Consider the following 55,855-nt stretch of genomic DNA (forward strand, 5'->3'; position numbering starts at 1 on the left):
ACCCGCTGATTGGCTCGGCCGGGGTGTCGGCGGTGCCGATGGCGGCCAGGGTGTCAAACAAAGTGGGTCTGGAGTCGGACGCGCAGAACTTCCTGCTGATGCACGCGATGGGCCCGAACGTGGCGGGGGTGATTGGCTCGGCGATTGCCGCCGGGGTGATGCTCAAGTACGTGCTGGCGATGTAAATCGTTACCTTTCCCGGAGGCGGCGCGCTGCGCCTGTTCGGGCTACCGGATCGCAGACGGCTGTAAACCTGTAGCCCGGGTAAGGCGTCAGCCGCGACCCGGGGATTATCCCGGAGGCGGCGCTTAACGCGCCTTGTCCGGGCTACCAGACTGCACGGACCCGTAGCCCGGTCAGCGCAGCGCCACCGGGAGATTTCCTATAAGGAGGCTTTGATGAATGAAACCATAACATTACGCCCCGAAAGCAGGGCATCGATATCGACAAAGGGTGTGGTCGTGGATGACATGCTGGCGTCGCTCAACGAGCTCGAGCAACTGCATCCGGCGCTGAATCTGCTGGCGCATCCATCAATCGGTCAGGGGAGTCATGATTTCTTTTTCCAGTGTTATGACGCTGGCGTACAGCATGCGCAAGCGGGAGTCGCTGAAACGGTATCAGCGCTGCCTGATTCGCTGTCACATGAGCAGCAAAGATGCGCGCTGCTGTGTGCCGCAGCGGGTCGCCTGAACGCCCTGGGCCAGCCGCTGACGCACAATCGTCTATGCGATCTGGCCGGTCAGTATTGCGCCAGCGTGGCGGATGCTGATGCCGAAACCCGCAGCGGTTTTTATACCGTACGCAGCATATCGCTGCCGGTTTACCGGCGGCTGCTGCGGGATAAGCATCCTTCTGGCATCTGTCTGCAGCAGGCGCTGCTGCACCTGCTGGCCTGGAAGAGCGATTCCCCCTGGGCCCGGCAGCAGGCTCAACGGTTGCTCTGGCAGGGCGGCGTTCTGGGGGATAAAGGCGAGTTTGCGCTCATGACGCTGGATGACGAGCTGCGGGAGCGCCAGTTTGCGTGGCCTGACCTGCGGTCGCTGCTGGCCATAACCGGGTTTCTGGCGACATTCCCGGCCGGGCCGCTATTTGCTGATTGAAAGGTGCTCCCCCGGCGGGGGAGCCTGTTAATTGGTTGCCGGATATTCCTGTACGGCGATATGCAGCGTGATTTTTTTATCGTCGCGCATAATCACCACCGGAATTTCCGAACCCGGACGAATCTCTGCGACCTGATCCATGGTTTCGAGGGCGGAAACGGCGGGCTTGTCGTTAACGGAAATAATCACGTCGTTGGCGCGGATACCCGCCTGGGCGGCCGGGCCTTCCGGCGCAACATCATTCACCACAATCCCCTGCAGCTGATCGATACCGCCGCCGCCCTGCGCATGCATCGGCGCAATTTCGCGGCCGCTGATCCCTATATAGCCGCGAATCACGCGGCCATCGCGGATCAGCTTATCCATAATCTTGGTTGCCAGCTGGAAGGGGATCGCAAAGCCGATGCCTTCCGGCGTTTCGCCGTCGTTGCTTTTATCAAATGACAGGGTGTTGATACCCATAAGCTCGCCCAGCGAGTTCACCAGCGCGCCGCCTGAGTTACCGTGGTTGATCGACGCGTCGGTCTGCAGGAAGTTCTGGCGCCCGGTGGGGTTCAGGCCGATACGGCCGGTGGCGCTGATAATGCCCTGGGTAATGGTTTGCCCGAGGTTGTACGGGTTGCCAATCGCCAGCACGACGTCACCGATATGCGGCACGCGTTTCGGATTAATCGGAATGACCGGCAGGCCGCCGCTGGCGTTGATTTTTAATACCGCCAGATCGGTGAGGGTATCGGAGCCGACCAGCAGCGCTTCAAAGACCCGTCCATCCTGCAGAGCAACAATAATCTGGTCGGCATCGTTGATAACGTGCTTATTGGTCAGGATATAGCCGCGCTGATCCATGATCACGCCGGAACCGAGCGTTAGCTGGTTATGGCTGGTGCTGTTGAGGGCGCGGTTATAGACGTTCACGACCGCTGGGGCGGCGCGGCGAACGGCGGAATTATAGCTGGCGGGGGATTCATCCGCGCTATCGTACTGCGTGGTCGGCGAAAGCTGCCACTGGCGCAGCGAAGGCATAACGGCCAGCAGCAGGCCGCCGACAATCAAACCGATAAGTATCGAACGTAAAAACTTTCCAGGCATGATGCAGATATCGTTGATGGATAGACAGGCGCAGCATAACACGTCTTGTCCGGACATCGCACTGCACGCGATGCCCGGAAGGCGAGTTAACGCAGCAGCAGATAGATGCTTTCGCTGCCGCGAATGACGTTCAGCGCAATCACCGTCGGTTTGCTTTCGAGCACTTTGCGCAGTTCGGCAATGGAGCGCACGCGCTCGCGGTTGAGGCCAATAATGATATCGTCTTTATGCAGGCCCGCCTGCGCGGCCGGGCTGCCTTTATCGACATTATCAATGACGATGCCTTTGGTTCCGTCTTTCATCTGACCGTCGCTTAACGATGCGCCCTGCAGGGCCGGTGCGATAAGCTCGGCGCTGGCGGAAGAAGAGGTGCTCTTGTCCAGAGTGACTTCCACTTCAACGGGTTTTCCTTCGCGCAAGAGTCCTAGCTTCACTTTGGTGCCCGGCTCGGTCGTGGCGATGCGTGAACGCAGTTCGGCGAAGCTGTTGAGCGGTTTACCGTTGAGGCTGACGATAACGTCGCCAGATTTAATTCCCGCTTTGGCCGATCCGGAGTTTGGCAGCACCTCGCTGACGAACGCGCCGCGCTGGACGTCAAGGTTCATCGCTTTGGCGATATCCGCGCTCATTTCCATACCTTTAATACCCAGCAGGCCGCGTTTGATTTCACCAAACTGAATAAGCTGCTGGGAGAGGATTTTCGCCATATTGCTGGGGATCGCGAAGCCAATGCCGACGCTGCCGCCGCCCGGGGCCAGAATAGCGGTATTGATACCAATCAGCTCGCCGTTGAGGTTCAGCAGCGCGCCGCCGGAGTTGCCGCGGTTGATTGAGGCATCAGTCTGGATAAAGTTCTCCAGCCCCTCAAGGTTCAGGCCGCTGCGGCCAAGGGCTGAAATAATCCCTGAAGTGGCGGTCTGGCCCAGGCCAAACGGGTTACCGACGGCGACGGCGAAGTCGCCCACCCGCAGTTTATCGGAGTCGGCGATCGCGATTTGCGTCAGGTTGCTGGGTTTTTGCAACTGCAGCAGGGCGATATCGCTCTGCTCGTCGCTGCCGACCAGTTTGGCATCGAACTCACGCCCGTCGTTGAGCTGGACGCTGATTTTCTGGGCCTGATTAATGACGTGATTATTGGTCAGCACGTAGCCTTTTGCGGCGTCAATAATGACCCCTGAGCCCAGGCCTTCAAAAGGCTGCGCCTGCTCTTGCGGCGCGTTGTCGCCAAAGTACTTCTTCAGCTCTTCCGGCATATTTTGCGCGGGTGACGCGGTACCCTCAACCTGTACGCTCACCACCGCCGGCAACACTTTCTCCAGCATCGGCGCGAGGCTTGGCAACGCGCCCTGGCCGGGAACCTGTGTCGGTAAAGACGCTGCTGCCGGAGGTAAGGCGGACAACGACAACCCAATGCTTAACGCTAACGCACTCAACAGCAAAGTCGGTTTATTCATTAGTTGCTGGCTCTCGTAACCTAAGGTGTATGGTAAACGTCCCGAATGGCCTGATGTTATTGAATTTTCGACCCGGTAACAACGTGGGCAATCGTTAAATTGTAGCTGGGATGGAAGGTGGAAACGGGCGCAGAGGGTGCGCCCGGAAAATATTTTTACTGTCGTTGCCGGTTTAGTCGCGCTTTACGCCGCCGCGCAGCAGACCGGATGCGCCTTCAGAGTAGTCGCGCGGCATCTGGACCGGGGCCTGATCGTTGCCCGCTTCGGACTCTTCCAGACGATTGCGGAACGGGTTGGCGTCCGCCATGCTGTCCGGCAGCAGGTTGTTGGAGCTTTTCGCCATATGCTGATACAGCTGGCGGTAATCATGCGCCATGTTATCCAGCAGCTCTGCGCTCCGGGCAAAATGGCTCACCAGCTCTTCGCGGTACTCTTCCAGCTCTGCTTTATTCTTTTCCAGTTCGAACTGCAGCGCCTGCTGTTGGCGTAATTTGCGATTGCCAAAACGCATCGCGACGGCGCCGATAATGATGCCGACAACTAGCCCAATTAGCGCGTATTCCCAGGTCATGAACATCTCCCGTTGTTTTGTGGTTCCGTAGGGTGGCTGTGAGGCTCTCCGCCTGCGCCCGATAGTGCCACTATAACCGCTAATTCCACAGAAGTGGAATCCTGGCGTATCATCACGTAGTGTAGAGCGGCCTTTTTTTCGTCAATCGTGAGCTACGGCATTACGGTTTTCAAGGAATAACAATTAGATCATGCAAAGCCTGTCCCCAACATCGCGTTACCTTTCCTCTCTCAAGGAGGGGAGCCATCAACCTGACGACGTCCAGCGAGAAGCGGTCAGCCGCCTCGATACGATTTATCAAGAACTGCAGAATAAACCTTCGGTCGCGCCGCAAACCGGCGGCGGTCTGCGGGCCAAATTCGGCAAACTGCTGGGCAAGCGCGAACCCGTTGCCGAAACGGCTGCCGTTCGCGGCCTCTACATGTGGGGCGGCGTCGGCAGAGGAAAAACCTGGTTGATGGATCTGTTCTATCAAAGTTTGCCGGGAGAACGTAAACAACGTCTGCACTTTCATCGCTTTATGCTGCGGGTTCATGAAGAGTTAACGACGCTGCAGGGGCACAGCGATCCGCTGGAAATCGTCGCGGATCGCTTTAAAGCTGAAACCGATGTGCTCTGCTTCGATGAGTTTTTCGTTTCTGATATTACCGATGCAATGCTGCTGGGCGGCCTGATGAAAGCGCTATTTGCCCGCGGCATAACCCTGGTGGCGACGTCGAATATTCCGCCTGACGAGCTGTACCGCAACGGCCTTCAGCGCGCTCGTTTCCTGCCCGCCATCGACGCCATTAAACAGCATTGCGATGTGATGAATGTCGACGCCGGTATTGATTACCGCCTGCGCACGCTAACCCAGGCGCATTTGTGGCTGTCGCCGCTGAACGCTGAGACGCAGCAGCAGATGGATAAACTGTGGCTGGCGCTGGCGGGGGCGAAGCGCCAGCAGATGCCAACGCTGGAGATCAACCATCGCCCGCTGCCGACGCTGGGCGTTGAGAACCAGACGCTGGCGGCTTCCTTCGCCACGCTGTGCGTGGATGCGCGTAGCCAGCACGACTATATTGCGCTCTCGCGTCTGTTTCATACCGTGATGCTCTTAGATGTGCCGGTGATGACCGGGCTGATGGAGAGCGAGGCGCGGCGCTTTATCGCCCTGGTCGATGAGTTCTATGAGCGCCACGTTAAACTGGTGGTCAGCGCGGCGGTACCGCTGTATGAGATCTATCAGGGCGAGAGATTAAAATTCGAGTTCCAGCGCTGTTTATCGCGCCTGCAGGAGATGCAGAGCGAGGAGTATCTGAAGCGGGAACACCTGGCGGGGTAAAACCGGGGACAAATCACATAAAGGGGTCGATCTTTGACCCCGACTTCTCTATAATCTTGCGACCCCACGTTACGAGAAGGTTTTTTTCCCAAAACTTTCTATGTGCCGGCATAGGCTATTCGAAGGGGTAGGTTTGCTGGACAATGTCGTGTGAACCTCAACTGACTAAACGTTTGGGTGTTCACCAACGTGTAACTTATTTATTTGGGTAAGCTTTTAATGAAAACTTTTACAGCTAAACCAGAAACCGTAAAACGCGACTGGTATGTTGTTGACGCGACCGGTAAAACTCTGGGCCGTCTGGCTTCCGAACTGGCTCTGCGCCTGCGCGGCAAGCATAAAGCGGAATACACTCCGCACGTTGATACCGGTGATTACATCATCGTTCTGAACGCAGAAAAAGTTGCTGTAACCGGCAACAAGCGCGAAGACAAAATGTACTACCACCACACCGGCCACATCGGTGGTATCAAAGAAGCGACCTTTGAAGAGATGATTGCCCGCCGTCCTGAGCGTGTGATTGAAATCGCGGTTAAAGGCATGCTGCCAAAAGGCCCGCTGGGTCGTGCTATGTACCGTAAGCTGAAAGTTTACGCGGGTAACGAGCACAACCACGCGGCACAGCAACCGCAAGTTCTTGACATCTAATCGGGATTATAGGCAATGGCTGAAAATCAATACTACGGCACCGGTCGCCGCAAAAGTTCCGCAGCTCGCGTTTTCATCAAACCGGGCAACGGTAAAATCGTTATCAACCAGCGTTCTCTGGAACAGTACTTCGGTCGTGAAACTGCCCGCATGGTAGTTCGTCAGCCGCTGGAACTGGTCGACATGGTTGAGAAATTAGATCTGTACATCACCGTTAAAGGTGGTGGTATCTCTGGTCAGGCTGGTGCGATCCGTCACGGTATCACCCGCGCTCTGATGGAGTACGATGAGTCCCTGCGTGGCGAACTGCGTAAAGCTGGCTTCGTTACTCGTGATGCTCGTCAGGTTGAACGTAAGAAAGTCGGCCTGCGTAAAGCACGTCGTCGTCCGCAGTTCTCCAAACGTTAATTGTTTTCTGCTCACGCAGAACAATTTGCGAAAAAACCCGCTTCGGCGGGTTTTTTTATGGATAAATTTGCCATTTTCCCTCTACAAACGCCCCATTATTACCACTTTTTCAGCATTTCCAGAATCCCCTCACCACAACGTCTTCAAAATCTGGTAAACTATCATCCAATTTTCTGCCCAAATGCAGGTGATTGTTCATTTTTTGTTTGGATGACGAACGAAATGAAGTCACGCAAATGGGGTTTTTACATCTGGCTGGCCATGCGTGGTCGGCAGCAGTACAAAAATTCTGAATATACCTGGAGGTTTTCATGGCTGTCGCTGCCAACAAACGTTCGGTAATGACGCTGTTTTCTGGTCCTACTGACATCTATAGCCATCAGGTCCGCATCGTGCTGGCCGAAAAAGGTGTTAGTTTTGAGATAGAGCACGTGGAGAAGGACAACCCGCCTCAGGATCTGATTGACCTCAACCCGAATCAAAGCGTACCGACGCTTGTGGATCGTGAGCTCACTCTGTGGGAATCTCGCATCATTATGGAATACCTGGATGAGCGTTTCCCGCATCCGCCGCTAATGCCGGTTTATCCGGTGGCGCGTGGGGAAAGCCGTCTGTACATGCACCGTATCGAAAAGGACTGGTATTCGTTGATGAATACCATTCAGACCGGTACCGCTGTGCAGGCTGATACTGCGCGTAAGCAGCTGCGTGAAGAACTGCAGGCGATTGCGCCAGTATTCACCCAGAAGCCCTACTTCCTGAGCGATGAGTTCAGCCTGGTAGACTGCTACCTGGCACCGCTGCTGTGGCGTCTGCCGGTTCTCGGCGTAGAGCTGGTCGGTGCTGGCGCGAAAGAGCTTAAAGGCTATATGACTCGCGTGTTTGAGCGCGACTCTTTCCTCGCTTCTTTAACTGAAGCCGAACGTGAAATGCGTCTCGGTCGGGGCTAAATGATGGATGTATCACAGCTGACGCCGCGTCGCCCGTACCTGTTACGAGCGTTCTATGAGTGGCTGCTGGATAACCAGCTGACTCCGCATCTGGTCGTTGACGTCACTCTGCCGGGCGTAATGGTCCCGATGGAGTACGCTCGCGATGGGCAAATTGTTCTCAATATTGCCCCACGTGCTGTCGGTAACCTCGAGCTGGCCAACGACGAAGTGCGTTTTAACGCGCGCTTTGGTGGCGTGCCGCGCAATGTCTCCGTGCCGATGGCGGCCGTGCTGGCGGTTTACGCGCGCGAGAATGGTGCGGGAACCATGTTCGAACCAGAAGCGGCTTATGATGAAGATGTCACTAGCCTGAACGATGACGAAGAGCTGCCTGACAGCGAAACGGTCATGTCGGTGATCGATGGCGATAAGCCGGATAATCACGACGACGATCCCGACGATACGCCGCCTCCTCGCGGCGGCCGTCCGGCGCTGCGCGTCGTTAAATAATGTTTATCAGGCCCTTCGGGGCCTGTTTTACTTTCTGCCATTCACCGTGATTGCCGTAAAGCATCCCTCTTTAATTCTCTATTTCATACTCTCCGATGCGGGGACGTGGCGCTGATTTCAACTCCGCTAATAAACTTCATATTTCTACTACACTACGTGTAGGGCTCCTGGGTTGATTGTATTCCCCTTTCCACCCCCTTTTAACTGTATATCCGCTATCTGGTACGTCTTTAGTTAAGCTATTAAGCTGGGTTGCCGATGAGCGAAATAGCTTGATGAGTCTGTAATAAATCAGGGTGCGGTTGAAATTAAAATATAGCGCGGGAGATTTTTGTGAATTTATTGAATTCATATAATTAATATTCTAGTGTTTGATATTAACTTATTTTCCTTGTAAATGACTGTTCGGAATAATGGTGTTTTATTGCCGCTCTGGGGATAAAATATATCAATATTATTTTTATCGTTTATGGCGGTTTTATAATTAAAGTCAATGAATATTCATGTTAAGGCGCAAAAATCGTTGAGTTTTTGCTACGATTCATTGTTTTTTTTGTTTTTATTTACGTGAATTTCAGAAGGGTATTTATATGGCTTAATTATTAATTAAGTTTTTCTACATTTAAAGTTAATTTTTCTAAGTGTATTTTATTGTACCCTTTCATGTATTGTTCGTTTCGTATTTAATACGCATGCTTTCATTTAAAATGCGTTTATTAGATATATAAACATATTATACGTTAAGGATTGACTCATGAAAAAAACACTTCTGGCTGCCATTCTGGCAATGAGCGCGACTTCTGCTATTGCTGCTAACCCCTCCGCAGTATTAAAAGTAAAAGGTACTTTGACTAATGCTGCATGTACCCCAACTTTGAGTAATGGTGGTGTGGTTGATTATGGCATTATTAACTTGGGTATGCTTTCTGCTACTCAAGTTAATCAGCTGGGGCAGAAAGATATCGATTTAACTATTAATTGTACTTCACCAACCAAAGTATCATGGAACCTGGTTGATGAGCGCAGCAGTTCTAACGCAAATCTTGTCGTTGAAAACGCGACCTTTAATGGAATTTCTCTTCAAAGTATCGATCAGACTTACGGAGTTGGTAAGGCTGGCGAGGTAAATATTGGTTCATATTCTCTTTTTATAAAAAATAATAGCGTAACAGCAGACGGGAATAACGTTGACAATATCATTGTCGATTATTATGATTTAGGTGGAACTTGGAGGAATAATACTAATGGTACCACGGTAGGTAGCTCCTATCGCGATATTACTGTTGCGAATACCGGTTCTGTAGAACCGCTGGCATTCAAAACCGCCACTTTCCCAATGGCAACCTCTCTGGCAATTCAAAACACCAGCACGCTGGCTATTACTGACGATACCCCTCTGGATGGCCAACTTACCATCAGCCTGCGTTATCTGTAATTTTTAATATCATAAATTAATAATTAATAGGGGAAGTGTTTTGGCTATCCCCTATATAGAACGACCAGATTAACACGGAGTGTTAATGCTTAAGAAGGATTTTATTATGAGTTTATTTAATTCTTCAGCTATCAGATTGTGTATTGTCTCTGCATTTTGTCTGACCGCGCATTCAGTTTTTGCGGAAGGTATGGTGCCGGAGACAAGTTTACTGGTGATTGATGAAGCTACCCATAGTGGTACAATGAATGTTAAAAACACGGATGCGCATCCTGCATTACTGTATACCGCTATTATCGATTTACCAGATGAAAGTGAAGATATAAAAATAATGCCTACACAGCCTGTCATCCGCGTCGAACCTGGGCAAACACAACAAATTCGGTTTATTCTGCAGAATAACACACCACTGGAAGTGGAGCATTTTAAACGCGTAACGTTTGAAGGTATTCCGCCTAAAAATAATGATAAAAGAATTAAAATTGGTTTTAATATTCGCCAGGATTTGCCAGTTCTTATTCGCCCTGCTAACCTGGCTGTTGTTACTGATGCATGGAAGTATCTTCAATGGTCAGCAAAAGGAAATGAAGGGAAAGTCGTTAATCCAAGTGAATATGTTGTGCGGTTGGCTCGTGATATGATTTTTCTTCCTTCGGAAGCAACGGGGTATATTAATAAAAGCTATATTTTGCCCGGGGAAACATTAAAGATAACTATTTCAAAAAATATCGTTAGTGACAATAAAGTTAAATTTTTCCCTGCCAGTCGGTATGGTGTTGAAGTTCCAAGTTTTATTACGGAATTAAATGAAAGATAAGAAATATCTATGCATAAACAACGCCATTTTTCTTCCTGCAACTACGTATCTTTATGTTGTACCTTATCGCTGACTATATTTTTTTCTGCTGTTCTACAAGCCGAAGAGGTTACTTTTGACTCCGAAATGATTCACTCACGTGGGTTGAATATCAACCTTAACCGCTACTTTGCCCTGGCTCCACGTTTTCTTCCCGGTACACATTCAGTGCAGGTGAAAATTAATAATAGGGATAAAGGAACCGTGGCGGCGCGTTTTGGTGAGGATGGTACGCTTTGCATTGATAATGATTTTATTGAATTTGCCGGGTTAATGCCGGTTCCGTTGAAAAAAGATGAAGAGTGTCATGACATAGTTAATGATTATGCACAGGCAGTGGTTAAAGCCCTACCGGGTCAGGAAGCGGTAGAGCTGTTCCTACCGGCAGAAGCGTTGAACGACTTAAATGGCGACATTAAGAGTTTTCAGCGCGGCGGGATCGCCGGGTCGCTTAACTATAATCTGTTCAGTACACGCAGCGAATATGATGGTAGTGATGCCAGTCTCTACTCACAGGCCAGTCTGGAAGGTGGCCTGAATGCTGCTAGCTGGTCGTTGCGTAGCCGCTATATCCTCACCGACGATAATGGCATTAAAAATGCTGAAAGTATTTATACCTACGCCGAGCATGTTTTCGACATAATGAAGATGACAATGCAGCTCGGGGAGATTAATGCCAGATCGTACGTATTGAGTGGGGCGCCGATCCTTGGTGTTCAGTTGACGCCTACACGCGCTTTGCAAAGCCGCGGGAGTGGTATCAGTATTTCAGGGATTGCACGTAATGCCCAGGCTCGCGTTGAAGTACGCCAGAGCGGGCTGCTGATCTATAACACACTGGTGCCAGCCGGACCATTCACGATTGAGGATATGCCAGAGGTCCGTAGTAATGTGGATCTTGAGGTTACCGTTGTTGAATCCGATGGCTCAACCAGTCGCTTTATTGTTCCTGCCGCCTCCGTAAGGCGTTCATCGTTTTCTCGTCCCCAGGGAGTGTCTGTTTCAGTTGGTCAGGTGAACAAGATTAAGGGCGATCATGAAAATCCTTGGGTGTTTAACCTTTCTAACGACTGGCGTGTATTACAGCAACTGAATCTACTGTTCTCTGGCGCAATGGCGGAAAAGTATATTGCCTCGGGTGTTCAGACTGAATACTTACCAGCGGATAACTGGAGTGTATCCACCGGTGTCGCTGCAAGTCAGAAAAAGTATGGTGAGAAAAAAAATGGCGTGAAAACTGAGCTACAGACCTCGGTCAAGCTGGCGGAAACCCTGCGTTTATCCACAAGTGCAGCACATTTTAGCGACGGCTATCGTGAACTGACGGATGCTCTGAGTGATGATTTCCAGCCCTATACCAGTACATACTCGACTAGCCTGGCCTGGTCTACGTCGCTGGCCGGTACGGTCAGCGCAGGTTTTAACTACAGTAAAGGAAGCAGTGATTCGCGTAATTTGTTTTTCTTCTGGGGAAAAACCTTTAAATATGCCTCTCTTTCAGTGAATTGGCAGAGAGCGATAGGGAGCCAGAATGATGACACGTTCTACGTTAATCTAAGTATTCCGCTCGGTGGTCCGCAGAGTGTTAGCACTTATATGCGTAAACAAGGGAAAGATACTAGCTACGGTGTGCAGAATTCCGGTTCCTTGTCGCAGAATATGAATTACTACATCTCCGCTGACCGTGATAATAAAGGAAGTGAAAATAGCCTTAACGGCAGTTTGAATAGCAATCTGCATTATACGCAATTAGGCATTGGCGGCGGGCGCGTGGGTTCCCGCCACCGTAATTATAATGCCACGCTCTCAGGTGGGGTTGCGGCGCATAAAAGCGGCGTCACCTTCACGCCTTATACCATTCGGAATACGTTTGCCATTGCAAAACTGAGTGAATCGAAAGCTGGCGTTGAAATCAGTACTCCACAGGGGACGGTCTGGACCGATTATTGGGGGCAGGCTGTTATCCCTGGGCTGAATGAGTGGCGTAATTCGCGCATTGAAATTGATGCGAACAAGCTGCCTGCGAGTATGACGCTGGCAAATGGAACAAAGTATGTGGCAGCTGCGCATGCTTCGGTGAGCGAAGTCGGTTTTAAAGTCCTGAATAACCGTCGGGTGATGATCCGCGTTAAGCGTGCGGATAACAGGGCGCTGGATAAGGGATTATCCATCGTTGATGAGAAAGGCAATTATGTTGTCACCAGCGTGGATGACGGGCATGTTTTCCTTAATGAGGCTGAGCAGGTTTCGGCACTGTATGTCATGGACGACGATAATAACCGACTGTGCAAGATTGATTACATCTTAAGCGACAAGAGGGATGAAGACGCATTTTACGAAGAGGTGGACGGCGTATGTCGATGAATCAGTGGATAGGGATGCTGTTATCTGCGGGAATGCTGCTGTCAGGCGCCGTTCGTGCCGAAGAGTGCCAGATTACGCTCTCCCGGACAAAAATTGATTATAACCAGATACGCCGTGATGACATTGTTTCTACTACCCAGAATTGGCACAAACTTTCTGAGTGGGAAGTGAATGTGAATGTTTCCTGTTCTGAAATGCATCAGATGGCGGTGCTGGTTCAGGGTGCTGCTGGCGAGAAAGGTCGCTTTTTGTTTGGCGCTCGCGGTGGGGTTGGGCTTAAGGTTGAAAATATTACCGTTGATGGCAAGTCCTACAGCGCTGGAAAAACAGTGGACCAGCTGAACTTTACGCCGGAGAGCGGGACAACATCTCCTCTGTATGTGCGTAACAATGAGGCGGTGATCGCCGTAGAAAATAATGTTGTGCCGCAAGGGAAGCAGATGAGTTTTCGCGTGATGCTGTTCCCCGTGCTCAACGAGAGTATGTTCAGTGGAAATACCGATAACACAACAATTGAAGCGGATATCGCCTGGCGACTGCTCATCAAATAGCACTTAGCTAAACGCTAAACGCCGGACGATTTTCTCATCCGGCGTTTTGTTTTTTACACTTCCAGGTAGTTCAGGATGCCGTCAGCCGCCTTACGGCCTTCGGCAATTGCGGTGACCACCAGGTCAGAGCCGCGAACGATATCGCCACCGGCGAAGATTTTCGGGTTGCTGGTCTGGAAGGCGTTGTCGCTACCTTCCGGCGCAATCACGCGGCCCTGAGAATCGAGCTCGACGCTGTGCTTCGCCAGCCATTCCATGCTGTGTGGGCGGAAACCAAACGCCATCACCACGGCATCGGCGGGCACCACATGCTCAGAACCGGCCACGATTTCCGCGCGGCGGCGGCCTTTTGCATCCGGCTGGCCCATCTCCGTACGCGCCATCTTCACGCCGCAGACTTTACCGTTGGCATTCACTTCAATGCCCAGCGGTTGAACGTTGAACTGGAATTCCACGCCTTCTTCACGCGCGTTTTTCACTTCGCGCTTCGATCCCGGCATGTTCTCCTCATCACGGCGATAGGCGCAGATGACGTGGGTGGCGTTCTGGCGGATCGAGGTACGCACGCAGTCCATTGCGGTGTCGCCACCGCCGAGAACCACGACGCGCTTGCCTTCCATGCTAACGTACGGTTCATCCGCCGTTTCACCAAAGCCCATGATCTGCTTGGTATTGGCGATGAGGAACGGCAGCGCATCAAAGACCCCGCTGGCGTCTTCGTTTTCCAGCCCGCCGCGCATAGACTGATAGGTTCCGACGCCGAGGAACACCGCATCGTAATCTTTCAGCAGATCGTCGAGCTGTACATCGCGGCCCACTTCGATATTCAGTTTGAACTCGATGCCCATACCGGTAAAGATCTCGCGACGACGGGTCATCACCTCTTTCTCCAGCTTAAAGGCCGGAATACCAAAGGTCAGCAGGCCGCCGATCTCCGGATGGCGATCGAAGACCACCGCCTTCACGCCGTTACGGGTCAATACGTCGGCGCACGCCAGGCCCGCCGGGCCCGCGCCGATGATGGCGACGGTTTTACCGGTTTGTTTTACGCCGCTAAGGTCAGGACGCCAGCCCATTTCGAACGCTTTATCGTTGATATAGCGCTCAATGTTACCGATGGTTACCGCGCCGAACTCATCGTTCAGCGTGCAGGAACCTTCGCACAGGCGGTCCTGCGGGCAAACGCGCCCGCACACTTCCGGTAGGGTATTGGTCTGATGCGACAGTTCCGCCGCTTCAAAAATACGCCCTTCGTTGGCCAGCTTCAGCCAGTTCGGGATGTAGTTATGAACCGGGCACTTCCATTCGCAGTACGGGTTGCCGCAGGACAGACAGCGGTCTGCCTGTGCTTTAGCCTGGCCTTCTGAAAACGGCTCGTAAATTTCCACAAATTCAATTTTACGGATCTTCAGCGCTTTCTTTGGCGGATCAACTCGCTGTAAGTCGATAAATTGATAGACATTCTGACTCATCTTAACCCCTTACTGCGCCTGCACCCGCAGCTCAGCTGCGGAACGACTACGGTGACCCAACAGTGCTTTAACATCGCTGGACTTCGGTTTAACCAGCGCAAACTTCGCTGAGAAGGCCGGCCAGTTGGCCAGAATCTCTTCACCGCGCTGCGAACCGGTAAGCTGCACGTGCTCGGTAATTAAACCGCGCAGGTGCTCTTCATGGATGGCCAGAGAGTCAACGTCCAGCACTTCTACCAGCTCAGGGTTCACGCGTTTGCGGAAGTCGCCGTCTTCATCCAGAACGTAACCAAAGCCGCCGGTCATGCCTGCGCCAAAGTTGACGCCGGTTTTGCCCAGCACGCAGACGATACCGCCGGTCATGTATTCACAGCCATTGTCGCCAATGCCTTCGACGACGGTGATCGCACCGGAGTTACGTACCGCGAAACGCTCGCCTGCACGACCCGCAGCATACAGACGACCACCGGTCGCACCGTACAGACAGGTGTTGCCGATGATGCTGGCCTCATGGCTACGGAAGGCCGAGCCTACCGGAGGACGAATGGCGAGCAGGCCGCCGGCCATCCCTTTACCCACATAGTCGTTCGCGTCGCCGGTCAGATGCAGCTCAACGCCGCCGGCATTCCACACGCCGAAGCTCTGACCCGCGGTACCGCTAAAGTGGGCGATAATCGGATCGGCTGCCAGGCCCTGGTCACCGTGGGTCTGGGCGATATAGCCGGACAGCGATGCGCCAACGGAGCGGTCGGTGTTGCGGATATCGAACCAGAAAGTTTTGCTCTGCTTGCTGTCAACGTACGGTTTTGCCTGCTGCAACAGCTGAGCATTGAGTACGCCATTGTCGAACGGCGGATTGTTCTCTGTGCAGTACAGCGCTTTGCCGGGATGCGGCTCCGCGGTTTCCAGCAGCTTGCTCAGATCCAGCTTCTGCTGTTTGGCGGTAAAACCGTCCAGCTCTTTCAGCAGGTCGGTACGGCCAATCAGATCCACCAGACGCTTCACGCCCAGCTGCGCCATCAGCTCGCGCGTTTCGCGGGCGATGAATTCAAAGTAGTTGGTGACCTTAAACGGCAGACCGTGATAGTGGTTCTTACGCAGTTTGTCATCCTGAGTCGCTACGCCGGTTGCGCAGTTGTTCAGGTGGCAAATACGCAGATATTTACAGCCCAGCGCGACCATCGGGCCGGTACCGAAGCCGAAGCTCTCAGCCCCGAGGATGGCCGCTTTGATGATATCAAGGCCGGTTTTCAGACCGCCGTCCACCTGCAGACGAATTTTGTGGCGCAGCCCGTTGGCAACCAGCGCCTGCTGGGTTTCCACCAGTCCCAGTTCCCACGGACAACCCGCATACTTCACGGAAGAGAGCGGGCTGGCGCCGGTGCCGCCGTCGTAGCCGGCAATGGTGATCAAATCCGCATAGGCTTTGGCTACGCCGGTGGCGATAGTCCCGACGCCCGGTTCAGAAACCAGCTTCACGGAGATCATCGCTTTCGGGTTAACCTGCTTCAGGTCGAAAATCAGCTGAGCCAGATCCTCGATAGAGTAAATATCGTGGTGCGGCGGCGGGGAGATCAGCGTTACGCCGGGTACGGAATAGCGCAGCTTGGCGATATAGGGGGTGACTTTATCACCCGGCAGCTGGCCGCCTTCGCCGGGCTTCGCGCCCTGAGCGACTTTAATCTGAATAACGTCGGCGTTAACCAGGTAAGCCGGGGTCACGCCGAAGCGGCCGGAGGCGACCTGCTTGATGCGCGAGACTTTATTGGTGCCGTAGCGTGCCGGATCTTCGCCGCCTTCGCCGGAGTTGGAGTTACCGCCGATGCTGTTCATTGCTTCCGCCAGCGCTTCGTGCGCTTCCGGGCTCAGCGCGCCGATAGACATCGCCGCAGTATCGAAGCGTTTGAACAGTTCGCTGGCCGGCTCAACGTCGTCCAGGTTCACCGTGGTTCCGTCCGGCGTTACGCACAGCAGATCGCGCAGCGTTGCCGCCGGGCGCTCGTTAACCAGCTTCGCGTACTGCTGGTAATCGCTGTATTCGCCGCTTTGTACCGCTTGTTGCAGCGTGCGCACCACGTCAGGGTTATAGGCGTGATATTCGCCGCCGTGGACGTATTTCAGCAGGCCGCCCTGATCCAACGGTTTACGCGCCAGCCAGGCACGTTTCGACAGGTTCAGCAGATCCTGCTGGAAATCCTCGAAGCCCGCGCCGCCGATACGGCTGACGACGCCCTGGAAGCACAGGTCGGACACTTCGCGATGCAGACCGACCGCCTCAAATAGCTTCGAGCAGCGATAGGAGGCAATGGTCGAAATCCCCATCTTCGACATGATCTTATACAGACCTTTGTTGATGCCGTTACGATAGTTCAGCATCACCGCGCGGTACGCTTTGTCGATGGCTTTGTTATCCACCAGCTTCGCCAGGGTTTCATAGGCGAGATACGGGTAGATAGCCGTCGCGCCGAAGCCGAGCAGCACGGCAAAGTGGTGCGGATCGCGGGCGCTGGCGGTTTCGACAATAATGTTGGCATCGCAGCGCAGGCTTTTATCGACCAGTCGGGTCTGGATCGCGCCTACCGCCATCGGAGCCGGTACCGGCAGACGGTTTTTGGCGATGTTGCGGTCAGAGAGCACCAGCAGAACGGTACCGCTGCGCACCATTTGTTCGGCTTTATCGCACAGCGCCTTCACGGTTTCAGCCAGCGTGGTTTCGGTGGCATCAAAAGTGATATCCATGACGTCGGCGCGATAGTGCTCCTCTTCCATGGTGGTCAGCTGTTTAAAATCGGAGTACAGCAGAATCGGCGACTTGAAACTCAGGCGGTGCGCCTGGCCTTCCGCTTCGCAGAAGACGTTCATTTCACGGCCGATGCTGGTGGCCAGCGACATGACGTGCGCTTCGCGCAGCGGGTCGATCGGCGGGTTGGTCACCTGCGCGAACTGCTGGCGGAAGTAATCGTAAATGATACGCGGCTGGCTGGAGAGCACGGCAAATGGGGTATCGTCGCCCATTGAGCCGACCGCTTCCTGGCCGTTTTCACCCAGTACGCGCAGGACGGAGTCCAGCTCTTCGGCGCTGTAGTTGAACTGTTTCTGGTAGCTGGCGAGGGTGTCATCATCCAGCTGGCGGCTACCGACTTCTTCATCCGGCAGCTCTTCGAACGGCACCAGACGACGGACGTTTTTCGCCATCCACTCTTTATACGGGTGACGGCTTTTCAGATCGTTGTCGGTTTCCGCGGAGTGCAGAATACGCCCCTCGCGGGTATCGATAACCATCAGCTCGCCCGGGCCGACGCGGCCTTTTTCAACCACTTCATCCGGCTGGTAATCCCAGATACCGACTTCGGAGGCGCAGGTGATGAGCTTGTCTTTCGTGATCACATAGCGCGCCGGACGCAGGCCGTTACGGTCGAGGTTACAGGCGGCGAAACGACCATCGGACATCACGATGCCCGCCGGGCCGTCCCACGGTTCCATATGCATGGAGTTAAAGTCAAAGAACGAACGCAGCTCAGGATCCATATCCGGGTTGTTCTGCCAGGCTGGCGGAACCAGCAGGCGCATAGCGCGGATAATGTCCATCCCGCCCGCCAGCAGCAGCTCCAGCATGTTATCCATTGAGCTGGAGTCAGAGCCGGTTTCATTGACGAACGGCGCGGCGTCGTGGAGATCCGGGATCAGCGGCGTCTGGAACTTATAGGTACGGGCGCGGGCCCACTGGCGGTTACCGGTGATGGTGTTGATCTCGCCGTTGTGCGCCAGATAGCGGAACGGCTGCGCCAGCGGCCAGCGCGGCACGGTGTTGGTGGAAAAGCGCTGGTGGAACAGGCAGATTGCCGACTCCAGGCGCAGGTCCGCGAGGTCCAGGTAGAAGCGCGGCAGATCCGCCGGCATACACAGACCTTTATAAATGTTGACCAGGTTCGACAGGCTGCAAACGTAGAAATCTTTATCTTCCTGCAGACGCTTTTCGATACGGCGACGCGCGATGAATAAACGGCGTTCCATATCGCGCGGACGCCAGCCAGCCGGGGCGTTCACAAAGATTTGTTCAATACGAGGCAGCGAGGAGAGGGCGATTTCACCGAGAACGCCTTCATTGGTCGGCACATCGCGCCAGCCGACGATAGACAGCGTTTCGCGTTGAAGTTCTTCTTCGACGATGCGGCGCGCCGCTTTGGCCAGTTCAGGATCCTTATTAAGGAACAGCATCCCAACGGCATAATTTTTGGCTAAACGCCAGCCGCGCTCTTCCGCAACAATTCGGAAGAAACGATCGGGTTTTTGTAGCAGCAAGCCACAACCGTCGCCGGTTTTTCCATCGGCAAGAATCGCGCCGCGGTGCTGCATTCGGGCCAGTGCGTGTATAGCGGTTCGCACTACCTTGTGGCTAGGTTCGCCTTCTATGTGGGCGATCAGGCCGAAACCACAGTTATCCCTCTCAAGGGATTTATCGTACAACATATCAGTGAACCTCCCCAGGCTCTACGGGACACCCTCCGATACCGATTGCGCACGGGCACAGAAAGAGCATGGCGACGGGGTTTACACCTCGCATTCGCCCTCTTTAAATCCTTTTCGCATCGGTACACAAGTTTGAGGACTTGCTGTTAAGAGGGAATCTCAATTACTGCATAAATATGATGAGCAGAGCACTCATCCAGAAAGCTTCCAGCGGATTCCCAACTTATCGGGAATCCACACATACGTCAAATGGCAATCTTATTTATACAAAAATGTGCTATACAACACCTAACTTAATGATTTTTAAGAAAATAATGGCATTTTAAATGCCAGGGAAACGTACCGGTCGTCATAATTGAGTGTGATCTGTCTCACTATATCGACGGCGAGACATTATCCTTCTGTGCTGAATTTTTTTTTCATTGCAGTTTTTTAAACTGGTTTTTGTTTGATTTGCGGTGACTAATACTGTTTTATGCCCTGGTAAAGATAATGGCAAATCAGCGGCTATATATAAGGAAAACTCATTACCATAAGGATGAATTAAATTGCAGTTATCTTGAGTGTTTATGCAATGAGATAGGCAGCCGCGTTGACGATTGATCCAGGTCATCGCCGTCGGTAGCTAAAAATGGCAGGCTTGGCCCCTTTCTTAAGGCCGGTCTATCAGATTATGCAGTTACAAAAATTAGTCAATATGTTTGGTGGGGATCTTATGCGCCGCTATGGTGAAAAGGTTCATAAACTGACGCTGCATGGTGGATTTAGCTGCCCAAATCGCGATGGCACTATTGGTCGCGGCGGCTGTACGTTCTGTAATGTGGCCTCTTTTGCCGATGAAGAGCAGCAGCACCGCTCGATTGCGGAACAGCTGGCCCATCAGGCACAGCGGGTGAATCGCGCAAAGCGCTATCTGGCCTATTTCCAGGCTTATACCAGCACTTTTGCCGAGGTGCAGGTGCTGCGCGCCATGTATCAGCAGGCGGTCAGCCAGGCGAATATTGTCGGGCTATGCGTAGGGACTCGCCCGGACTGCGTCCCCGGCGCGGTACTGGATCTGCTGACTGAATATCGGGAGCAGGGGTATGAAGTCTGGCTCGAGCTGGGTTTACAGACCGCGCATGATAAAACGCTGCACCGAATCAATCGCGGCCACGATTTTGCCTGCTATCAGCGAACCACCCGTCTGGCACGCGAACGCGGCCTCAAAGTGTGTAGCCACCTTATCGTGGGCCTGCCGGGCGAAGGGCAGCGCGAATGTCTGGAGACCTTAGCGCAGGTGGTAGAGACCGGCGTAGACGGCATTAAGCTGCATCCACTTCATATTGTGAAGGGCAGTATCATGGCCAGGGCGTGGCAGGCCGGCAGGTTAAACGGTATTGCGCTGGAAGCGTATACGGTCACTGCCGGAGAGATGATTCGCCATACTCCGCCAGACGTGATTTATCACCGTATCTCCGCCAGCGCCCGACGCCCGACGTTGCTGGCGCCGCTGTGGTGTGAGAACCGTTGGACCGGGATGGTTGAGCTGGATAAATATCTCAATGAATACGGCGTGCAGGGGTCAGCCATCGGGCGTTGCTGGATCTCTCCGGCTGCTGCCGAATAACGTCTTTTCCGGCTGACGGCTCTCCACCGTCAGGCGCGTAACTACAATCCTTCCCGCATTTTTGGCACAACTTACAGCGTCTTGCTCAGAATTGAGTATTATTGTGCGAAGTTGTCGCGAAGGAATCCCTTATGAAGCAAATCCGTATGCTGGCGCAGTATTATGTTGACCTGATGATGAAGCTGGGTCTGGTGCGCTTTTCAATGCTGCTGGCCTTTGCGCTGGTGGTGCTGGCGATCGTTGTGCAGATGGCCGTGACGATGGTGCTGCACGGCCAGGTGGAAAGTATTGATGTGATCCGCTCCATCTTCTTTGGCTTGCTGATTACCCCGTGGGCGGTCTATTTCCTGTCGGTGGTGGTTGAGCAGCTGGAAGAGTCCCGGCAGCGCCTCTCGAGGCTGGTGGAGAAACTGGAGGAGATGCGCGAACGCGATCTCAAGCTGAATGTGCAGCTTAAGGACAACATCGCCCAGCTTAATCAGGAAATCGGCGAACGTGAAAAGGCGGAAGCGGAACGTGAAACGACGCTTGAGCAGCTGAAAATTGAGATGAAAGAGCGTGAAGAGGCGCAAATTCAGCTGGAACAGCAATCCTCCTTCTTGCGCTCCTTCCTGGATGCCTCTCCGGACCTGGTTTTCTATCGTAATGAAGATAAAGAGTTTTCTGGCTGTAACCGAGCCATGGAACTGTTGACCGGTAAAAGTGAAAAGCAGCTTATTCATCTTAAGCCGCAGGATGTTTACAGCGAAGAGGTGGCGGAGAAAGTGCTGGAGACGGATGAGAAAGTCTTCCGCCATAACGTATCGCTCACCTACGAGCAGTGGCTGGATTATCCGGACGGGCGCAAGGCCTGCTTTGAAATCCGCAAAGTGCCTTATTATGACCGCGTCGGTAAGCGCCGCGGTCTGATGGGGTTTGGCCGCGATATTACGGAGCGTAAGCGCTATCAGGACGCGCTGGAGCGGGCCAGCCGTGATAAGACCACCTTTATCTCAACGATCAGCCACGAGCTGCGTACGCCGCTTAACGGCATCGTAGGCCTTAGCCGAATCCTTCTGGATACCGATCTTACCGATGAACAGGAAAGATACCTGAAAACCATCCACGTCTCAGCGGTAACGCTGGGTAATATCTTCAATGATATTATTGAGATGGATAAGATGGAGCGGCGTAAAATTCAGCTGGATAACCAGCCGGTGGACTTTACCGGCTTCCTGGCCGACCTGGAAAATCTCTCCGGCCTGCAGGCGCAGCAGAAAGGCCTGCATTTTGTGCTGGACCCCACGCTTCCGCTGCCGCATAAAGTGATCACCGACGGAACGCGTTTGCGCCAAATCTTGTGGAATCTTATTAGTAATGCCGTGAAATTTACTCCGCAAGGCGGGAATGTGAACGTCCGCGTGCGCTACGACGAAGGAGATATCCTGCACTTTGAAGTAGAAGATTCAGGGATTGGCATCCCTGAAGCGGAACAGGATAAAATTTTCGCTATGTATTACCAGGTGAAAGATAGCCAGGGCGGCAAGCCAGCGACGGGTACCGGCATCGGCCTCGCCGTATCGAGGCGCCTGGCGCGGAATATGGGCGGTGATATTTGCGTTACCAGCCTCCCGGGTAAAGGCGCGACTTTTACGCTTACCGTACACGCTCCGGCCGTGGCTGAAGAGGTCGAGGACACGCTGGCGGAAGATGAAATGCCATTACCTGCGCTGAACGTGCTGCTGGTGGAAGATATTGAGCTCAACGTTATCGTGGCGCGCTCGGTACTGGAGAAGCTGGGCAACAGCGTGGATGTGGCGATGACCGGCAAGGCTGCGCTGGAGATGTTTGTACCCGGCGAGTACGATCTGGTTCTGCTTGATATTCAGCTGCCGGATATGACTGGACTCGATATTTCTCGTCAGCTGAAACAACGCTTTGCCGCCGATGAGCTCCCGCCGCTGGTGGCGCTTACCGCTAACGTGCTGAAGAACAAGAAAGAGTATCTGGATGCGGGAATGGATGATGTTCTTAGTAAGCCATTATCGGTTCCGGCATTAACCGCGATTATCAAAAAATTCTGGGATGCGCCGGAAGAAGAGGAGAATGCAATGCCATCTGTAGATAGCAGTAAATCGGCTTCTGTACTGGATATTCCGATGCTTGAGCAGTATATCGAACTGGTAGGGCCGAAGCTGATTAATGACGGTCTGGCCGTTTTTGAAAGAATGATGCCGGGCTACCTGGCGGTCCTGGAATCCAATTTAACCGCTCGCGACCAGAAAGGCATTGTCGATGAGGGTCATAAGATTAAAGGGGCAGCGGGCTCAATCGGTTTGCGCCATATCCAGCAATTAGGGCAGCAGATTCAAACGCCGGATTTACCTGCGTGGTCGGATAACGTGGGTGAATGGGTTGAAGAGATGAAATCAGAGTGGCAAAACGATGTCGCGGTGCTGAAAGCGTGGGTCGCGGCGGCAGATAAAAAATGACCCCGGATAAACCGGGGTGCGCGAATACTGCGCCAACACCAGGGAACTGGTCGTTACGCCAGAATCATTTGAGTGATTTTTTTACACGGCGCAACCTGAGGATTTGGCTTACTCGCTCATTAAGATAGCAAACCTTAAATAGTTTGTTACATGAAACAGTAAAATATGTGAAGCATAGCGAGTAATTCAAAATTTTTGACTGCTTTCATAAACTTGTACTAAGGGGCTGATGTGATGAAGAAAATTGGTGTGGTGCTGAGCGGCTGCGGCGTTTATGACGGAAGTGAAATTCATGAAGCCGTCATTACCCTGCTGGCAATAGCCCGCAGCGGCGCTCAGGCCATCTGCTATGCGCCAGATAAAGTGCAAACCGATGTTATCAATCACCTGACCGGCGAAGCGCAGGCGGAAAGCCGTAATGTGCTCGTGGAAGCGGCGCGTATCGCACGCGGAGAGATTCAGCCTTTGGCCAATGCCCGAGCGGATGCGCTGGATGCGCTGATCGTCCCCGGCGGTTTTGGTGCAGCAAAGAACCTCAGCAGCTTTGCTTCACAGGGGAGCGAATGTGAAGTCGATCGCGATCTCAAGGCGCTGGCGCTGGCGATGCATCAGGCGGGTAAACCGTTGGGCTTTATCTGTATCGCTCCGGCACTGTTGCCGAAAATATTTGCTATACCGCTACGCGTGACCATTGGTACCGATCTTGATACTGCCGACGCGGTTGAGGAGATGGGGGCTGAACACGTGCCTTGCCCGGTCGACGATATTGTGGTGGATGAAGACAACAAAGTGGTGACGACCCCCGCGTATATGCTGGCGCAGAACATCGCCGAAGCGGCGAGCGGTATTGAAAAACTGGTCTCTCGCGTATTGGTTCTGACGGCATGACATTTCGCTTTTCGCCGTTGCGGTTGATTAAGCGCTTTGTGCTGAGGCTATTGTTGGCTTGTGCGGTGCTATGGGGCGGCGGGATTGCCCTGTTTAGCTTCGTACCTGTTCCTTTTTCGGCGGTGATGCTGGAGCGGCAGGTCGGCGCCTGGCTTTCAGGGGATTTTCATTACCTCGCCCATTCCGACTGGGTGGACATGGATGAAATTTCGCCGTGGATGGGGCTGGCGGTTATTGCCGCAGAAGATCAGAAATTCCCGGAACACTGGGGATTTGACGTCACGGCCATTGAGAAGGCGCTGGCGCATAATGAACGCAATGAGAACCGCATTCGCGGCGCCTCAACCCTGTCGCAACAGACGGCAAAAAACCTGTTTCTGTGGGACGGCCGCAGCTGGCTGAGAAAAGGGCTGGAGGCGGGACTGACCGTCGGCATTGAGACAGTATGGAGTAAAAAGCGGATCCTCACGGTCTATCTCAATATCGCTGAATTTGGTGAGGGGACGTTTGGCGTTGAAGCTGCGTCGCAGCGCTATTTTCACAAACCGGCCAGTAAACTGACGGCTTCCGAAGCCGCGCTGCTCGCTGCGGTGCTGCCTAACCCAATACGCTTTCGCGCCGATGCGCCATCGGGTTATGTTCGCAGCCGTCAGGCGTGGATCCTGCGCCAGATGAGGCAGTTAGGTGGGGAAGGGTTTATGCAGGCGAATAAGCTGCATTGATGATTTCACAACCGGTAACCCGGAAGGCACGCTGCCGCCGGGGGAATGAAAGCTAATCCTCATCAAACCCGGCGTTGAACAGCGCGATAACCGCTGCCAGCGCCTCCACTTCCTGTGGGCCGTTGGCTTCAATCTCGATCTGACGCCCTTTAGCTGAATCGAGCATCAGCAGCGCAATCACGCTATTTGCTTCCGCTTCGGTACCTTCATCATTACGCAGCAGCACCTCGGCATCATAGTTCTGCATTAATTCAAACAGCTTCATCGCCGGGCGAGCGTGCATGCCCAGCTTATTGGTGATTTCAACGGTTTGCTTAACGGTCATGATTTGCGTTTTTCCAGCGTCCGATGACGAGACTGCACGTTCTTACCGCGCGAGCGGAAGTAGTCAGCCAGCTGTTCGGCGATGTAAACCGAACGGTGTTTACCACCGGTACAACCAATGGCCACCGTCAAATAGCTGCGGTTATTGGTCTCCAGCATAGGTAACCATAGCTCAAGATAGCTGCGGGTCTGGTAGATAAAATTGTGAACTTCCGTGTGCCGGTCGAGGAAGGCGGCGACGGGCTTATCGAGGCCGGTCATGGGACGCAGCTTCGGATCCCAGTGCGGGTTCGGCAGAAAGCGCACGTCAAAAACGTAGTCGGCATCGATAGGTATACCGTGCTTAAAGCCAAAGGATTCAAACACCATGGTCAGTTCGCGCTCGCGTTTGCCTAATAAACGCGTGCGCAGCATTTCTGCCAGCTCATGCACCGACATTTCTGAGGTATCGACGATCAGGTCGGCGCGGGAACGCAGAGGCTCCAGCAGGTCGCTCTCTTCATCAATGGCGCTTTCCAGCGACAGGTTTTTACTGGACAGAGGATGTAAACGACGCGTGTCGCTGTAGCGGCGAATCAGGGTGTTACGATCGGCATCCAGGAACAGCAGCTGAGGTGAAAATTCTGCGGGCAGATTTTTCATCGCCTGCTCGAAGATTTCCGGCGACTCGGGCATGTTACGCACGTCAATACTGACGGCTGCCGAGATGTTTCTGTCGGCGAGCGAGCGCGCCAGCTCGGGCAACAGCACAACCGGCAGGTTATCGACGCAGTAAAAACCCATATCTTCCAGCGCTCGCAGGGCGACGGATTTCCCCGACCCTGAACGGCCGCTGACGATCATCAGTACCATGTACCGTTTCTCCTCAGTACGAAAAAGAGTAAGGTGCGACTTCCGTTACGCCTCATTATTACTTCCCGCTTCAGTAATGATTTCATACAGCTCTTCATCACTTTGCGCAGCGCGCAGGCGGCGGCAAATAGTTTTATCTGCCAGACGTTTCGCCACCAGCGAGAGCGTATGCAGATGCGTTTTAGTTTGATCGGCCGGGACAAGAAGGGCAAACAGCAGATCGACGGGTTGATTGTCGATAGCATCGAAGGCAATTGGGGTTTCCAACTGAACAAAAACGCCCACGGCCCGCAGCGTATCCTCTTCGAGTTTACCGTGTGGGATCGCAATACCGTTGCCAATCCCGGTACTGCCCATTTTCTCACGGGTGAGGATCGCCTCGAAGACGATCTGGGGCGGTAAGCCTAGCTGCTTTGCCGCCAGCTCGCTGATGATTTCCAGCGCGCGTTTTTTGCTCTGGCAGTGAACCTGGCTACGGGTACATTCCTGGTTAAGGACATTGCTCAGTTGTAGAGCCGAATCGTTATTTATCATAATTTCACCTGAGCTCTCCTGGCCAACCGCCTGCGGGCGGTTGGCGTAGGCTATTGCCCGGACAATTAGTGTTGTTTCAGTTTATCTTTATGTTTTGTTAGCTGTCTTGCCAGCTTATCAATAAGACCATCGATCGCAGCATACATATCCTGCCCTTCCGCACTGGCATGGATTTCACCACCGTTGACATGCAGATTGGCGTCCGCTATTTGCGTCACCTTCTCCACTTTTAACACAATGTAGACCTGGTTGATCCTGTCGAAAAACTGCTCCAGTTTGCTGAACTTCGCGGTAACGAAATCGCGCATCGCGGGGGTTATTTCAACGTTGTGTCCTGTAATGTTGAGCTGCATAGTGTCTTCCTTATCGGTTGGGTCAAACCAGCTGCTTACGCTGATTTGACGGCGGAATGGATAAAGACTCTCGGTACTTAGCAACGGTTCGCCGCGCCACCATAATACCCTGATCGGATAGCAGGGTGGTGAGCTTACTGTCACTCAATGGTTTCGCGGGGTTTTCCGCGGCGATTAATTTCTTCACCAGCGCACGAATGGCCGTCGACGATGCTTCGCCGCCGCCTTCGGTGTTCACATGGCTGGAGAAGAAATACTTCAGCTCAAAAATACCGCGCGGACTGTGCAGGTATTTTTGCGTAGTAACGCGTGAAATGGTGGATTCATGCATTTCGACGGCCTGAGCGATGTCCGCCAGCACCATCGGTTTCATAAACTCTTCACCTTGTTCAAAAAAAGCCTGCTGCTGTTCGACAATGCAGCGGCTGACGCGCAGAAGGGTGTCGTTGCGGCTCTCCAGGCTCTTGATAAGCCAGCGCGCTTCCTGCAGGTTGCTGCGGATAAACTGGCCGTCAGCGTCATTGCGCGTACTGTTACCCATGGCGGCATAGTGCTGGTTGATCTTCAGGCGCGGAAGGCTATCTGAATTGAGCTCAACGACCCAACGATCGTTCACTTTACGCACCAGAACATCAGGAATGACGTATTCTGGCTCACCTGTCTGGATCGACTGGCCCGGGCGCGGATCCAGCGATTGGATCAGATTTACCGCTTCCTTTAGCACGTCTTCTTTGAGGCGGGTCACGCGCATCAGGCTACGGAAGTCGTGATTGGCAAGCAGATCAAGGTGATCGCTGATGATCAGGCGAGCTTCATCAATCCACGGCGTCTCTTTGGCAAACTGTGAAAGCTGAACCAGCAGGCAATCGCGTAAATCTTTTGCCGCCACGCCGACGGGATCGAAACGCTGAATGCGCTTGAGAACCGCTTCTACTTCTTCAAGCCCGATTTCATCATCGCCAATACTTTCCACGATGTCTTCGACAGGAACGGTCAGGTAGCCAGTATCATCAACGGCATCGACGATAGAGGTCGCGATGGCGCGATCGGTATCGGTGAAGGGCGTCAGTTCAACCTGCCACATCAGATAATCCTGCAGGCTTTGCGTGGTCTCGCCCTGGTAGACGGGCAGTTCATCATCCTGATAATCAACGCCGTTGCCTGACGGCGTTCCGGCGGTGTAAATCTCATCCCAGCTGGCATCAAGCGGCAGCTCTTCGGGCATGTCTTTCTGCTCAAGGGCATCGACGGTATCCAGAGACTCACGATCTTCGGCCTCTTTGGTTTCTACCTCATCGTGAAGATCGGTTTGCTCCAGCAACGGGTTGCTGTCCAGCGCCTGCTGGAGTTCTTGCTGGAGTTCTAACGTGGACAGCTGCAGTAGACGAATCGCCTGCTGCAGTTGTGGCGTCATGGCAAGCTGTTGGCTTAGCCTTAATTGCAAACCTTGCTTCATATTCAGGGCCAATATCTCCGGCTAAAACGTCTGTAACCTCTACCCTATCAGAGTCTGAAGTCTTCCCCAAGATACACGCGCTTAACCTGCTCGTCTTCAAGGATTTGCTGTGGCGTACCGTGAGCTATCAGGTGGCCCTGGCTGACGATATAAGCACGCTCACACACGGCCAGCGTTTCCCGGACGTTATGGTCGGTTATCAGGACGCCAAGACCGCTGTCGCGCAGGTGTTCAATAATGCGTTTGATATCGATGACGGAGATGGGGTCAACGCCGGCGAAGGGTTCATCCAGCAGGATAAATTTCGGGTTAGCGGCCAGCGCGCGGGCGATCTCGACGCGGCGGCGTTCACCACCGGAGAGCGCCTGGCCGAGGCTATCGCGCAGATGCTCAATGTGAAACTCCTCCATCAGCTCTTTCGCCCGGTCTTCACGCTGCTCGTTGCTCAGGTCGTCGCGAATCTGCAGTACCGCCATCAGGTTATCGTAAACGCTCAGGCGGCGGAATATGGAGGCCTCCTGCGGCAAATAGCCGATTCCGCGACGCGCGCGCGCGTGCAGGGGCAGCAGGCTGATGTCTTCATCATCGATGATAATGTTGCCGGCGTCGCGCGGTACGATACCAACGACCATATAGAACGTGGTGGTTTTACCGGCACCGTTCGGACCGAGCAGACCAACAATCTCGCCCGAATTCACGGTCAGGCTGACGTCTTCTACAACGCGGCGGCCTTTATAGGCTTTAGCAAGATTCTTTGCAGTTAATGTTGCCATAACGAATTACTTACCCTTCTTTGACTGATCGCTACCCTTGTCCTGCAGCTGCGAAGGAACCAGAACCGTGGTCACGCGCCCGCCTTTATTGCTGAAGGCCTGCATTTTTTGCTCTTTCACCAGGTAAGTGATTTTGTCGCCCTGGATATTGCTATCGATCTGTTCCAGATGCGCATTGCCGGTCAGGACGACAAAGTCGTTTTGCAGTTCATAGTGCATTTTCGACGCGCGGCCTTTTACCGGCTTACCGTTGTCCTGCATCTGGTAGAAGGTGGCCGGGTTACCGTAGCCATCAATAACCTCTTTGCCTTTCTCTCCACCCGGACGGGTCACAACAACTTTGTCGGCGTTGATTTTGATCGTTCCCTGAGTGACGACAACATTCCCCGTAAAGGTGACGACGTTGCCCTGCATATCCAGCGACTGCTGATCGGATTCAATGTGAATCGGCTGATCGGTATCACCTGTCTTTGCCTGTGCCGACAGGCTGGCGGCCAGTAAGGCGCTGGCGAGCGCAATCTTAAGGCTGAGTTTGTTTGTTCTGAATTTCATATGAGGTTCTAACCTTTTCAATCAGCTCGGCATTTTTACTGCGCAGGTTCCCGCGCATTTTCAGGCCGCTGGAATTAAATGTTGTTCCGTACAACGTCACCATGTCATCGGAGGTAACATCCTGCGTCACCAGGTTTATCTGGGCGTTATCCGTCGTAATTTTGCGCAGTTGAGAATCCGCCGTCAGCGCATTTACCTCAACGTGCCCGTAAAGATACAGCATGCGGTCATTCGTCAACTTAGCTTTATCCGCTTTGATAGACCAGGTTGGTACTTTATTGGTATCAAAGGTGGTCATCACCGGTTTTGTGAACCACGAGAGCTGCTGTTCGGAAAAATACTCCACGTGTTCCGCGATGAGCCGGTAGTTAAGCGCCCCTTCGGGGCTATACACGACGGTATCAGTATGCTCGCTGGTATACGTTGGATCGTCAGGATTGATCGCTTGCTGGGTGGTATCGTCCGTACTCGCCAGGTTCAGGCCGATCAGGATCAGCGCGACCAGCGACAGTAAAATGATAACCCAACGTCTGGTTTTACTCATATAGATTGCCCTTTGGCCTCATCCAGCTTGCCCTGCGCCAATAGTAGCAAATCGCACACTTCGCGTACCGCTCCGCGACCCCCGTTGATACGAGTAACGTAATCAGCGCGCGGGAGCAGCAACGGATGCGCATCGGCTACCGCTATGCTTAAACCTACTTCAGCCATCACCGGCCAGTCGATCAGATCGTCGCCAATATAGGCGACTTCATCCGCGCTAACGGCCAGTTTATTGAGTAGTTCACGAAACGCCAGCAGCTTATCCGACTGCCCCTGGTAGAGATGCGTAATGCCCAGCGTTTGGCAGCGATCTTCCACCAGTTTAGCGTTTCGCCCGGTAATTATCGCCACTTCAATATTTGAAGTCAGGGCGCAGCGGATACCGTAGCCGTCGCGCACGTTAAACGCCTTCAGCTCTTCGCCGTTGTTACCCATATAGATAAGACCGTCGGACAAAACGCCGTCTACATCAAGTATCAGTAAACGGATCTTCGCCGCCCGGTCAAGAAAGTCCTGGCTTACCGGCCCGTAGCAGGTCGCTATCAGGGCATCAGCATTATTCATTATTTTTTCCTTACTTACACTACGCCCGCGCGCAGGAGATCGTGCATATGTATCACACCTACCAGACGGTCGCCATCAGCAACCAGCACGCAGGTGATATGACGGGACTGCATCAGGTTCAGCGCATCAACGGCCAGCGTGCCGGGACGGATGCGGATTCCGCCTCGCGTCATCACTTCGGCAATACTGGCGTTACGCATATCAACGCCGGTATCAAATACGCGGCGCAGATCGCCATCGGTGAAGATGCCGATGATATTCATTTCATCATCGCAAATGGCGGTCATGCCTAAATTTTTGCGCGTGATTTCCAGCAACGCATCGCGGAGCGTGGCCTCCAGGCCAACGTGCGGAATTTCATCGCCGGTGTGCATGATATCATTGACCCGCAGCAGTAGCTTACGGCCCAGAGCGCCGCCAGGGTGCGATAGCGCAAAATCTTCAGCGGTAAAACCGCGGGCTTCCAGCAGCGCTACGGCAAGGGCATCGCCCATGACCAGCGCGGCGGTGGTGCTTGACGTGGGGGCCAGCCCTAACGGGCAGGCTTCTTTGGGCACCTTCACGCACAGGTGAATATCCGCCGCGCGCGCCATACTGCTTTCCGGTCGGCTGGTGATACAAATCAGCGCCACCTGCTGGCGCTTAAGCACCGGAATCAGGGCGAGGATTTCATTTGACTCGCCCGAGTTGGATAGCGCGATCACCACGTCGCATGGAGTTACCATGCCTAAATCGCCGTGCGCGGCCTCACCGGGATGAACGAAGAAAGATGACGTTCCGGTACTGGCGAAAGTGGCTGCCATTTTTCGCCCGATATGGCCGGATTTCCCCATTCCCATCACCACAACTTTACCGGTACAGCGGAAAATGGTCTCACAGGCACGGGTAAAATCTTCATTAATGTATTGATCGAGCTGGGCCAGACCTTCACGTTCAATGTCCAGAACCTCGCGGCCTGCCCGTTGAAAGTCAAAATCCGCTGGCAAATCTATTTGCGACATAATGTTATCCCGAATCATTCAACGAAGAGCGGCGCTGTCCAGTACAGCATCGCTAACCAAAGCACAAAACCACCCAGCAGCAGGGCACCGGCAAGGCGACCTGGCTGCTGCTTACGGCGCCAGCACAGCGCGGCGAAGATCAGGCTGACCAGCAGCATGACGCCATAATCGCGGGTAAAGGCCTCGGCGGCAAAGGTGCCTGGCACAATCAGCGCGGGGAGTCCGAGGACCAGTACAATATTAAGAATATTAGCGCCAATGATATTGCCGATAGCGATGTCATTTTCGCCTTTTCGCGCTCCGGCGATGGCCGTGGCCAGCTCGGGCAGGCTGGTGCCGATAGCGACGACCGTTAAGCCGACGGTCAGTTCGCTGATAGCAAAAAAGTTTGCCAGCACCGTGGCGTTATCGACCACCATCCGCGTAGCCATCGGCATCACAATCATCGCGACGCCCAACCAGAGCAGCGCGACGGGAAGCGAGCCTTCTCGCGGCAGCTCCGCCAGCTGTTCACGGGTCAGGCTGTCGTTACCCTGGCGTTCCGCAAGGCGGGCAATTTTAAGGGTAAACAGCAGCCACAGAATGGCCAGCGCCAGCAAAAAAAGGCCGTCTATCCGCGTAAGCTGGCCGTCGTACAGCACAAATCCTGCCAGTAAACTAACCAGCAACATTAACGGCAATTCGCGGCGCAGGATATCAGAATGCACGGTAAAAGGTTGAAACAGCGCGGTGAGGCCGAGGATCAGCAGGATATTGGTGATATTCGATCCGAGAGCGGTGCCGATCGCCAGATCGGTTTGCCCATGCAAGGAAGCGGCGGCGGAAACAATCACTTCCGGCAAACTGGTACCGATGCTGACTACCGTCATGCCAATAATCATGGGAGGGATCCCCAGCATACGGCAGAGTATTGAAGCGGCGTAGACCAGACGATCGGCGCTGTAGACAACCAGCAATAAACCAATAATTAACAGAGCCGTCGCTAAGAGCATCTAAAGTCCTTTCTTCAGGTATAATCGTCGCCTCGCTGGCCGTCCGTAGGCAGCGTAACGAATTCTTAATTTTGACTTTATGTGTGCCAAAAGTAAAACAAATGCCAGCTTTCGCTAACCCGGGCGGGTAAGATTCTGTAAAAATGTTGGGTTTGTGGTGAAAGAAAGCGCCATGCTTAGCCCGACGGGTGTCTAGTAAGGATGATTTTATGAGCCAGAGTTCGGCGAATCTAGTCGAAGTGCGCGGTATTCGCTTCTCGAGGGGCGATCGCGTGATCTTCGATGATATCTCGCTATCGGTACCCCGCGGCAAGATCACCGCGATAATGGGGCCATCAGGGATCGGCAAAACCACCCTGTTACGTCTCATCGGCGGTCAGATCCCGCCCGATAAAGGCGAGATCCTGTTTGATGGTGAAAACGTACCGCAGATGTCGCGTTCGCGCCTGTATACCGTCCGCAAGCGCATGAGCATGCTGTTTCAGTCCGGCGCGCTGTTCACCGATCTGAATGTGTTCGATAACGTCGCTTATCCGCTGCGCGAGCATACGCGTTTGCCGGAAGCGCTGCTGCACACCACGGTGATGATGAAGCTGGAAGCCGTTGGGCTACGCGGAGCCGCGAAGCTGATGCCTTCTGAGCTTTCCGGCGGCATGGCGCGCCGTGCCGCCCTGGCGAGGGCGATTGCGCTCGAACCTGATTTAATCATGTTCGATGAGCCCTTTGTCGGGCAGGACCCCATTACGATGGGGGTGCTGGTGAAGCTGATTTCTGAACTCAATAGCACCCTGGGTGTCACCTGTATCGTGGTTTCGCATGATGTGCCGGAGGTGCTCAGCATCGCGGACTTTGCATATATCGTGGCGGACAAAAAGGTCGTAGCGCATGGGAGCGCGCAGTCGCTGCGTGAAAATTCCGATCCTCGGGTTCGTCAGTTCATTGATGGTATCGCCGACGGCCCGGTGCCGTTCCGCTATCCGGCGGGTGATTATCATCATGATTTATTGGGCAAAGGGAGTTAAGCGACTCATGTTGTTAAATGCGCTAGCCGCGCTTGGGCATCGCGGTATAAAAACTATCGCGACGTTCGGGCGTGCTGGATTAATGCTCTTCAACGCGGTTGTGGGCAAGCCTGAGTTTCGCAAGCATGCGCCGCTGCTGGTGCGTCAGCTGTACAACGTTGGCGTGCTATCGATGCTGATCATCATTGTATCGGGGCTGTTTATCGGTATGGTGCTGGGTCTGCAGGGCTATCTGGTGTTGACCACCTATAGCGCCGAAACCAGTCTGGGCATGCTGGTGGCGCTGTCGCTGCTGCGTGAGCTGGGACCGGTGGTCGCCGCGCTGCTGTTTGCCGGGCGTGCCGGCTCGGCGCTGACTGCTGAAATTGGCCTGATGCGCGCAACGGAGCAGCTCTCCAGTATGGAGATGATGGCGGTCGACCCGCTTCGCCGCGTGATCTCTCCGCGTTTCTGGGCGGGGGTGATTTCACTGCCGTTGTTAACGATTATTTTTGTGGCGGTCGGCGTTTGGGGCGGCTCGCTGGTCGGTGTCAGCTGGAAGGGCATCGATGGCGGATTCTTCTGGAGCGCGATGCAAAACGCCGTTGACTGGCGGATGGATCTGGTTAACTGCCTGATTAAGAGCCTGGTTTTCGCCATTACGGTAACATGGATCGCGTTATTTAACGGTTATGACGCTATCCCCACTTCCGCCGGGATTAGCCGGGCGACGACGCGTACCGTGGTGCATGCGTCGCTGGCGGTTCTGGGGCTGGATTTTGTGCTGACTGCGCTGATGTTTGGGAATTGAGTTCATGCAAACGAGAAAAAATGAAATCTGGGTAGGGGTGTTTTTACTGGTTGCGCTGCTGGCCGCGCTGTTTGTCTGCCTGAAGGCGGCAAACGTAACCTCTTTACGTACCGAACCGACTTATCGGCTCTATGCCACTTTTGACAATATCGGCGGTCTCAAAGCGCGCTCTCCGGTGCGGATTGGCGGCGTTGTCGTTGGACGCGTGGCGGATATTACGCTCGATCCTAAGACCTACCTGCCTCGCGTCGCGCTCGATATTGATGAGCGCTACAACCATATTCCGGATACCAGCTCGCTGGCGATCCGAACTTCCGGTCTGCTGGGCGAACAGTACCTGGCGATGAATATCGGGTTTGAAGATCCTGAGCTGGGAACCACTATCCTTAAAGATGGCGGTACCATTCAGGACACCAAATCCGCAATGGTGCTGGAAGATTTGATAGGCCAGTTCCTTTATAACAGTAAAGGTAGCGACAATAAGAATTCTGGCGATGAACAGGCTGCTGGAGAGAGTCATACTGACGCTACGCCGCCAGCCGGCACGACGCACTAATTTCAGGAGAGTTAAGATATGTTTAAACGCTTACTAATGGTCGCCATGCTGGTGATTGCCCCCTTGACTGCGGCCACCGCCGCGGATCAGTCCAATCCGTACAAGCTGATGGACGAAGCGGCGCAGAAAACCTTCGATCGCCTCAAGAACGAGCAGCCGAAGATTCAGGCCAACCCGAACTACCTGCGCGATATCGTCGATCAGGAACTGCTGCCCTATGTTCAGGTGAAATACGCCGGCGCGCTGGTGTTAGGTCGTTATTACAAAGAAGCGACCCCGGCGCAGCGTGAAGCCTATTTTGCCGCCTTCCGCGAATATCTGAAGCAGGCCTATGGCCAGGCGCTGGCGATGTATCACGGTCAGACCTATCAGATTGCCCCTGAGCAGCCTTTGGGCAGCGCGACCATTGTTCCTATCCGCGTCACCATCCTTGATCCGAATGGCCGTCCGCCGGTGCGCCTGGATTTCCAGTGGCGTAAAAATACCCAGACCGGTAACTGGCAGGCGTACGACATGATTGCGGAAGGGGTGAGCATGATCACCACTAAACAAAACGAGTGGAGCGATCTGCTGCGTACTAAAGGCGTTGATGGTCTGACGGCGCAGCTGAAGGCAAGCTCCGCGCAGCCGATTACGCTGGAACAGAAAAAATAATGACCGGGCAGCTGAGCTGGGCTCGCGATGGTGAGACGCTGGCGCTGCGCGGAGAGCTGGACCAGGATCTTTTGGTCCCGCTGTGGGAAGCGCGCGCGCAGGCGACGGATGGCGTGTCCGCCATCGACCTGAGCGCCGTGACCCGCGTGGACACCGCCGGGCTGGCGCTATTAGTGCATTTTATCGCACTGGTTCGTCGGCAGGGCGGGGAAGCGAAGTTGACCGGGAAGAGTGAAAATCTGCAAACCCTGGTCAGGTTGTATAACCTTCCTGCTGATATGATCCCATAAATTTTTCAGTGCCTTAGTGCTGAAGCTATTCTGAAAGCCCCATCAAACTTTTCGATGGGGCTTTTTGCTTGTTTAAGACGGCGCCACTTTCCTCTAAGATGTTGGGCTGTTTTCACTATCAGATAAATGTAGCCCATGGAAAATCATGAAATTCAGACCGTGCTGATGAACGCACTCTCCCTTCAGGAAGTCCACGTCTCTGGCGATGGCAGCCACTTTCAGGTTATTGCTGTGGGTGAGATGTTCGACGGCATGAGTCGGGTCAAGAAGCAACAGGCTATCTATGCCCCGCTGATGGAATATATTGCCGATAACCGCATCCATGCTCTGTCGATTAAAGCGTTTACTCCGCAGGAGTGGGCGCGAGACCGCAAACTTAATGGCTTATAAGCTGTGGGGATGTTCCCCGCAGCGTATGTGAATTCTTAACAGAGAACAGAATCAATGGATAAATTCCGTGTTCAGGGGCCAACTCGTCTTCAGGGCGAGGTCACCATTTCCGGCGCGAAAAACGCCGCCCTGCCAATCCTCTTTGCCGCGCTATTAGCCGAAGAGCCGATTGAGATCCAAAACGTACCGAAGCTGAAAGACATCGATACCACCATGAAACTGCTGAGCCAGCTGGGCGCGAACGTTAAGCGCAACGGCTCCGTATGGATCGATGCCGGCCCGGTCGACGTTTTCTGTGCTCCGTATGACCTCGTCAAAACCATGCGCGCGTCTATTTGGGCGCTGGGACCGCTGGTGGCGCGTTTTGGCCAGGGGCAGGTTTCTCTTCCCGGCGGCTGCGCCATCGGCGCGCGCCCCGTTGATTTACACATTACCGGCCTTGAGCAGCTGGGTGCGGAAATCAAGCTGGAAGAGGGTTATGTCAAGGCGTCGGTTAATGGACGTCTGAAAGGCGCGCATATTGTGATGGATAAGGTCAGCGTTGGCGCTACCGTGACCATCATGAGCGCTGCGACGCTGGCGGAAGGTACGACCGTTATCGAAAACGCCGCGCGCGAGCCGGAAATTGTCGATACCGCGAACTTTCTCAACACGCTGGGTGCGAAGATCAAAGGTCAGGGTACCGATCGCATCACCATCGAAGGCGTAGCGCGCCTCGGCGGCGGCGTCTACCGCGTTCTGCCGGATCGTATTGAAACCGGGACGTTCCTGGTGGCGGCGGCGATTTCTGGCGGTAAGATCCTGTGCCGCAATGCCCAGCCGGATACCCTTGATGCGGTTCTGGCCAAGCTACGCGACGCCGGTGCGGATATCGAAACGGGCGAAGACTGGATTAGCCTGGACATGCACGGCAATCGTCCGAAGGCCGTCAACGTGCGTACTGCCCCACACCCAGGCTTCCCGACCGACATGCAGGCTCAGTTCACCTTGCTGAATCTGGTTGCCGAGGGCACCGGCGTGATCACCGAGACGATCTTCGAAAACCGTTTCATGCATATCCCGGAACTGATCCGTATGGGCGCGCATGCGGAAATCGAAAGCAATACGGCGATTTGCCACGGCGTGAAGCAGCTTTCTGGCGCCCAGGTGATGGCGACGGATCTGCGTGCGTCAGCCAGCCTGGTACTGGCGGGCTGTATTGCGGAAGGTACGACGATTGTCGATCGTATTTACCACATTGACCGCGGCTACGAACGTATCGAAGACAAGCTTCAGGCGCTTGGTGCGAATATCGAACGCGTCAAAGGCGAATAAGCCGTAGCAGCAGCCCTCTGACGTTTGTCCGGGGGCTGTTGTCTGCAACCTCGCTTTACTTGTTGTTCTTCCTTGGGCGCATCATTTGCGTTCTGTCGATAAACTGATGGGTATGGGGATCGTGATAGCGCGATGGCCATATTACCCACGGATCGGTTTCCAGCGCGTTAGCAATAATCAGCTCGCCCTTGGGCCAGGGCCGGGTCAGCGCATTGGCGAGCGTTGAAGAACTTAAACCATTACGCCGCGATTCAGCTGCCAGCGACGTCCCTTTTTTGCGTAATCCGGCAATAATATCCGCCGGATGCCAGTCGATGAACTTATCCATAAATTCTCCTGGTAATAAACATGCCTGGCGTCCTTAATGGACGACAAAATGACTATACCGTGGGTTCCAGTAATGTTCTAACAAGTTCTTTTAATGGGTTTGATATTAGGAATATATCAAGGTATACGGCTGGTTCTTGGTTTTTTGACGCTTACTGGAACTTTCCCGCGGTTTGCGCGGGAAAGCAAGAGGAGGGGTTAGTGATCGCGTTGCACAGCGATGTGGGCAAGACCGATTAGCGCTTCACGCCACGGAGAATCGGGAAGGACCTGAAGCGCGGCAATCGCTTTATCAGCCTCTTCCTCCGCGCGTTTTTGGGTCCATTCCAGCGAGCCGCAGGTTGCCATCGTTTCCAGTACGGCGTCGAGAAGATGACGGCCATTACCCTGCTCAATCGCCCCACGGATCATGGCGGACTGCTCTGCGTTGCCGTGTTGCATAGCATGCAGCAGCGGAAGGGTGGGTTTGCCTTCATTCAGATCGTCACCGACGTTTTTACCCAGACGCTCACCGTCTGAACTGTAGTCAAGCAGATCGTCGATCAGCTGGAAAGCGGTACCCAGATAGCGTCCGTAATCCTGTAACGCTTTCTCTTGTTCTGCGCTGCAGTCGGCCAGAATGCCGGAGCACTGGGCTGCGGCTTCAAACAAACGTGCGGTCTTGCTGTAAATGACCCGCATGTAGTTTTCTTCAGTGATATCCGGGTCGTTAACGTTCATCAACTGCAGGACTTCGCCTTCGGCAATGACGTTAACGGCTTCCGACATCACTTCCAGCACTCTCAATGACCCAAGGCTGGTCATCATCTGAAAGGCGCGGGTGTAGATAAAATCACCGACCAGCACGCTAGCCGCATTGCCAAAAGCGGCGTTTGCGGTGGCTTTTCCCCGGCGCATATCAGACTCATCGACGACATCATCATGCAGCAGGGTGGCGGTATGGATAAATTCGATCAGCGCGGCAATGGCGACGTGAGCGTTTCCCTGATATCCAACGGCACGCGCGGCCAGTACGGCAATCATCGGGCGAATGCGTTTACCGCCTCCGCTAACAATGTAATAGCCTAACTGATTGATAAGCTGAACATCAGAGTCGAGTTGCTCAAGAATTGTCGCATTGACGCCCGCCATATCCTGCGCGGTTAACTCATTGATTTTTTCTAAATTCATCGCAAAAGCCGGGCCAAATGTCCTGTTACCGCGTATCCGAATGGGATCACAGAAGGATTAAGATAGAATTAAAAGAAGCTATGATTGTACTGAAAAATTGCCGTAGTTAAACGCTGGAGTGAAAGTTGTGTTTTTTTTCTGCGTTGATCGCTGATCGCTCTTGTCAAAGGCTCGCGTTTTGCGTAATATTCGCGCCCTATTGTGAATATTTATAGCGCACTCTGAATCATACGAAGAGGTGCGCGGAAGCGGAGTTTTATATGTACGCGGTTTTCCAAAGTGGTGGTAAACAACACCGAGTAAGCGAAGGTCAAACCATTCGCCTGGAAAAGCTGGACATCGCAACTGGCGAAGCTGTTGAGTTCGCAGAAGTGCTGATGATCGCAAACGGTGAAGAAATTAAAATCGGCGTTCCTTTCGTTGAGGGCGGCGTAATCAAAGCTGAAGTTGTTGCACACGGTCGTGGCGAGAAAGTTAAAATCGTTAAGTTTCGTCGTCGTAAACACTACCGTAAGCAGCAGGGCCATCGTCAGTGGTTCACTGATGTGAAAATTACTGGCATCAGCGCCTAAGACCTGAGGAGAGATTTAAATGGCACATAAAAAGGCTGGCGGCTCAACTCGTAACGGTCGCGATTCAGAAGCTAAACGCCTGGGCGTTAAGCGTTTCGGTGGCGAATCCGTTCTGGCCGGTAGCATCATCGTTCGTCAACGTGGTACCAAATTCCACGCTGGCACTAACGTAGGTTGCGGTCGTGACCACACTCTGTTTGCTAAAGCAGACGGTAAAGTGAAATTCGAAGTTAAAGGCCCGAACAACCGTAAATACATCAGCATCGTTGCTGAGTAAGTTTTTCGTGGTCCGGTAACGGATTAAAGCCCCGCAACGTGTTGCGGGGCTTTTTACATTGAAACCCCGGAAAATTTTCTGCAGGGAAAACGGGCATGAAGCAGCAGGCCGGCATCGGCATTATTTTAGCGCTCACCACGGCGATGTGCTGGGGTGCCCTGCCGATAGCAATGAAGCAGGTTCTTGAAGTGATGGAACCGCCGACGGTGGTGTTTTACCGCTTTTTGATGGCAAGTTTTGGTCTTGGCGCTATCCTCGCCATGAAAAGAAAGCTGCCCCCGCTGCGGATTTTTCGCAAGCCGCGGTGGTTGGTACTGCTGGTTATTGCGACAGCGGGTTTGTTCGGTAACTTCATTCTGTTTAGTTCTTCCTTGCAATATCTCAGCCCCACCGCTTCCCAGGTGATTGGCCAGCTGTCTCCGGTCGGCATGATGGTGGCCAGCGTTTTTGTCCTTAAAGAGAAAATGCGCGGCACTCAGGTTGTGGGAGCGCTGATGCTGGTGAGCGGTCTGGTGATGTTTTTTAACACCAGCCTGATCGAGATTTTTACCCGCCTGACGGACTACACGTGGGGGGTAATTTTCGGCGTAGGTGCGGCGACGGTGTGGGTGTGCTACGGCGTCGCGCAAAAGGTGTTATTGCGCCGTCTGGCATCACAGCAAATCCTTTTTTTGCTGTACACTTTATGTACGATATCGCTATTGCCATTAGCGAAGCCTTCGCAGGTGCTGGCATTAAGCGACTGGCAGCTGGCCTGTCTGGTTTTTTGCGGGCTCAATACCCTGGTCGGCTACGGCGCTCTGGCGGAAGCAATGGCGCGCTGGCAGGCGGCGCAGGTGAGCGCGTTGATTACCTTAACGCCGCTGTTTACGCTGCTGTTTTCAGATTTATTATCACTGGCCTGGCCCGACGTTTTCGCCAGACCGCTGTTGAACCTGATGGGTTATCTCGGTGCGTTTGTCGTGGTTGCGGGCGCGATGTATTCCGCCGTCGGTCATCGTCTTTGGGGACGATGGCGTAAGCGAGAAGCGGTTGTGCCGCTCCCCCGCTCAGGCGAATGATTTACGGAGAGTAAAATGAAGTTTGTTGATGAAGCAACGATCCTGGTCGTAGCAGGCGATGGCGGCAATGGTTGCGTTAGCTTCCGCCGCGAAAAATATATCCCGAGAGGCGGCCCGGACGGCGGTGACGGCGGTGACGGCGGCGACGTCTGGCTTGAGGCGGACGAAAACCTCAACACCCTGATCGACTACCGTTTTGAGAAGTCTTTCCGCGCTGAGCGCGGGCAGAACGGTCAGAGCCGTGACTGTACCGGTAAACGCGGTAAAGACGTAACGGTGAAGGTACCGGTAGGGACTCGCGTCATCGATCAGGGCACCGGCGAGACGATGGGTGATATGACCAAGCACGGTCAGCGCCTGATGGTCGCCAAAGGCGGCTGGCACGGTCTGGGTAACACCCGTTTCAAATCGTCCGTTAACCGTACTCCACGTCAAAAGACGATGGGGACGCCGGGCGATAAGCGCGATCTGCAGCTGGAGCTGATGCTGCTGGCGGACGTCGGCATGCTGGGAATGCCGAATGCGGGTAAATCGACCTTTATTCGTGCCGTTTCCGCCGCGAAGCCTAAAGTCGCTGACTATCCGTTTACTACGCTGGTGCCGAGCCTCGGCGTGGTGCGTATGGACAACGAGAAGAGCTTCGTGGTGGCGGATATCCCGGGGCTGATTGAAGGCGCCGCTGAAGGCGCGGGTCTCGGTATTCGCTTCCTGAAGCACCTGGAGCGCTGCCGCGTGCTGCTGCATCTCATCGATATCGAGCCGATTGATGGTTCCGATCCGGTGGAGAACGCGCGGATTATTATCGGTGAGCTGGAAAAATACAGTGAGAAACTGGCTTCTAAGCCGCGCTGGCTGGTCTTTAACAAGATTGACCTGATGGACAAAGCAGAGGCGGAAGCGAAAGCGAAAGCTATCGCGCAGGCGCTGGGCTGGGAAGATAAGTTCTACCTGATTTCGGCGGCCAGCCAGCAGGGCGTAAAAGACCTGTGCTGGGACGTGATGACCTTTATCATCGAAAACCCGATTGTGCATGCGGAAGAAGCGAAGCCTGCCGAAAAAGTCGAGTTTATGTGGGACGACTACCACCGCCAGCAGCTTGAAGAAGCTGAAGTGGAAGATGATGAAGACTGGGATGATGATTGGGATGAAGACGACGAAGAAGGCGTTGAATTCATCTACAAACGTTAATCCTGAACAAACGAAAAGGGCCGCCAATGATGCGGCCCTTTTGCTTTAGTTGTTCTGATAGAGGTCTTTGTACAATCGGCTTTCGAACCGCACCAGTGGAATGCGGCGATTACGCTGGTCGGCCGGAGGCACGGCGTAGCCAGACAGGTATTGCACGAACGCCATCTTCTGCCCGCTGGCCGTCGTGATGAAACCGGCCAGGTTATACACCCCCTGCAGTGAACCCGTTTTCGCCGAGACTTTGCCATCGACACCTGCCTGATGCAGGCCTGCGCGGTACTGCAGAGAACCATCATGGCCGGCCAGAGGCAGCATCGAGATAAAGTTGAGTTCATTATCGTGCTGGGCGATGTACTGCAGCACCTGCATCATCGTCGCGGGTGCGATGAGGTTATGGCGCGACAGACCTGAGCCATCGGCAATGATGGTATTCCCGAGATCGACGCCGGCCTGCTGACGTAAGATCTGCCGTACCGCATCGGAACCGGCTCGCCAGGTACCCGGTACGTTGAAGCGAGCGTGCCCAATGGTGCGGAATACCGTATCGGCGATCATGTTGTCCGATTTTTTCAGCATAATACGCAGCAGATCGTGCAGCGGCGCAGATTGTGTACTTGCCAGGACGGTACCCGGATCGTTTGCCAGCGTCTGGCGCAGCAGCGTGCCGCTCCAGGTGATGTCGGCGTCGGTCAGCTCAGCTTTCAGAATCGCACCGGCGTAGCTGGCGCCATCCTGAATGGCAAAAGCCAGCGGCAGCGGCTCGCTGCGCTGCGGCAGACAGCCGGTCAGGGTATAACGGTTCAGATCGCCGGGAACCACGTCAAGCTCACAGTACTGGGCTTCAGAAGAGCCCCGGGGCAGCGTACGCACCTGGCTGAACATGGTCACCGGGTAGTAAGACGCCACGCGAATAAACGCCAGATCGCCCGGCTTTTGCGCGCTATAGAGCGAGACGGAGAAGCAGTTCCGATCGACAATCGCCGCCGCCGGCGGGGCGCTAAAGCACTGCGTCATATCGTTCCATGGCCAGCCCGGCGCTTTGTCATGGCTGGCGAAGATGGAGGTATCGATCAGCACATTACCTTCAATTCGCTGGACGCCTGCTTTCTTCAGCGTGGCCACCATATTACGAATATCCTGACGCCTGAGGGTAGGATCGCCACCAAAGCGCGCAATGAGGTCGCCTTTCAGGACGCCGCCATCGAGGCTGCCTTTCGTTTCCAGCGTCGTGGTGAAGCGGAAGTCCGGACCCAGCTGCAGCAGCGCAGCAAGCGCGGTTATCACTTTTTGGGTGCTGGCGGGGAGCGCCATCTGCTGGCTATGGTAGTCTATCTCCGGCGTCGGGGATCCCACCTTCTGCGCCATAAAGGCAAGGTTTGCGCCCGCAGGAAGCTGATTGATGTACTCGTCAATATTCGCCGCCTGAGCGCTAAGCGCTATACCGGCAGTCAATCCGATGATAAATCTGGAAAATCGCATAATCTCGCGCTAACAACCTGAAACCAGTCCGTCATACTACGGTGCATCGCCCTGTAAAGTAAACGATGACCCATAGTGAACTTCAGGGTAAAATACGTATCAAATTGAAAATTGCTGCTGGCCTGGGGATGACTTTCCGGGTCGGTTTTCTTTTGCTCCGGCCCTGCTCAAGTCTTGACCGGCTGCGGAGCGGCGTTGTCTGCTCCATGAAGGAATGAAAAAGAGGTATAACAAATGCAAGCTATTCCGATGACCTTACGTGGCGCTGAAAAACTGCGCGAAGAACTGGATTTTCTGAAGTCCGTACGTCGTCCTGAAATCATCGCGGCCATCGCTGAGGCCCGCGAGCACGGCGATCTGAAAGAAAATGCTGAGTATCATGCTGCCCGTGAACAGCAGGGCTTCTGTGAAGGTCGCATTAAGGATATCGAAGCGAAGCTGTCGAACGCGCAGGTCATCGATATCACCAAAATGCCCAACAATGGCCGGGTGATTTTTGGTTCGACGGTCAGCGTTCTGAATCTCGATACGGATGAAGAGCAAACTTATCGTATCGTTGGCGATGACGAGGCCGATTTTAAGCAAAATCTGATTTCTGTAAACTCACCGATTGCACGTGGTTTAATCGGTAAAGAGCAGGACGATGTGGTGGTTATCCGTACACCGGGCGGGGAAGTCGAATTCGAAATTCTTAAGGTTGAGTACCTTTAATTCGAATTTAACGCTACGATGTTGATGGATTGTAAAGAAAGGAAAAAGGCCGCGTAGCGGCCTTTTATCAGCGTCCGGAGCATGGCATTTTGCTCGTCTACCCGCAGAAAACCCTCGATTTACACAAAGTTGTGTCGATAACCAGGATATTCTTAGCGTGGCAGCGAGATTTTACGCTCTTTAGTCGGGCGGTACAGAACCAGCGTTTTACCGATGACCTGTACATTACAGGCGCCGGTTTCGCGCACGATAGCTTCCACGATCAAGGTTTTAGTTTCGCGATCTTCCGAGGCGATCTTCACCTTGATAAGTTCATGGTGCTCTAACGCTTGTTCAATCTCGGCCAGTACCCCTTCGGTCAAACCATTGTTGCCAAGCATAACTACCGGCTTGAGCGGATGTGCCAGACCTTTCAGGTGCTGTTTTTGTTTAGTACTCAGATTCATCGTATTTTTTTGCTTACGTTGGGATTGAAAACGGTTCATTCTACCGCCATCTCTCATATATCGCCAAACTACCGCGTCGATTTTTACGTCGCGAAGTACGATGAACCCGAAATGGGAATGTTAAATGACAGGTAAAAAGCGTTCTGCCAGCTCAAGTCGTTGGCTTCAGGAACACTTTAGCGATAAATATGTTCAGCAGGCACAGAAAAAGGGGTTACGTTCCCGTGCCTGGTTTAAACTTGATGAAATACAGCAAAGTGACAAGATTTTTAAACCGGGGATGACGATAGTTGACCTCGGCGCTGCACCCGGTGGCTGGTCGCAATACGCGGTTACGCAGATCGGTAACAGCGGCCGCATCATTGCTTGCGATCTTTTACCTATGGATCCAATCGTTGGTGTGGACTTCCTTCAGGGCGACTTTCGTGATGAATTAGTCCTGAAAGCGTTACTTGAGCGTGTAGGTGACAGTAAAGTACAAGTTGTCATGTCCGATATGGCGCCAAATATGTGTGGAACACCGGCGGTGGATATTCCCCGGGCCATGTATCTGGTGGAACTGGCGCTTGGAATGGCTCGTGATGTATTAGCGCCAGGTGGTAGTTTTGTAGTGAAGGTGTTCCAGGGCGAAGGCTTCGATGAGTATCTAAGAGAGATTCGCTCCCTGTTTACGAAGGTCAAAGTTCGTAAGCCGGACTCTTCTCGCGCCCGTTCGCGTGAAGTGTATATTGTAGCGACCGGGCGTAAACCATAACCGGCAGATTTCAAACGAAAGTTTGAAAGACGCTGGATATAGAGTATCCTGACGCTGTTTTTAACACAGTTGTAATATGAGGTTAATCCCTTGAGTGACATGGCGAAAAACCTAATACTCTGGCTGGTCATTGCCGTTGTGCTGATGTCAGTATTCCAGAGCTTTGGGCCCAGCGAGTCGAATGGCCGCAAGGTGGATTATTCTACCTTCCTGCAGGAGGTCAATCAGGACCAGGTTCGCGAAGCGCGTATCAACGGACGTGAGATAAACGTTACCAAGAAAGATAGTAACCGTTACACGACCTACATCCCGGTGAACGATCCTAAGCTGCTTGATAACCTTCTGACTAAAAACGTCAAGGTGGTAGGTGAGCCGCCAGAAGAACCGAGCCTGCTGGCTTCTATCTTCATCTCCTGGTTCCCGATGCTGCTTCTTATCGGCGTCTGGATCTTCTTTATGCGCCAGATGCAGGGCGGCGGTGGCAAAGGCGCCATGTCGTTCGGTAAGAGCAAGGCGCGTATGCTAACGGAAGACCAGATCAAAACCACTTTTGCCGACGTCGCCGGCTGTGACGAAGCGAAAGAAGAAGTCGGTGAACTGGTTGAATACCTGCGCGAGCCGAGCCGTTTCCAGAAGCTGGGCGGTAAAATCCCGAAAGGCGTCCTGATGGTCGGCCCTCCGGGTACCGGTAAAACCTTGCTGGCAAAAGCCATCGCGGGTGAAGCAAAGGTACCGTTCTTTACGATTTCCGGTTCTGACTTCGTTGAAATGTTCGTCGGTGTGGGTGCATCCCGCGTGCGCGACATGTTTGAACAAGCCAAGAAAGCGGCTCCGTGCATCATCTTTATCGATGAAATCGACGCCGTCGGCCGTCAGCGTGGCGCTGGCCTGGGCGGTGGTCACGATGAACGTGAGCAGACGCTGAACCAGATGCTGGTAGAGATGGACGGCTTCGAGGGTAACGAAGGTATCATCGTTATCGCAGCAACCAACCGTCCGGACGTTCTTGACCCTGCGCTGCTGCGTCCAGGCCGCTTTGACCGTCAGGTTGTGGTCGGTCTGCCGGATGTCCGCGGTCGCGAACAGATTCTGAAAGTGCATATGCGTCGCGTACCGCTGGCGCCGGATATCGACGCGGCAATTATCGCCCGCGGTACGCCTGGCTTCTCCGGTGCTGACCTGGCAAACCTGGTGAACGAAGCTGCGCTGTTTGCCGCTCGTGGCAACAAGCGCGTTGTATCGATGGTTGAATTCGAGAAAGCGAAAGACAAAATCATGATGGGTGCGGAACGTCGCTCCATGGTGATGACGGAAGCGCAGAAAGAGTCCACCGCGTATCACGAAGCCGGTCACGCAATTATTGGTCGCCTGGTGCCGGAACACGATCCGGTGCACAAAGTGACGATTATTCCGCGCGGTCGCGCGCTGGGTGTCACCTTCTTCCTGCCTGAAGGCGACGCGATCAGCGCCAGCCGCCAGAAGCTGGAAAGCCAGATTTCTACCCTTTACGGCGGTCGTCTGGCGGAAGAGATTATCTACGGCGTAGAGCATGTTTCTACCGGTGCGTCGAACGACATTAAAGTCGCGACCAACCTGGCGCGTAACATGGTGACCCAGTGGGGCTTCTCTGACAAACTCGGCCCGCTGCTGTATGCCGAAGAAGAAGGTGAAGTATTCCTTGGCCGCAGCGTTGCGAAAGCGAAGCATATGTCCGATGAAACGGCGCGTATCATCGACCAGGAAGTGAAGTCACTGATTGAGCGTAACTACAATCGTGCACGCCAGCTTCTGAACGATAATATGGACATCCTGCACGCGATGAAAGACGCGCTCATGAAATATGAGACCATCGACGCCCCGCAGATTGATGACCTGATGGCTCGCCGCGATGTTCGCCCGCCAGCTGGCTGGGAAGAACCGGGCTCGTCCAACAATTCTGACAACAATGGCACGCCTCGTGCGCCGCGTCCGGTCGATGAACCGCGTACGCCAAACCCGGGTAATACGATGTCAGAACAGCTGGGCGACAAATAAGTTAGCCGTTATTGATGCTGTTGTACTTTTCTAAAACCCCTGAGCGTTTGCTCCGGGGTTTTTCTTTTTCAATCTTTCTCTGACTCAGGGATTTAGCGATGAAACTTGTAGCCCAGGGCTCAACCCTCGATCTCTCTCACCCACATGTGATGGGTATTCTTAACGTTACCCCGGATTCGTTCTCTGATGGCGGGACCCACAACACGCTGGTCGAAGCCGTGAAGCATGCCAATCTGATGATCAATGCCGGGGCGACTATCATTGATATCGGTGGGGAATCGACGCGTCCGGGGGCGGCAGATGTCAGCGTCGAGGAAGAGCTGGCGCGAGTCATTCCGACGGTAGAAGCGATTGCCCAGCGCTTTGAAGTCTGGATTTCCGTTGATACCTCAAAGCCGGAGGTGATCCGCGAGTCAGCGCGTGTTGGCGCGCATATCATCAATGATATCCGCTCGCTGACCGAACCGGGAGCGCTGGAGGCGGCGGCTGAAACGGGCTTACCGGTGTGCCTGATGCATATGCAGGGTCAGCCGAAGACAATGCAGGATGCCCCGAAGTACGCGGACGTGTTTGCTGACGTTGAGCGCTTTTTTATCGAACATATTGTGCGTTGCGAACGGGCCGGTATCGCAAAAGATAAATTGTTGCTCGACCCGGGATTTGGTTTCGGTAAAAATCTTTCTCATAATTATGAACTGCTTGCCCGACTTGGAGAGTTCCATCATTTTGGTCTTCCGCTGCTGGTAGGCATGTCACGTAAGTCGATGGTAGGTCAGTTGCTGAATGTCGGGCCGACGGAACGCCTGAATGGCAGCCTGGCTTGCGCAGTCATTGCTGCAATGCAGGGCGCGCAGATTATTCGCGTCCATGATGTCAAAGAAACGGTAGAAGCGCTGCGCGTGGTGGAAGCTACCCTGGCCGCTAAGGAAAATAAACGTTATGAGTAACCGCAAATATTTTGGTACGGATGGTATTCGTGGCCGCGTAGGCGATGCGCCAATAACGCCAGAATTTGTATTAAAGCTGGGCTGGGCGGCGGGTAAGGTGCTGGCACGCCACGGTTCACGGAAGATTATTATTGGTAAAGATACCCGTATTTCAGGGTATATGCTGGAGTCCGCGCTGGAGGCTGGATTGGCCGCCGCGGGATTATCCGCTTCTTTTACCGGCCCGATGCCAACGCCGGCAATTGCCTATCTGACGCGCACCTTCCGCGCGGAAGCCGGGATTGTGATTTCCGCTTCACATAATCCGTTTTATGACAACGGCATCAAATTCTTCTCTATCGAAGGTACCAAGCTTCCGGATGAGGTAGAAGAAGCCATTGAAGCCGAAATGGAAAAAGAGCTGACCTGCGTGGATTCCGCCGAGCTGGGTAAAGCCAGTCGTATCGTCGACGCCGCCGGTCGCTATATCGAGTTTTGCAAAGGCACCTTTCCGAACGAACTGAGCCTCAATGCTTTGAAGGTGGTAGTCGATTGCGCTCACGGGGCGACTTATCATATTGCGCCGAATGTTTTCCGCGAGCTGGGCGCTCAGGTTATAGCGATGGGCTGTGAGCCTGATGGCCTCAACATCAATGAAGAGGTCGGGGCGACGGACGTTCGTGCTCTGCAGGCGCGCGTGCTGGCGGAGAAAGCCGACCTGGGTATTGCCTACGATGGCGATGGCGATCGGGTCATCATGGTGGACCACGAAGGCAACAAAGTCGACGGTGACCAGATCCTCTATATCATTGCCCGTGAGGGGCTACGCCAGGGGCAGCTGCGGGGCGGCGCCGTCGGGACGCTCATGAGCAACATGGGCCTTGAACTGGCGCTTAAACAGCTGGGCATTCCTTTCGTTCGCGCGAAGGTGGGCGACCGCTATGTGCTGGAGAAGCTGCAGGAGAAAGGCTGGCGCATTGGCGCAGAAAACTCCGGTCATGTGATCTTACTGGATAAAACCACGACGGGGGATGGAATTGTCGCCAGCCTGCAGGTGGTGGCGGCGATGGTGCGTAACCATATGAGCCTGCACGACCTGTGCAGCGGAATGAAAATGTTCCCGCAGCTTCTGGTTAACGTTCGCTTTACTGAAGGTAGCGGCAACCCGCTGGAACATGAGCATGTAAAAGCAGTAACCGCGGAAGTAGAAGCGGCGCTGGGTAATCGGGGGCGCGTACTGCTGCGTAAATCAGGCACAGAGCCGCTGATTCGCGTTATGGTGGAAGGTGAGCACGAAGAGCAGGTGCACGAATTTGCCCACCGTATCGCCGATGCCGTAAAAAGCGTTTAATCTCTCTTGCTAAGTGATTAAAAAGGCGACGCTTGCCGCCTTTTTAATCGACAAAAAATCGCTTTTTGCTGTTTTTTTCCGCACTTGATACAATGCGCTGAAATTGCCCTTGCGAAGGTCATTCGCTTTGGTTAGTATTCACACCCGCTTCAGTGGGAAACGTTAAAACGTCCCGCTTTATTGGTCGAAGCACTTGGTATGCGGCAAATCCGCAAGGAACAGGTTGATTATGTACGAAGCTCTTTTAGTTGTTTTCCTTATTGTGGCAATTGGCCTTGTGGGTCTGATTATGCTGCAGCAAGGTAAAGGCGCTGATATGGGAGCCTCCTTCGGAGCAGGCGCTTCCGGCACTCTGTTTGGATCCAGCGGTTCTGGTAACTTCATGACCCGTATGACTGGTATCCTGGCTGCGCTGTTCTTCATCATCAGTCTGGCGCTGGGCAATATCAACAGCAACAAGACCAATAAAGGAAGTGAGTGGGATAACCTGAGCGCGCCGAAAACTGAGCAAACTCAGCCGACCGCGCCGGCGCAGCCGAGCAGCGACATCCCGCACTGATAAGCAGTATCCGTACCGAGGTGGTGGAATTGGTAGACACGCTACCTTGAGGTGGTAGTGCCCTAACGGGCTTGTGGGTTCGAGTCCCATCCTCGGTACCAATTTCCTGAAGAAAGACGCTGAAAAGCGTCTTTTTTTTCGTCCCGAAAAAGTTGAGCAGCAGCATTAGCGGCAGATATGTCACTCCGGTTGGGTTCGGGATTTTTCTGCATAAAAAAGGCCGCGTTAGCGGCCTTTGCGAATTTCTCTGGAGCGTTACTTCGCTTTATTTTCGAGGTTTTCCACCTGCGGCAGGCCAGTTGCGGAAGACGCGGTCAGCAGTCCAGACTGCGCGTAGCCAAACAGCTTATCGCGAGTATCGGTGATATCCAGGTTGCGCATTGTCAGCTGGCCGATACGATCCTCAGCGGAGAACATCGAGTCACCTTTTTCCATCGTCAGACGCTCTGCTTTATAGGTCAGATTATCAGAGACGGTATTCAGGATGGAGTAGTCGTTGCCGCGACGCAGTTCAAGCGTCACTTCGCCGGTAATTTGGCTTGCTACCCAGCGCTGCAGGCCGTCGCGCAGCATCAGCGCCTGGGAATCGAACCAGCGCCCTTGATACAGCAGCCGACCCAGCTGACGACCGTGCGCGTGGTATTGCTCAATGGTATCTTCGTTATGAATACCGGTCAGCAGACGCTCATAGGCAATATGCAGCAGCGCCATTCCCGGGGCTTCATAGATGCCGCGGCTCTTCGCTTCGATGATACGGTTTTCGATCTGATCGCTCATACCCAGACCATGACGGCCGCCGATGCGGTTAGCCTCCAGCATCAGTTCAACGTCATCGCTAAAGGTCTGCCCGTTCAGCGCAACAGGATGGCCCTGTTCAAAGCGAACGGTGACTTCTTCCGCAGGGATTTTGACGCTTTCATCCCAGAACTTGACGCCCATAATCGGGTTCACAATCTTGACGCTGGAGTTCAGGAATTCAAGATCTTTAGCTTCGTGCGTCGCGCCCAGCATATTGGAGTCGGTTGAGTAGGCTTTTTCAACGGACATTTTATAGTCAAACCCACAGGAGATCATAAACTCTGACATCTCCTGGCGGCCGCCTAACTCGTCGATAAAGTCGCTATCCAGCCACGGTTTGTAAATTTTCAGCTCAGCGTTGGTCAGCAGGCCGTAACGATAGAAACGTTCGATATCGTTGCCTTTATAGGTACTCCCGTCGCCCCAGATGTTAACACCGTCTTCCTTCATTGCGGCGACCAGCATGGTACCGGTCACTGCGCGGCCCAGCGGCGTAGTATTAAAGTAGGTCAACCCGCCGGTGGTGTTATGAAATGCGCCGCACTGGATCGCGGCAATGCCTTCCGCAACCAGCTGCTTACGGCAGTCGATCAGACGAGCCCCTTCAGCACCATACTCTTTGGCACGACGAGGAATGGCCTCGTAATCGTCTTCGTCTGGCTGTCCCAGATTGGCGGTATATGCATAAGGGACTGCTCCCTTTTTACGCATCCACAGCAGCGCGGCGCTGGTATCCAGCCCACCAGAAAAAGCAATACCAATACGTTGGCCAACCGGGAGATGCTTGAGAATCGTCGTCATAAAATAAAACCCTGCTAGATAGACTGTGGTGAGTTTGACTCAACAATCTTTATTGCATGTTTATGCATTAATTGTGAGTTTTCATTTAATCATCTTTTGCTGGCGACAGGAAGAGGCTGAGCCGCTTTTTGCCAAAAAACCCAGAAATACCAGCATGAACCGAAACCTGGCAATGTGAAATTCATGTTGACAAAATATATGAAGTATCAATACAATTCACTACGATTTTATGTCCCGTCTCTCGGTACCAAATCCCAGCAGTATTTGCGTCTTTTACTCAAAACGAGTAAAATATGCCACGTTTCAGGCGCGGGGTGGAGCAGCCTGGTAGCTCGTCGGGCTCATAACCCGAAGGTCGTCGGTTCAAATCCGGCCCCCGCAACCACTTTCCCATTAAGTACTTTTTCAAATATACTGTGAGGACCGGGTCCTTCGTAGACGAATTTGAAAGAATTCTTCTGGAAAGTGTTCCAGATCGCAGTTGCGATCTCAGGGTTCAGTTATCTAAAGCCCCGATTTATCGGGGTTTTTTGTTATCTGACTTCAGAATAACTGGGCTATACGCCCTTTTTTTATGTCTTGGGGGTGGGTTTGTCCACATTAGAGCAAAAATTAACAGAGATGCTCACAGCGCCAGTTGAAGCGCTTGGCTTTGAGCTGGTCGGCATCGAATTTATTCGCGGTCGCACGTCCACACTGCGCATCTATATTGATAGTGAAGATGGCATCAATGTTGATGATTGTGCTGATGTGAGCCACCAGGTCAGTGCTGTTATGGACGTAGAAGACCCGATTACAGTCGCTTATAACCTGGAAGTTTCTTCTCCAGGTCTCGATCGTCCTATGTTTACCGCCGAGCACTATGAGCGTTTCATCGGCGAAGAAGTTTCGCTGGTTTTGCGCATGGCGGTACAGAACCGACGCAAATGGCAGGGCCTTATCAAAGCGGTAGACGGTGAGATGATCACGGTAACCGTCGAAGGCAAAGATGAAGTGTTCGCGCTGAGTAACATCCAGAAGGCGAACCTGGTTCCCCACTTTTAACAGTCTGGATTGAGGTGAAAGGCCCCGATGAACAAAGAAATTTTGGCTGTTGTTGAAGCCGTTTCCAACGAAAAGGCGCTGCCGCGTGAGAAAATTTTCGAAGCGTTGGAAAGTGCGCTAGCAACGGCTACCAAGAAAAAATATGAGCAAGAGATCGACGTTCGCGTAGAAATCGATCGTAAAAGCGGTGATTTCGACACATTCCGTCGCTGGCTGGTTGTTGAAGAAGTGACCCAGCCGACTCGCGAAATCACGCTGGAAGCTGCGCGTTTCGAAGATGAAAGCATGAATCCTGGCGATTACGTCGAAGACCAGATTGAGTCTGTCACCTTTGACCGTATCACTACGCAGACCGCGAAGCAGGTTATCGTACAAAAAGTACGTGAAGCCGAACGCGCAATGGTCGTCGATCAATTCCGTGAGCACGAAGGTGAAATCATCACGGGCGTAGTGAAGAAAGTGAACCGCGACAATATCACGCTGGATCTGGGCAACAACGCTGAAGCCGTGATCCTGCGCGAAGACATGCTGCCGCGTGAGAACTTCCGTCCGGGTGACCGTATCCGCGGCGTACTGTACGCAGTTCGTCCGGAAGCGCGTGGCGCGCAGCTGTTCGTGACTCGCTCCAAGCCGGAAATGCTGGTTGAACTGTTCCGCATTGAAGTTCCGGAAATCGGTGAAGAAGTTCTCGAAATTAAAGCGGCGGCTCGCGATCCTGGCTCTCGTGCCAAAATCGCGGTTAAAACCAACGACAAGCGCATCGATCCGGTTGGCGCCTGCGTCGGTATGCGCGGCGCGCGCGTTCAGGCAGTCTCGACTGAACTGGGCGGCGAGCGTATCGATATCGTGCTGTGGGACGATAACCCGGCGCAGTTCGTGATTAACGCCATGGCTCCGGCTGACGTCGCATCTATCGTGGTAGATGAAGACAAGCACACCATGGATATCGCAGTAGAAGCGGGCAACCTGGCGCAGGCCATTGGCCGTAACGGTCAGAACGTCCGTCTGGCGTCTCAGCTGAGCGGCTGGGAACTCAACGTCATGACCGTTGATGACCTCCAGGCTAAGCATCAGGCTGAAGCCCATGCAGCGATTGATACCTTCACTAAATATCTTGATATTGATGAAGATTTCGCCACGCTGCTGGTTGAAGAAGGTTTCGCCACTCTGGAAGAGCTGGCCTATGTGCCAATGAAAGAACTGCTGGAAATTGACGGTCTGGATGAAGCGACCGTTGAAGCACTTCGTGAGCGGGCGAAAAACGCGCTGACCACGCTGGCGCTGGCCAAAGAAGAGAGCCTGGGTGACAGCAAACCTGCCGACGATCTGTTGAATCTGGAAGGTTTGGATCGCGCTCTGGCATTCACCCTGGCCGCCCGTGGTGTTTGTACGCTGGAAGATCTCGCCGAGCAGGGCATTGATGATCTGGCTGATATCGAAGGCTTGACCGACGAGAAAGCCGGAGAACTTATCATGGCCGCTCGTAATATTTGTTGGTTCGGCGACGAAGCGTAATAAACTGTAGCAGGAAGGAACAGCATGACAGATGTGACCATTAAAGCGCTGGCCTCGGAGATTCAGACCTCTGTGGATCGCCTGATACAGCAATTTGCTGATGCAGGGATCCGCAAATCGGCTGATGATTCTGTGACCGCGCAAGAGAAGCAAACCTTGTTGACGCACCTGAACCGTGAACACGGCTCAGCGCCCGACAAGCTGACGCTGCAGCGCAAAACGCGCAGCACGTTAAATATTCCGGGTACCGGTGGAAAGAGTAAGTCGGTACAAATCGAAGTCCGCAAGAAACGCACCTTTGTGAAACGCGATCCGCAAGAGGCCGAACGCCTTGCCGCGGAAGAGCAGGCGCAGCGTGAAGCGGAAGAGCAAGCCCGTCGTGAGGCAGAAGAAGCTGCCAAACGCGAGGCGCAATTAAAAGCTGAACGTGAGGCCGCAGAACAAGCGAAACGTGAACTCGCCGATAAAGCGAAACGTGAAGCCGCGGAAAAAGACAAAGTGAGCAATCAACAAACCGACGATATGACCAAAACCGCCCAGGCTGAAAAGCAACGCCGCGAAAACGAAGCTGCGGAGCTGAAGCGCAAATCGGAAGAAGAAGCACGCCGCAAACTTGAAGAAGAAGCGCGCCGTGTAGCGGAAGAAGCACGCCGTATGGCTCAAGAAAATGAAAAGAACTGGACTGAAGCGCCAGAAACCCCTGAAGAGACCACTGACTATCACGTAACGACTTCTCAGCATGCGCGTCAGGCTGAAGACGATAACGATCGTGAAGTTGAAGGCGGTCGCGGCCGTGGACGTAATGCGAAAGCAGCGCGTCCGGCTAAGAAAGGCAACAAACACGCTGAATCGAAAGCCGATCGTGAAGAAGCCCGTGCGGCCGTTCGCGGCGGTAAAGGTGGCAAGCATCGTAAAGGTTCTGCTCTGCAGCAAGGCTTCCAGAAGCCGGCTCAGGCGGTTAACCGTGATGTTATCATCGGCGAAACCATCACCGTTGGCGATCTG

The 55,855-nt window shown here is 53.7% G+C and carries 56 protein-coding genes and 2 tRNA genes (1 of these 58 cut by a window edge); 37 read left to right on the forward strand and 21 right to left on the reverse strand.

Annotated elements, in window-relative coordinates; translation table 11 throughout:
• On the forward strand, positions 1–185 hold a 185-nt coding region (locus ABLU88_RS14785; protein WP_031614686.1), incomplete at its 5' end, for a sodium ion-translocating decarboxylase subunit beta.
• Between the two features lie 213 nt (positions 186–398).
• Positions 399–1,103 carry a hypothetical protein gene (locus ABLU88_RS14790; protein WP_025108158.1) on the forward strand — a complete coding sequence of 235 codons (705 nt, stop codon included), beginning with the start codon at positions 399–401 and terminating at the stop codon, positions 1,101–1,103.
• Between the two features lie 27 nt (positions 1,104–1,130).
• Here the strand turns inward: ABLU88_RS14790 and degS are convergent, their stop codons facing one another.
• From degS to zapG, 3 genes are all read right to left on the reverse strand, one after another.
• Complete coding sequence (gene degS / locus ABLU88_RS14795) at positions 1,131–2,192, reverse strand: outer membrane-stress sensor serine endopeptidase DegS (protein ID WP_009651894.1); 1,062 nt, start codon at positions 2,190–2,192, stop codon at positions 1,131–1,133.
• Positions 2,193–2,278: 86 nt separating this feature from the next.
• Positions 2,279–3,646: a serine endoprotease DegQ gene (gene degQ / locus ABLU88_RS14800; protein ID WP_014226999.1), complete on the reverse strand. Its 1,368-nt coding sequence runs from the start codon at positions 3,644–3,646 to the stop codon at positions 2,279–2,281.
• A gap of 172 nt (positions 3,647–3,818) precedes the next feature.
• Positions 3,819–4,217 (reverse strand): Z-ring associated protein ZapG, encoded by a 399-nt coding sequence (gene zapG, locus ABLU88_RS14805; RefSeq protein ID WP_004854637.1) that lies wholly within the window; start codon positions 4,215–4,217, stop codon positions 3,819–3,821.
• 190 nt (positions 4,218–4,407) lie between these two features.
• Here zapG and zapE point away from each other — a divergent pair, with 190 nt between their 5' ends.
• From zapE to ABLU88_RS14850, 9 genes are all read left to right on the forward strand, one after another.
• A complete protein-coding gene (zapE, locus tag ABLU88_RS14810; protein WP_102804071.1) occupies positions 4,408–5,541 on the forward strand; it encodes a cell division protein ZapE in 1,134 nt (377 codons plus the stop codon).
• A 219-nt stretch (positions 5,542–5,760) separates the two neighbouring features.
• Positions 5,761–6,189: a 50S ribosomal protein L13 gene (gene rplM / locus ABLU88_RS14815; protein WP_004106200.1), complete on the forward strand. Its 429-nt coding sequence runs from the start codon at positions 5,761–5,763 to the stop codon at positions 6,187–6,189.
• A gap of 15 nt (positions 6,190–6,204) precedes the next feature.
• Positions 6,205–6,597 (forward strand): 30S ribosomal protein S9, encoded by a 393-nt coding sequence (gene rpsI, locus ABLU88_RS14820; RefSeq protein ID WP_000829815.1) that lies wholly within the window; start codon positions 6,205–6,207, stop codon positions 6,595–6,597.
• 311 nt (positions 6,598–6,908) lie between these two features.
• A complete protein-coding gene (sspA, locus tag ABLU88_RS14825) occupies positions 6,909–7,547 on the forward strand; it encodes a stringent starvation protein SspA (RefSeq protein WP_064375038.1) in 639 nt (212 codons plus the stop codon).
• Between the two features lie 3 nt (positions 7,548–7,550).
• A complete protein-coding gene (gene sspB / locus ABLU88_RS14830; RefSeq protein WP_014226996.1) occupies positions 7,551–8,039 on the forward strand; it encodes a ClpXP protease specificity-enhancing factor in 489 nt (162 codons plus the stop codon).
• Positions 8,040–8,793: 754 nt separating this feature from the next.
• On the forward strand, positions 8,794–9,474 hold the full coding sequence (locus ABLU88_RS14835; RefSeq protein ID WP_032751486.1) for a DUF1120 domain-containing protein: 681 nt from the start codon (positions 8,794–8,796) through the stop codon (positions 9,472–9,474).
• 106 nt (positions 9,475–9,580) lie between these two features.
• Positions 9,581–10,291 carry a fimbria/pilus chaperone family protein gene (locus tag ABLU88_RS14840; RefSeq protein ID WP_102804072.1) on the forward strand — a complete coding sequence of 237 codons (711 nt, stop codon included), beginning with the start codon at positions 9,581–9,583 and terminating at the stop codon, positions 10,289–10,291.
• A gap of 9 nt (positions 10,292–10,300) precedes the next feature.
• Positions 10,301–12,694 carry a fimbrial biogenesis usher protein gene (locus ABLU88_RS14845; protein ID WP_196562458.1) on the forward strand — a complete coding sequence of 798 codons (2,394 nt, stop codon included), beginning with the start codon at positions 10,301–10,303 and terminating at the stop codon, positions 12,692–12,694.
• Positions 12,685–13,245, forward strand: a complete 561-nt coding sequence (locus ABLU88_RS14850; RefSeq protein ID WP_102804003.1) for a hypothetical protein — start codon at positions 12,685–12,687, stop codon at positions 13,243–13,245. Before ABLU88_RS14845 ends, ABLU88_RS14850 begins: the two co-directional genes overlap by 10 nt.
• A gap of 53 nt (positions 13,246–13,298) precedes the next feature.
• Here the strand turns inward: ABLU88_RS14850 and gltD are convergent, their stop codons facing one another.
• Together gltD and gltB are read right to left on the reverse strand one after the other, a co-directional pair.
• Positions 13,299–14,717 (reverse strand): glutamate synthase subunit GltD, encoded by a 1,419-nt coding sequence (gltD, locus tag ABLU88_RS14855; protein WP_004854608.1) that lies wholly within the window; start codon positions 14,715–14,717, stop codon positions 13,299–13,301.
• A 9-nt stretch (positions 14,718–14,726) separates the two neighbouring features.
• Complete coding sequence (gene gltB / locus ABLU88_RS14860; RefSeq protein WP_102804002.1) at positions 14,727–19,187, reverse strand: glutamate synthase large subunit; 4,461 nt, start codon at positions 19,185–19,187, stop codon at positions 14,727–14,729.
• 673 nt (positions 19,188–19,860) lie between these two features.
• On the opposite strand from gltB, the gene ABLU88_RS14865 reads away from it, so the two are divergent.
• From ABLU88_RS14865 to mtgA, 4 genes are all read left to right on the forward strand, one after another.
• The gene (locus ABLU88_RS14865) at positions 19,861–20,796 is read left to right on the forward strand and encodes a TIGR01212 family radical SAM protein (RefSeq protein ID WP_014226987.1); all 936 of its coding nucleotides are present in this window, start codon (positions 19,861–19,863) and stop codon (positions 20,794–20,796) included.
• Between the two features lie 131 nt (positions 20,797–20,927).
• Positions 20,928–23,267: an aerobic respiration two-component sensor histidine kinase ArcB gene (gene arcB / locus ABLU88_RS14870; protein WP_025108151.1), complete on the forward strand. Its 2,340-nt coding sequence runs from the start codon at positions 20,928–20,930 to the stop codon at positions 23,265–23,267.
• Between the two features lie 234 nt (positions 23,268–23,501).
• Entirely contained in the window at positions 23,502–24,155 is a 654-nt protein-coding gene (gene elbB / locus ABLU88_RS14875; protein ID WP_014226985.1) for an isoprenoid biosynthesis glyoxalase ElbB, read from the forward strand.
• Positions 24,152–24,877 carry a monofunctional biosynthetic peptidoglycan transglycosylase gene (gene mtgA / locus ABLU88_RS14880; protein ID WP_014226984.1) on the forward strand — a complete coding sequence of 242 codons (726 nt, stop codon included), beginning with the start codon at positions 24,152–24,154 and terminating at the stop codon, positions 24,875–24,877. Before elbB ends, mtgA begins: the two co-directional genes overlap by 4 nt.
• A 52-nt stretch (positions 24,878–24,929) precedes the next feature.
• Here mtgA and npr read toward each other — a convergent pair whose 3' ends face one another.
• The 11 genes from npr to ABLU88_RS14935 all read right to left on the reverse strand — a co-directional run bounded on the left by npr (position 24,930) and on the right by ABLU88_RS14935 (position 32,821).
• A complete protein-coding gene (gene npr, locus ABLU88_RS14885; RefSeq protein ID WP_004106170.1) occupies positions 24,930–25,202 on the reverse strand; it encodes a PTS phosphocarrier protein NPr in 273 nt (90 codons plus the stop codon).
• The gene (gene rapZ / locus ABLU88_RS14890) at positions 25,199–26,053 is read right to left on the reverse strand and encodes an RNase adapter RapZ (RefSeq protein ID WP_004106169.1); all 855 of its coding nucleotides are present in this window, start codon (positions 26,051–26,053) and stop codon (positions 25,199–25,201) included. Before rapZ ends, npr begins: the two co-directional genes overlap by 4 nt.
• A gap of 45 nt (positions 26,054–26,098) precedes the next feature.
• Positions 26,099–26,587, reverse strand: a complete 489-nt coding sequence (gene ptsN / locus ABLU88_RS14895) for a PTS IIA-like nitrogen regulatory protein PtsN (RefSeq protein WP_004854593.1) — start codon at positions 26,585–26,587, stop codon at positions 26,099–26,101.
• A 65-nt stretch (positions 26,588–26,652) separates the two neighbouring features.
• The gene (gene hpf, locus ABLU88_RS14900; protein ID WP_004106167.1) at positions 26,653–26,940 is read right to left on the reverse strand and encodes a ribosome hibernation promoting factor; all 288 of its coding nucleotides are present in this window, start codon (positions 26,938–26,940) and stop codon (positions 26,653–26,655) included.
• Positions 26,941–26,962: 22 nt separating this feature from the next.
• Complete coding sequence (gene rpoN / locus ABLU88_RS14905; RefSeq protein ID WP_004854591.1) at positions 26,963–28,396, reverse strand: RNA polymerase factor sigma-54; 1,434 nt, start codon at positions 28,394–28,396, stop codon at positions 26,963–26,965.
• A gap of 47 nt (positions 28,397–28,443) precedes the next feature.
• Entirely contained in the window at positions 28,444–29,169 is a 726-nt protein-coding gene (gene lptB, locus ABLU88_RS14910; RefSeq protein ID WP_004125705.1) for an LPS export ABC transporter ATP-binding protein, read from the reverse strand.
• Positions 29,170–29,175: 6 nt separating this feature from the next.
• The gene (gene lptA, locus ABLU88_RS14915) at positions 29,176–29,721 is read right to left on the reverse strand and encodes a lipopolysaccharide ABC transporter substrate-binding protein LptA (RefSeq protein ID WP_004125703.1); all 546 of its coding nucleotides are present in this window, start codon (positions 29,719–29,721) and stop codon (positions 29,176–29,178) included.
• Positions 29,690–30,265 carry an LPS export ABC transporter periplasmic protein LptC gene (gene lptC, locus ABLU88_RS14920; RefSeq protein ID WP_004854587.1) on the reverse strand — a complete coding sequence of 192 codons (576 nt, stop codon included), beginning with the start codon at positions 30,263–30,265 and terminating at the stop codon, positions 29,690–29,692. The genes lptA and lptC overlap by 32 nt, the downstream gene beginning before the upstream one ends.
• Positions 30,262–30,828, reverse strand: coding sequence for a 3-deoxy-manno-octulosonate-8-phosphatase KdsC (gene kdsC, locus ABLU88_RS14925; RefSeq protein WP_064375035.1), 567 nt, complete (start codon positions 30,826–30,828; stop codon positions 30,262–30,264). Before kdsC ends, lptC begins: the two co-directional genes overlap by 4 nt.
• 14 nt (positions 30,829–30,842) lie before the next feature.
• Entirely contained in the window at positions 30,843–31,829 is a 987-nt protein-coding gene (gene kdsD, locus ABLU88_RS14930; protein ID WP_064375041.1) for an arabinose-5-phosphate isomerase KdsD, read from the reverse strand.
• A 14-nt stretch (positions 31,830–31,843) separates the two neighbouring features.
• Entirely contained in the window at positions 31,844–32,821 is a 978-nt protein-coding gene (locus ABLU88_RS14935; RefSeq protein WP_348836911.1) for a calcium/sodium antiporter, read from the reverse strand.
• A 209-nt stretch (positions 32,822–33,030) separates the two neighbouring features.
• Between ABLU88_RS14935 and mlaF the strand changes: the two genes are divergently transcribed.
• The 7 genes from mlaF to murA all read left to right on the forward strand — a co-directional run bounded on the left by mlaF (position 33,031) and on the right by murA (position 37,837).
• Complete coding sequence (gene mlaF / locus ABLU88_RS14940) at positions 33,031–33,843, forward strand: phospholipid ABC transporter ATP-binding protein MlaF (RefSeq protein ID WP_348836912.1); 813 nt, start codon at positions 33,031–33,033, stop codon at positions 33,841–33,843.
• A gap of 7 nt (positions 33,844–33,850) precedes the next feature.
• Entirely contained in the window at positions 33,851–34,633 is a 783-nt protein-coding gene (mlaE, locus tag ABLU88_RS14945; RefSeq protein WP_004125690.1) for a lipid asymmetry maintenance ABC transporter permease subunit MlaE, read from the forward strand.
• A gap of 4 nt (positions 34,634–34,637) precedes the next feature.
• The gene (mlaD, locus tag ABLU88_RS14950; RefSeq protein WP_014226983.1) at positions 34,638–35,189 is read left to right on the forward strand and encodes an outer membrane lipid asymmetry maintenance protein MlaD; all 552 of its coding nucleotides are present in this window, start codon (positions 34,638–34,640) and stop codon (positions 35,187–35,189) included.
• Positions 35,190–35,207: 18 nt separating this feature from the next.
• Positions 35,208–35,843 (forward strand): phospholipid-binding protein MlaC, encoded by a 636-nt coding sequence (gene mlaC, locus ABLU88_RS14955; RefSeq protein WP_004125682.1) that lies wholly within the window; start codon positions 35,208–35,210, stop codon positions 35,841–35,843.
• Entirely contained in the window at positions 35,843–36,133 is a 291-nt protein-coding gene (gene mlaB, locus ABLU88_RS14960) for a lipid asymmetry maintenance protein MlaB (protein WP_014839634.1), read from the forward strand. Before mlaC ends, mlaB begins: the two co-directional genes overlap by 1 nt.
• 135 nt (positions 36,134–36,268) lie before the next feature.
• On the forward strand, positions 36,269–36,523 hold the full coding sequence (gene ibaG, locus ABLU88_RS14965; protein ID WP_004106141.1) for a BolA family iron metabolism protein IbaG: 255 nt from the start codon (positions 36,269–36,271) through the stop codon (positions 36,521–36,523).
• Positions 36,524–36,577: 54 nt separating this feature from the next.
• The gene (murA, locus tag ABLU88_RS14970; protein WP_004854569.1) at positions 36,578–37,837 is read left to right on the forward strand and encodes a UDP-N-acetylglucosamine 1-carboxyvinyltransferase; all 1,260 of its coding nucleotides are present in this window, start codon (positions 36,578–36,580) and stop codon (positions 37,835–37,837) included.
• A 55-nt stretch (positions 37,838–37,892) separates the two neighbouring features.
• Here murA and sfsB read toward each other — a convergent pair whose 3' ends face one another.
• Together sfsB and ispB are read right to left on the reverse strand one after the other, a co-directional pair.
• Complete coding sequence (gene sfsB / locus ABLU88_RS14975; RefSeq protein ID WP_004854566.1) at positions 37,893–38,165, reverse strand: DNA-binding transcriptional regulator SfsB; 273 nt, start codon at positions 38,163–38,165, stop codon at positions 37,893–37,895.
• Between the two features lie 197 nt (positions 38,166–38,362).
• The gene (ispB, locus tag ABLU88_RS14980; protein ID WP_004854564.1) at positions 38,363–39,334 is read right to left on the reverse strand and encodes an octaprenyl diphosphate synthase; all 972 of its coding nucleotides are present in this window, start codon (positions 39,332–39,334) and stop codon (positions 38,363–38,365) included.
• Between the two features lie 260 nt (positions 39,335–39,594).
• On the opposite strand from ispB, the gene rplU reads away from it, so the two are divergent.
• From rplU to cgtA, 4 genes are all read left to right on the forward strand, one after another.
• The gene (gene rplU, locus ABLU88_RS14985; RefSeq protein WP_004106123.1) at positions 39,595–39,906 is read left to right on the forward strand and encodes a 50S ribosomal protein L21; all 312 of its coding nucleotides are present in this window, start codon (positions 39,595–39,597) and stop codon (positions 39,904–39,906) included.
• 19 nt (positions 39,907–39,925) lie between these two features.
• On the forward strand, positions 39,926–40,183 hold the full coding sequence (gene rpmA / locus ABLU88_RS14990; RefSeq protein WP_003861831.1) for a 50S ribosomal protein L27: 258 nt from the start codon (positions 39,926–39,928) through the stop codon (positions 40,181–40,183).
• 95 nt (positions 40,184–40,278) lie between these two features.
• Positions 40,279–41,244 carry a DMT family transporter gene (locus ABLU88_RS14995; RefSeq protein ID WP_014226981.1) on the forward strand — a complete coding sequence of 322 codons (966 nt, stop codon included), beginning with the start codon at positions 40,279–40,281 and terminating at the stop codon, positions 41,242–41,244.
• Positions 41,245–41,259: 15 nt separating this feature from the next.
• Positions 41,260–42,432, forward strand: coding sequence for an Obg family GTPase CgtA (gene cgtA, locus ABLU88_RS15000; RefSeq protein ID WP_004125676.1), 1,173 nt, complete (start codon positions 41,260–41,262; stop codon positions 42,430–42,432).
• 45 nt (positions 42,433–42,477) lie between these two features.
• Here the strand turns inward: cgtA and dacB are convergent, their stop codons facing one another.
• Positions 42,478–43,911: a serine-type D-Ala-D-Ala carboxypeptidase gene (dacB, locus tag ABLU88_RS15005; protein ID WP_048260537.1), complete on the reverse strand. Its 1,434-nt coding sequence runs from the start codon at positions 43,909–43,911 to the stop codon at positions 42,478–42,480.
• Between the two features lie 234 nt (positions 43,912–44,145).
• Between dacB and greA the strand changes: the two genes are divergently transcribed.
• Entirely contained in the window at positions 44,146–44,622 is a 477-nt protein-coding gene (gene greA / locus ABLU88_RS15010; protein ID WP_004854554.1) for a transcription elongation factor GreA, read from the forward strand.
• Between the two features lie 152 nt (positions 44,623–44,774).
• Here the strand turns inward: greA and yhbY are convergent, their stop codons facing one another.
• Entirely contained in the window at positions 44,775–45,068 is a 294-nt protein-coding gene (gene yhbY / locus ABLU88_RS15015) for a ribosome assembly RNA-binding protein YhbY (RefSeq protein WP_004139797.1), read from the reverse strand.
• A gap of 124 nt (positions 45,069–45,192) precedes the next feature.
• Between yhbY and rlmE the strand changes: the two genes are divergently transcribed.
• The 6 genes from rlmE to ABLU88_RS15045 all read left to right on the forward strand — a co-directional run bounded on the left by rlmE (position 45,193) and on the right by ABLU88_RS15045 (position 50,793).
• Positions 45,193–45,822, forward strand: a complete 630-nt coding sequence (rlmE, locus tag ABLU88_RS15020; RefSeq protein WP_004106110.1) for a 23S rRNA (uridine(2552)-2'-O)-methyltransferase RlmE — start codon at positions 45,193–45,195, stop codon at positions 45,820–45,822.
• Between the two features lie 99 nt (positions 45,823–45,921).
• Positions 45,922–47,856, forward strand: coding sequence for an ATP-dependent zinc metalloprotease FtsH (ftsH, locus tag ABLU88_RS15025; protein WP_004854549.1), 1,935 nt, complete (start codon positions 45,922–45,924; stop codon positions 47,854–47,856).
• A gap of 98 nt (positions 47,857–47,954) precedes the next feature.
• Positions 47,955–48,803, forward strand: a complete 849-nt coding sequence (folP, locus tag ABLU88_RS15030) for a dihydropteroate synthase (protein ID WP_014226978.1) — start codon at positions 47,955–47,957, stop codon at positions 48,801–48,803.
• Entirely contained in the window at positions 48,796–50,133 is a 1,338-nt protein-coding gene (gene glmM, locus ABLU88_RS15035) for a phosphoglucosamine mutase (protein ID WP_014226977.1), read from the forward strand. Before folP ends, glmM begins: the two co-directional genes overlap by 8 nt.
• Before the next feature lie 229 nt (positions 50,134–50,362).
• Positions 50,363–50,692 (forward strand): preprotein translocase subunit SecG, encoded by a 330-nt coding sequence (secG, locus tag ABLU88_RS15040; RefSeq protein WP_004106103.1) that lies wholly within the window; start codon positions 50,363–50,365, stop codon positions 50,690–50,692.
• Positions 50,693–50,706: 14 nt separating this feature from the next.
• Positions 50,707–50,793, forward strand: a tRNA-Leu gene (locus tag ABLU88_RS15045).
• A 154-nt stretch (positions 50,794–50,947) separates the two neighbouring features.
• Here the strand turns inward: ABLU88_RS15045 and argG are convergent.
• Positions 50,948–52,291, reverse strand: a complete 1,344-nt coding sequence (gene argG, locus ABLU88_RS15050; RefSeq protein ID WP_004106101.1) for an argininosuccinate synthase — start codon at positions 52,289–52,291, stop codon at positions 50,948–50,950.
• Between the two features lie 308 nt (positions 52,292–52,599).
• On the opposite strand from argG, the gene ABLU88_RS15055 reads away from it, so the two are divergent.
• The 4 genes from ABLU88_RS15055 to infB all read left to right on the forward strand — a co-directional run.
• Positions 52,600–52,676: transfer RNA gene (locus ABLU88_RS15055), tRNA-Met, on the forward strand.
• A gap of 206 nt (positions 52,677–52,882) precedes the next feature.
• On the forward strand, positions 52,883–53,335 hold the full coding sequence (gene rimP / locus ABLU88_RS15060; RefSeq protein WP_004125659.1) for a ribosome maturation factor RimP: 453 nt from the start codon (positions 52,883–52,885) through the stop codon (positions 53,333–53,335).
• 27 nt (positions 53,336–53,362) lie between these two features.
• The gene (nusA, locus tag ABLU88_RS15065; protein WP_004854539.1) at positions 53,363–54,850 is read left to right on the forward strand and encodes a transcription termination factor NusA; all 1,488 of its coding nucleotides are present in this window, start codon (positions 53,363–53,365) and stop codon (positions 54,848–54,850) included.
• 24 nt (positions 54,851–54,874) lie between these two features.
• Positions 54,875–55,855, forward strand: partial view of a translation initiation factor IF-2 gene (gene infB, locus ABLU88_RS15070; RefSeq protein WP_025108147.1) — the start only. Its footprint extends 1,710 nt past the window's final position; only the first 981 of its 2,691 coding nucleotides appear in the window; it begins with the start codon at positions 54,875–54,877; its stop codon lies off the right edge, out of view.

The sequence above is a fragment of the Klebsiella sp. GW_Kp182 genome (assembly GCF_040062275.1).
Classification (GTDB): Bacteria; Pseudomonadota; Gammaproteobacteria; order Enterobacterales; family Enterobacteriaceae; genus Klebsiella; species Klebsiella michiganensis.

What these genes read in the sequence shown, in the direction of transcription:
- ABLU88_RS14790 (WP_025108158.1), top strand. Translation starts at nt 399, where the DNA reads ATGAATGAAACCATAACATTACGCCCCGAAAGCAGGGCATCGATATCG.
- degS (WP_009651894.1), bottom strand. Translation starts at nt 2,192, where the DNA reads ATGCCTGGAAAGTTTTTACGTTCGATACTTATCGGTTTGATTGTCGGC.
- degQ (WP_014226999.1), bottom strand. Translation starts at nt 3,646, where the DNA reads ATGAATAAACCGACTTTGCTGTTGAGTGCGTTAGCGTTAAGCATTGGG.
- zapG (WP_004854637.1), bottom strand. Translation starts at nt 4,217, where the DNA reads ATGACCTGGGAATACGCGCTAATTGGGCTAGTTGTCGGCATCATTATC.
- zapE (WP_102804071.1), top strand. Translation starts at nt 4,408, where the DNA reads ATGCAAAGCCTGTCCCCAACATCGCGTTACCTTTCCTCTCTCAAGGAG.
- rplM (WP_004106200.1), top strand. Translation starts at nt 5,761, where the DNA reads ATGAAAACTTTTACAGCTAAACCAGAAACCGTAAAACGCGACTGGTAT.
- rpsI (WP_000829815.1), top strand. Translation starts at nt 6,205, where the DNA reads ATGGCTGAAAATCAATACTACGGCACCGGTCGCCGCAAAAGTTCCGCA.
- sspA (WP_064375038.1), top strand. Translation starts at nt 6,909, where the DNA reads ATGGCTGTCGCTGCCAACAAACGTTCGGTAATGACGCTGTTTTCTGGT.
- sspB (WP_014226996.1), top strand. Translation starts at nt 7,551, where the DNA reads ATGGATGTATCACAGCTGACGCCGCGTCGCCCGTACCTGTTACGAGCG.
- ABLU88_RS14835 (WP_032751486.1), top strand. Translation starts at nt 8,794, where the DNA reads ATGAAAAAAACACTTCTGGCTGCCATTCTGGCAATGAGCGCGACTTCT.
- ABLU88_RS14840 (WP_102804072.1), top strand. Translation starts at nt 9,581, where the DNA reads ATGAGTTTATTTAATTCTTCAGCTATCAGATTGTGTATTGTCTCTGCA.
- ABLU88_RS14845 (WP_196562458.1), top strand. Translation starts at nt 10,301, where the DNA reads ATGCATAAACAACGCCATTTTTCTTCCTGCAACTACGTATCTTTATGT.
- ABLU88_RS14850 (WP_102804003.1), top strand. Translation starts at nt 12,685, where the DNA reads ATGTCGATGAATCAGTGGATAGGGATGCTGTTATCTGCGGGAATGCTG.
- gltD (WP_004854608.1), bottom strand. Translation starts at nt 14,717, where the DNA reads ATGAGTCAGAATGTCTATCAATTTATCGACTTACAGCGAGTTGATCCG.
- gltB (WP_102804002.1), bottom strand. Translation starts at nt 19,187, where the DNA reads ATGTTGTACGATAAATCCCTTGAGAGGGATAACTGTGGTTTCGGCCTG.
- ABLU88_RS14865 (WP_014226987.1), top strand. Translation starts at nt 19,861, where the DNA reads ATGCAGTTACAAAAATTAGTCAATATGTTTGGTGGGGATCTTATGCGC.
- arcB (WP_025108151.1), top strand. Translation starts at nt 20,928, where the DNA reads ATGAAGCAAATCCGTATGCTGGCGCAGTATTATGTTGACCTGATGATG.
- elbB (WP_014226985.1), top strand. Translation starts at nt 23,502, where the DNA reads ATGAAGAAAATTGGTGTGGTGCTGAGCGGCTGCGGCGTTTATGACGGA.
- mtgA (WP_014226984.1), top strand. Translation starts at nt 24,152, where the DNA reads ATGACATTTCGCTTTTCGCCGTTGCGGTTGATTAAGCGCTTTGTGCTG.
- npr (WP_004106170.1), bottom strand. Translation starts at nt 25,202, where the DNA reads ATGACCGTTAAGCAAACCGTTGAAATCACCAATAAGCTGGGCATGCAC.
- rapZ (WP_004106169.1), bottom strand. Translation starts at nt 26,053, where the DNA reads ATGGTACTGATGATCGTCAGCGGCCGTTCAGGGTCGGGGAAATCCGTC.
- ptsN (WP_004854593.1), bottom strand. Translation starts at nt 26,587, where the DNA reads ATGATAAATAACGATTCGGCTCTACAACTGAGCAATGTCCTTAACCAG.
- hpf (WP_004106167.1), bottom strand. Translation starts at nt 26,940, where the DNA reads ATGCAGCTCAACATTACAGGACACAACGTTGAAATAACCCCCGCGATG.
- rpoN (WP_004854591.1), bottom strand. Translation starts at nt 28,396, where the DNA reads ATGAAGCAAGGTTTGCAATTAAGGCTAAGCCAACAGCTTGCCATGACG.
- lptB (WP_004125705.1), bottom strand. Translation starts at nt 29,169, where the DNA reads ATGGCAACATTAACTGCAAAGAATCTTGCTAAAGCCTATAAAGGCCGC.
- lptA (WP_004125703.1), bottom strand. Translation starts at nt 29,721, where the DNA reads ATGAAATTCAGAACAAACAAACTCAGCCTTAAGATTGCGCTCGCCAGC.
- lptC (WP_004854587.1), bottom strand. Translation starts at nt 30,265, where the DNA reads ATGAGTAAAACCAGACGTTGGGTTATCATTTTACTGTCGCTGGTCGCG.
- kdsC (WP_064375035.1), bottom strand. Translation starts at nt 30,828, where the DNA reads ATGAATAATGCTGATGCCCTGATAGCGACCTGCTACGGGCCGGTAAGC.
- kdsD (WP_064375041.1), bottom strand. Translation starts at nt 31,829, where the DNA reads ATGTCGCAAATAGATTTGCCAGCGGATTTTGACTTTCAACGGGCAGGC.
- ABLU88_RS14935 (WP_348836911.1), bottom strand. Translation starts at nt 32,821, where the DNA reads ATGCTCTTAGCGACGGCTCTGTTAATTATTGGTTTATTGCTGGTTGTC.
- mlaF (WP_348836912.1), top strand. Translation starts at nt 33,031, where the DNA reads ATGAGCCAGAGTTCGGCGAATCTAGTCGAAGTGCGCGGTATTCGCTTC.
- mlaE (WP_004125690.1), top strand. Translation starts at nt 33,851, where the DNA reads ATGTTGTTAAATGCGCTAGCCGCGCTTGGGCATCGCGGTATAAAAACT.
- mlaD (WP_014226983.1), top strand. Translation starts at nt 34,638, where the DNA reads ATGCAAACGAGAAAAAATGAAATCTGGGTAGGGGTGTTTTTACTGGTT.
- mlaC (WP_004125682.1), top strand. Translation starts at nt 35,208, where the DNA reads ATGTTTAAACGCTTACTAATGGTCGCCATGCTGGTGATTGCCCCCTTG.
- mlaB (WP_014839634.1), top strand. Translation starts at nt 35,843, where the DNA reads ATGACCGGGCAGCTGAGCTGGGCTCGCGATGGTGAGACGCTGGCGCTG.
- ibaG (WP_004106141.1), top strand. Translation starts at nt 36,269, where the DNA reads ATGGAAAATCATGAAATTCAGACCGTGCTGATGAACGCACTCTCCCTT.
- murA (WP_004854569.1), top strand. Translation starts at nt 36,578, where the DNA reads ATGGATAAATTCCGTGTTCAGGGGCCAACTCGTCTTCAGGGCGAGGTC.
- sfsB (WP_004854566.1), bottom strand. Translation starts at nt 38,165, where the DNA reads ATGGATAAGTTCATCGACTGGCATCCGGCGGATATTATTGCCGGATTA.
- ispB (WP_004854564.1), bottom strand. Translation starts at nt 39,334, where the DNA reads ATGAATTTAGAAAAAATCAATGAGTTAACCGCGCAGGATATGGCGGGC.
- rplU (WP_004106123.1), top strand. Translation starts at nt 39,595, where the DNA reads ATGTACGCGGTTTTCCAAAGTGGTGGTAAACAACACCGAGTAAGCGAA.
- rpmA (WP_003861831.1), top strand. Translation starts at nt 39,926, where the DNA reads ATGGCACATAAAAAGGCTGGCGGCTCAACTCGTAACGGTCGCGATTCA.
- ABLU88_RS14995 (WP_014226981.1), top strand. Translation starts at nt 40,279, where the DNA reads ATGAAGCAGCAGGCCGGCATCGGCATTATTTTAGCGCTCACCACGGCG.
- cgtA (WP_004125676.1), top strand. Translation starts at nt 41,260, where the DNA reads ATGAAGTTTGTTGATGAAGCAACGATCCTGGTCGTAGCAGGCGATGGC.
- dacB (WP_048260537.1), bottom strand. Translation starts at nt 43,911, where the DNA reads ATGCGATTTTCCAGATTTATCATCGGATTGACTGCCGGTATAGCGCTT.
- greA (WP_004854554.1), top strand. Translation starts at nt 44,146, where the DNA reads ATGCAAGCTATTCCGATGACCTTACGTGGCGCTGAAAAACTGCGCGAA.
- yhbY (WP_004139797.1), bottom strand. Translation starts at nt 45,068, where the DNA reads ATGAATCTGAGTACTAAACAAAAACAGCACCTGAAAGGTCTGGCACAT.
- rlmE (WP_004106110.1), top strand. Translation starts at nt 45,193, where the DNA reads ATGACAGGTAAAAAGCGTTCTGCCAGCTCAAGTCGTTGGCTTCAGGAA.
- ftsH (WP_004854549.1), top strand. Translation starts at nt 45,922, where the DNA reads ATGGCGAAAAACCTAATACTCTGGCTGGTCATTGCCGTTGTGCTGATG.
- folP (WP_014226978.1), top strand. Translation starts at nt 47,955, where the DNA reads ATGAAACTTGTAGCCCAGGGCTCAACCCTCGATCTCTCTCACCCACAT.
- glmM (WP_014226977.1), top strand. Translation starts at nt 48,796, where the DNA reads ATGAGTAACCGCAAATATTTTGGTACGGATGGTATTCGTGGCCGCGTA.
- secG (WP_004106103.1), top strand. Translation starts at nt 50,363, where the DNA reads ATGTACGAAGCTCTTTTAGTTGTTTTCCTTATTGTGGCAATTGGCCTT.
- argG (WP_004106101.1), bottom strand. Translation starts at nt 52,291, where the DNA reads ATGACGACGATTCTCAAGCATCTCCCGGTTGGCCAACGTATTGGTATT.
- nusA (WP_004854539.1), top strand. Translation starts at nt 53,363, where the DNA reads ATGAACAAAGAAATTTTGGCTGTTGTTGAAGCCGTTTCCAACGAAAAG.